Here is a 55,611-nt window from a genome sequence, read left to right on the forward strand (position 1 = left end):
AGGATGAAGAACGGAATCGCCAGCAGCGGGAAGTTGTTGACCCCGCGTATCGACTGCTCGATCAGGATCGAGAGCGGTATGTCGGAGAGCACCGCCATGATCACCGCGGCCACGCCAAGGCCGAAGGCGATCGGCAGACCGATGCCGATGGAGGCGAACAAAATGCCCAGGAAGATCCACAGCATGACCTAGCGCTCCCCTCGGCTGGCAGGACCACCCTGGCGGACCAGCGTCAGGCACTGCCAGGCGCGCCACACCGACACGGCGACGATGAATGCCGCGCAGAGCACCAGCGAGACGTTGATGAGATTCCATGGCACGCCAAGGATGGCGGTGCGCCCGGTGGAACGGGAAATCACCAGGTAGCCGCCCCACAGCATGATGCTCATCAGGGTGGCGATGATCAGGTGCTGCAGCAGGTAGAGGGTGTAGGCGGCGCGCGGCTTGAGCCGGCGCACCAGGAAGTCCACGGCGATATGCTCGTAGCGGGCAAAGGCCGCCGCGGCACCAATGAACACCAGCCAGATGAACAGCATCCGGGCCAGCTCATCGGCCCAGGGCAGCGAACGATTGAGCAAGGCACGGCCGATCACGTTGGCCGATACCGAGACGATCAAGGCCACCAGGATCGTCGCGATCAGATGCTCCATGACGACCGTCAGCCAGCGGAACAGCGCCGGGCCGCGGCGCTCCTCGGTATCCAGCTCGAGAGGACGCCGGCGAGGATCGTCGAGATAGACGCCAGGATCGGCCGGCGGTTGGGGAGAGGAACTCATGTCGTGCTCCGTGCAGGGCAAGGGGCACGCCCCTGCCCTGCCAAGTCAGGCGTTGGTTGGAATTATTGGTGCGCTTCGACGATTTCCTGGATCTCCGCGATCAAGTCCTCGCCAATGCGCGGCGCCCACTGGTCATAGACGGGCTGTACCGCTTCCTGGAAGGCGGCGATCTGGTCGTCGTCGAGCCGGCTGATCTGCATGCCGCGCTCTTCGAGCTGCTCACGCGCCCAGTCGTCGTACTCGGCGGAAATCTGAATCTCGTACTCCGCCGACTGGCGTGCCGCTTCCTGCACCAGCTCCTGGTATTCAGGGGCCAGGCGGTCCCAGGTACGCTGCGACATCATCATGATGAAGGGGGTGTAGACGTGACGGGTCTCGGAGCCGTAGTCCTGCACCTCATGGAAGTTGGAAGTCAGGATGGTGCTCCAGGGGTTCTCCTGGCCGTCGACCACACCCTGCTCCATGGCCGAGAACAGCTCGCCGAAGGCCATCGGCGTGGGGTTGGCGCCCAGGGTCTCCCAGATCGACAGGTGAACCGGGTTCTCCATGGTGCGCACGCTGAGGCCACGACCGCCCTGCCCGGCAACGTCCTCGGGGGACTCCACTGCGCGGGCGCTGTTGCTGAGCTGGCGATAGCCATTCTCGGAGAAGGTCAGCGCCTTGATGCCGGTGCCTTCGAAGGCATCGAGCATGCGCTGGGCCGCATCGCTGTGCATGACCGCGACCGCCGCCTCACGGGTGGGCAGCAGGAACGGCAGGTCGAACACCGCCAGCTCCGAGACGTAGGTGGTGGCCGGCGAGGAGGAGGGATAGGTCATGTCCAGCGAGCCGGTCTGGAGCATCTCCATCATCTGCACGTCGTCGCCGAGCTGGCTGTTGGGGAAAAGGTTGACGCTGATGCGCCCTTCGCTGCGCTGCTCGAGGATCTCGGCGAAATACTTGCTGGACAGGGCTTGCGGGGAGCTCTCCGACAGACCGAACCCCATGCGCAGGGTATGGCTGCCATGATCGCCCACCACGTCACCCTCGATGGCAGGCGGGTCGGACAGGTCGGGGCTCTGGGCATAGGCCATGCCGAGGGACAGGGATGCAGCGCCGGCTAGCGTGAGGGTGTTGCGCCAGAAGATCTTCATGGCGGACTCCAGTCGTGTTGTCGTTGTGAGTTGGTGCTTCCCCCCGGTGACAGCGAAGCCTTGGACACAGGCGAGTCGCCGCTCTTGGGATACCGAACGCCGTGTTACCGGTAACATTCGATGTGGAAAGGCTAGCCATGTGCGGGCGACGTGTCAAACACGAAGCCCTCGCCCTGACCTAGACGTTGGTCGTAATCGAACCCCTCACTCCGCGAAGGCACCCGCCTCGCGCACGGCTCGCCCCACTGCCGCCAGCATTCGTTCGTTGCGAGCCAGGTCGAGCTCGCCCCGCACACAGGCCACGATCACCAGGCGCCGGGGCTGATCGCCATTGCCACGGGTGGCGATACCGGCATCGCAGGCAAGCCGGTGCTGGGTACCGGTCTTGTGAGCCAGGCGAACATCGCGCCCCAGGCCGGCCTTGAGCCTGCGCTCACCGCTGGTGGTAGTGGCCATGATGGCCAGGAGCTCAGCGGTTGTCCCGGGGCCCAGCACCCTGCCCCGGGCCAGCGCCTCGAGCAGATCGGCGAAGGCATCGAGGCGGCCGCTGTTGAGGTCGCTGGCGTAGTATCGGCGAAAGGCCTCATCGAGGCTGGATACATGCAGGTCGTACGGATCCAGGTCGAGACGCCGACGCAGCCATTCCAGGCGCTCGGCGTCCCCTTCACGCTTGCTCAGCTCGATGAAGTCCATGCCGCCAAGCGCGAAGGCGTCGGGATGAAGATTGGCATAGGCGTGGCGGCGCACATCCACCAGCGTGGTGATCGGCCCCAGCCCGCCGCGCGGGGTCAACTGCCTGGCCCGCTGGTTGACCGCCTCCAGCCCCAGGTGGCGAATCAGCATGTCGGTGGCGGTATTGTCGCTGACGGTGAGCATCGGCTCGAGCAGCTGGCGTAGCGTGAGGGCAGTTCCCGGCTCTGCCCAGTTGGTGGGTCCGGCGCCGTCCACATAGTCGCTGGACACCAGTGTCAGACGTTCATGCAGCGCCATTTCACCCGCTTCGACCCGCGCCATCAGCTCGATGGCGACGGGCACCTTGACCAGCGAGGCCAGGTACCAGGACGCCTCGTCGCGCCAGCCGAGCCTTGCCCCCGTATCGAGATCGCGCACGTGCACGCCGAGCTCACCGGAGAAACCGGCCTCGAGCAGCGCCAGCCTGGCCTCCAGGCGCTCGCCCCAGGCCGGCTCGGGCCAGGCCTCGACCTGCGTCATCCAGCCGGGCTGCACCATCCAGCCGGGCTGCGCCTGGGCCAGCGTCGGCAACGCCAGAGCCAGCCATAGCAGCGCTCGGGCAACGGCCATGCAACCCGCCCTCCTGCTCACCGGCTGTGCTCCCTGAACCAGCGCAACAGGGCGATCCAGCCCGCCGTCGCGAGGATCAGCGCACTGCCGATGCCCAGCACCTGCGGATAGCTGTAGACCTGCCACGCCTCCAGCAGCAGCCGGAAGACGAGAAAGATGACCACGATATGGAAGACGAATGCCCGCAGCGCGTCGCTACCGATCAGCGTGAGGGGCCTGAGCCAGGCAGCGGCCCGGTTGCTGCCCAGCAGGCAGAGCGCCAGGATCACCAACGCGCCACCTGCGCTGAACAGCATGAAGGGAACCTCGGGGGGATGCTTGCCACGGTTCCAGGCCACAGCCATCAGGGCGTCGTACACGTCGGGAACGGACATCGCCAGGAAGGCGACGAGGAATACCGCCCCCGCTCCCAGCAGCCACGCCACCAGCCGGCGCCGGGTGGCAGGCTCAGCGTACCAGCGCAGGATCGCCTCGCCGATCAGCAAGCCCAGCATCACCAGCGGCAGACGGGCCAGCTGCCCCCAGGTGTAGTGATCGGCGTCTTCGACCAGCAGCGCCTTGAGAATGTCATTACCCCAGAAATGAAAGTGCCTTTCGAGAAGCACCGAGGCCACCCCCACGATCACCGGCGCCAGCAGCCGTGACCACAACGGCATGCGCAACCACAGCGGCAGCACCCAGGGAATCCATAATAGCGCCAGCGCATAAAAGCCGAGGATCTCTACCCAGATGGTGAAACGCTGGTAGAGCAACGCGTCGAGAATGTCCTGGGTGGTGAACATGGGCAGCATTTCGACGATGGTCAGCGCCTTGTACCAGAACAATACCTCCAGCCCGCGCAGCATCAGTTTGAGCCGCCGCCGTGGCCAGTCGGGCGTGGTCACCTTGGGCAGGAAGGCCACCGCCAGGGCGATGCCGAACACCAGGATGAATAGCGAGGAGGAGAACTTGGTGATCAGGTGAATCGGCACCATGCCCCACTCGGGCACCTGACGGATCCCCAGCAGCCCGCTCACCGCGTGGCTGAGGATCATCAGGGCTATGGCGATGCCGCGCGCCAGGTCGATGGCCTCGACCCTGGCGTGCAGTGACGGCAGCTGTGGCCGCTGCGCAAGTCCGAGCATGGCGGTTCCCTCGCATGTGACTTGCTGACTAGCGACCGTCGACTGGCTCCAGCCGCTCCAGCGTCAAACGCCGCCCCTCGGTGGGAGAGTACTCGAAGTCGCCGATGACGCGCACGGTCTCGCCCAGGTGAGGCTCGATCTGCTCGTAGGGAAATATCTCCACCCGGTGCAGGTCGTCGTCTTCGATCCAGTAGTGCAGCGGGTCTTCGAAACGCCTGACCACACCCTGGGTGGCCACTAGGGTGCCATCGAGTTCTTCGGCCTGATTCACCAGCACCGCCAGGGACACTTCGCGGGCATCGCTCGGCTCATCAGCGCAGGCAGTCAGCGCCAGCAGGGCCAGCCCCACCACGGCGCCAAGGGATTTCACTTTCATGTCGACTCCCTCCTCCCGGGTTCATTCTCAAAGCCTGCCGGAAAAGGAGCCTGCCGCCAACCTGAGGTTGGCGGCAGCTGCACTCATCGAGGGACGACGAGCGTCAGGCCCGGCCATACCAGGTCAGGGTTTTCGAGCACGTGCCGGTTGGCTTCGTGCAGCTCCTGCCAGCGCTGGGAGCTGCCGTAGAAGCGCCCCGCGATACCGGCCAGGGTGTCGCCTCGCTGAACGCGATAGAGATTGGCATCGAGCCCTCTGGCCACCAGGCGCTGGTCGTTCTCGAGTTCATCGATCAACTCATCGATGCTCTCTTCCAGCGCCGCATCCCGGCCCCCAGCACGCATCAGCTCCGTCCGCGTAGCGCGAATCGCCCCTGCCGTCACACTGGCCGAGCGCAGGGCACCGTCGAGGTCGAGATCGCCCCCCTCTGCGGCCGGCAGTCGCGCTCTCAGCGCGGCCAGCTCGCGCTGGGCATCGCGCAGCTGGCGCTCACGCTCCTGCAGCCTCTGGTCCAGGTCATCCCTCTCCTGGCGCGCCTGGGCGTCGGCCTCCTCGGTGTCGTTGGCCTCCTCGGGCAGGTCGACCTGCTCTGCCGCCTCCTGCTCCACCGCCTCGGCGTCGTTTTCCCCCCCCTGCTGGGCATGGGCCGCCTGGCTGAGCAGCACGGCCAGCAGGCCCGCCCCCAGCCAGCCCACCAGCACTCCCTGGGCAGAGCGATTTCGCAACCCGGTCACCGTTTCATTCATGACGCAACCTCCCTGACTTGTTGTGTTTTTGTGGCCTCGTCAAGGCCGCCAAGAGGAGCCCGGCAAGCTCGAGCGCTCGCCACACGAGCAGTATGGCGTGACAAGCCGTTGCATGCCTGTTTGCTAATCAACGCATCTCTTCACGCAAAAATATTGCGCTTTTGTTTTTTATGTACAAATATATTTGCAGAAGGCGACATACCCATGCCTGCCTTCTCGAGCCGAACAACAACATCAAAGAGGAAACCAAGATGAAGACGCGGATCCTGTGTGCCGCCATGGGCGCTAGCCTGGCCTTCGCAACCACCGCCTTTGCCGACAAGCTGATCGTCGCCACCGACACCGCTTTCGTCCCCTTCGAGTTCATGAAAGATGGTGAGTACGTCGGTTTCGACATCGACATGTGGGCCGCAATCGCCGAAGACAACGGCTGGGAATACGAACTCCGGCCCATGGATTTCTCCGGCATCATCCCCGCGCTGCAGACCAACCAGGTCGATGTGGCCCTGGCCGGGATCACCATTCGTCCCGACCGGGAAGAGGTGATCGATTTCTCGGACGGCTACTACGACAGCGGCTTCACGCTGATGGTCCCGGTGGGGAGCGATATCGAGACTACCGACGACCTCGCCGGTCGCACCCTGGCGCTGCGCATGGGTACCTCTGCCGCCGACTACGCCCAGGAGCATTTCACCGAGACCGAACTGAGGCTGCTGCCCAATATCGACAACGCCTACCTCGAGCTGCGTACCGGGCGCGTCGATGCCGCCATGCACGATACCCCCAACGTGCTCTACTACATCGCCACGGCCGGCGACGGCGAAGTGAAGGCGGTAGGCGAGCAGATGATGGCTCATGAGTACGGCATCGGCTTTCCCAAGGGCAGCCCCCTGGTGGAAGACGTCAATGCCAGCCTTGCCGCGATGCGCGAGGATGGCCGCTATGACGCCATCTACGAAACCTGGTTTGGCACGCAACCCGGCCAGTGAGCCGGGTGACTCGCCCCTCCCCTGACGAGATCCGAGGTACACAATGAATACGGATTGGTCCGTCATCGTCACCTTCATGCCGCAGCTGCTGAAGGGCGCCCAGATGACGATCTTCATCACCGTCGTGGGGCTATGTGGCGGCATGCTGGTCGGCGCCATCGCCGGCCTCATGCGCGCCTATGGCAACTGGCTGCTCAACTATACGGCGATGGTCTACATCGAGATCATTCGCGGCACGCCGATCGTGGTGCAGGTGATGTTCCTCTACTTCGCCCTGCCGGTACTTGCCAGCATACGCATCGACCCGCTGACCGCCGCCATGATCGCCATCGTGATCAATGCGGGTGCCTATATCGCCGAGATCGTCAGGGGCTCCCTGCAGTCGATCAGCCGCGGGCTATCGGAAGCGGGGCTGGCACTCGGGCTGCCGCGATGGAAGGTGCTGGTCTATATCGTCGGGCCGCTGGCCTTCCGCCGATTGATCCCGCCCCTTGGCAACCAGTTCATCATCAGCCTCAAGGACACTTCGCTGTTCATCGTGATTGGCGTCAGCGAGCTGACGCGTACCGGCCAGGAAATCATGGCGGCCAACTTCCGCGCCGTGGAGATCTGGAGTGCCATTGCGGTGATGTACCTGATCATGACCGGCAGCCTGACCCTGCTGCTGCGCTTCATCGAGAGAAGGATGAAGATTCTATGAGCATCATCGAATTCAGAAAGGTATCCAAGCACTTCGGGCCTCTCAAGGTGCTCGATGAAGTCGACTTGAACATCGACCGCGGTGAAGTGGTCGTGTTGATCGGCCCTTCGGGGTCGGGGAAGTCGACGCTGCTTCGCTGCATCAATGGCCTGGAAATGATTACCGGCGGTGACCTGGTGGTGGATGAGATCAGCGTACTGGCAGGCTATGCCAGGCTGCGCGAGATCCGCCAGGAAGCCGGTATGGTATTCCAGCAGTTCAACCTCTTCCCCCAGCTCACGGCAGCGGAAAACGTCGCCTTCGGCCCCAGGCACGTGCGCGGAGCGAGCCGCTCGGAAGCGCGTGAACAGGCGCTTGCCCTGCTCGACAAGGTCGGCCTCAAGGACCAGGCCGAGCAGTATCCCGACTCCCTCTCGGGCGGGCAGCAGCAGCGCGTGGCCATTGCCAGGGCGCTGGCGGTCAAGCCCAAGGTCATGCTGTTCGACGAGCCCACCTCCGCCCTCGACCCCGAACTGAAGCAGGAGGTGCTCAACGTGATGCGCACGCTTGCCGAGGAGGGCATGACCATGGTGGTGGTGACCCATGAGATGGCCTTCGCCAGACAGGTAGGCTCGCGCCTGATTTTCATGGAACACGGCAAGATTGCCGTCGACGGCGATCCACGGGAGATGATCTCGACGCCGAGCAACCCGAGGCTCAAGGACTTCCTGCGACATGTACACTGACAAGCCGAACGGCATGGAACGCCGAGCCGGACTCCGCTGGCTGCGTGCTGCCGGAAGCCACCGTGAGCTCGGCCGGGCACTGGGCCAGGCCAGCTACCGGGCGGTCCACGAAACCCTCTTGCCCAGTGAGCTGTGGCGAGGCATCACTCACCCACGACACGATGCCGCGGTGTCACGCATGCTGGCGCAATGCCAGGCCAGCCTGCCATGGGTGGTCGAGGAACTCGAAGGGCTGGCCGAGGGGCTGGAACTGCCCTTTCGCCAGGTCTTCGCCTGGAACAGTCGCGGCGACCTGCTCGCCCACTGCCCGGACGGCTGTACCACGGTGGTGCTGCCGGGACAGGAACCCTGCATTGCCCACAACGAGGACGGGCTTCCCGGCTTCGACGGCGACGTGTTCCTGGCTCAGCTTTCTCCCGATGGGCAGCCCGGCTTCCTGGCATGCTGCTATCCCGGCTCGCTGCCCGGCCACACCTTTGCCTTGACCGAGTCGGGAATCGTTCAGGCCGTCAACAACCTGCGCTTCAACGGCGTCGTCCCCGAGATCCCGCGCATGGTGCTGGGCCGAACGATGCTGGCACAACCCTCCATCGGCGCCATCGTCGAGATGCTCGAGCGAGCGCCTGCCAGCGGCGGCTTTCACTTCACCCTGGCCCAGCAGGGCGACACCAGGCTATACAGCGTCGAGATCGGCAACGGCCAGGTTTCCGTCGAGATGATCGAAGGTCCGTTCGTGCATGCCAATCACGCGCTCCATCACGCCGGTGCGCGGGAGGGGCAGACCATCACCCGTTCATCCCGGGATCGTCAGCAACGAGGCGACGAGCTGGTTACCGCCAGGGATTGCGACCCACTGCGTCTGCTGCGTGATACCGGGGGAAGTGGCCTGCCCATCTACCGCCGAGCCCCCGACGATCCCGATCACGAAAACACCCTTGCGACCGGCGTCTTCCGCCTGCTTAATGACGGCCTTGAATGGGAAGTATACGCCCCCGGCCACAGTGAGCCCTGCCATGGCACCCGACGCACCCTCTTCGACTGAGCACGCCCCAGCCGATCTCGAGTCGCTACGCGCTCTCTCCCTGGCCATTGCCAGAGGAGAGAGCAAGCTCCACCTGGGGCCCAAGGCACAGCAAGTGCTTTCCCACTTGATCGATCTACGCGGCGACCCTGCGCTGCTCTCGATTTCGGCGCTGGCCGAGCGGCTGGAGGTCAATCCCTCCACGATCTCCCGACTGGCCCGGTCGCTCGGCTACACACGCTTTGGGGAGCTGCAGCGCATTCTGCTCGGCGATACGCTCACACCCTCCCACTCTTTCTATCGCCAGCACGCCAGTACGGCGCTATCGGCGGACCGCAGTGACCTGCTGAACCAGGCCCATCAGTTGGCCGACGAGCAGTGTCGAAACATCAGCCGCTTCCTGGAGAACCTGCGCGCAGACGAGCTGGAAGCCTTCGCCAACGCCACCATGGCGGCAGGTCGGGTGCGCCTATATGGCGTTCGCCAGTTCCACGCCTTCGTCAGCTTCCTGGCCTATGGGCTCGGCATGCTGCGATCGGACGTGAGCCTGCTGAGCGACTGCAGCCACGGTATCGCAGAAGGCCTGGCCGGCATGAGCGAAGGAGACGTGCTGGTCGCGGCAAGCTGTAGACCCTATACCCGCGAAGTAGTAAATGTGTGCAAGGCAGCACGCAGTCACGGTATCCGGGTGCTGGTGGTGACCGACCTCTCCAACTCCCCCCTGGTGCGCCATTCCGACCAGGCGCTGCTGGTGCCTCACGAAACCAGCTTCATCTCCAACAGCATGGTGGCCTTTCTCAGCGCCGTGGAGTGCCTGGTCAACGCCTGCGCCACGATATCGGGCGAGTCGGCGGCCACCGCGCTTTCACGCCGTGACCAGTTCATCGATGAGCTGGCAATCGAATTACGCTGACAGAGTCGGCCGTTCGGCTTGGCACTCGCGGCGCGGCGCGGCATCATGTGGCCCCTCCATTTCTCAACCTGGGGTCACCATGAGAATCGTGTTGCGCTATTTCTTCCGCGGCGTGCGACTGGCGCTGACGCCGGTCGTGCTGGTTGCCGAGAAGCTCTCCACGCCACAGAGCGTCGAGCGATCCGACGAGGAACAGGCCCGGGTAGACGAAGCGTGCCGTAGCCTGGCGCTGTATCAGTTCCGCGCCTGCCCATTCTGCATCAAGGTGCGCAAGGAGATGGCTCGCCTGGGGCTGAAGATCGAGATTCGCGACGCCCAGCTCGACCCGGACCATCGCCACGAGCTCGAAGCGGGCGGCGGCAAGGTCAAGGTGCCGTGCCTGCTGATCGAGCATGAAGACGGGCGCAAGGAGTGGATGTACGAGTCCAGCGCCATCAATACCTGGCTGCACCGCCGCTTCGGCCAGGATCAGGCCGCCTGATCGGACTCGACGCGATAGAGCAGCGTATCCGCCAGCCGGCGAGCCTGCACCTCGTTCAGGTAGGGCAGCACTTGCCGGCCATGGGCCAGCTCCAGATGCAGGGTGGCGACACCACGTCGCCGCTGCAGCCAGCTCTGTTGCAAGCCGAGTGAAATCAGGTGCTGCTGGGGAAAGATGCCGGTGCGCTGGCCCAGCACGCCGCGCCTGATACACAGGAAGTCGCCCGCCTGAGCCCAGCCGGTGGCCATCCAGCGCAGTTGGGCCAGGGCGGCGGATATCACTAACACGAGCAACCCTAGCCCGGCCCACGCAAGCGGCGACAGGGGCAAGGGTACCAGCAGCCCCAGCACCACGGCCGTGCCCGCCCCCAGCAATGATGCATGACGCAGGAGCAGGATGCGCCGATAGCTCGGGTCGACACGCCTGAAGCTGCCCACGGGCCGATAGCCTTGCCAGAAGCGTGCCGTCAATGCTTCTCCCTGCGACCGGGTGAGTCCCGGCACCACGAAGCGACGCGACTCTGCGGCATCGCCTCCCTGGGCACCGTACTGATGGCATACCAGGTAGCCGCGCCCCAGGCATCGTCCCAGGCCCGTCTGCACCCACTCCACCACCTGCAGCCGCACCAGGCTCAACGCCCGCTCTTGACGATGGACCAGGCCGCTGCGCTGCACCTGGCGCTCCCCCTCGTCATGCAGTACATAGCCGTGAAATTGCCACCAGGCTGCCAATACGGCCAGCACGGCGAGAAAAACGACAACGGCAACGATACCCATTGCCACCGCGATCCAGGGCGAAGCTGGAAGCCAGGCAACGAGGTCGAGCTGCGGCAGGCGATCATGCAGCCAGCGCTCCAACGGCCTGACCAGCGGCGACAGCATCGCGGCAATGAGATAGATGGAGCGGCTGGCCAGGCCATGCAGGACGATTGCCTTGGCTGTAATGGCGTATATGGGCTCCGATCGTGTCTTGTCCGCTCTGCTCGTCTGAACTTCACTGGCCTGCCCTTGAGCCGACGGCTCGTACTGCGGTCGGCTCAGGCGGCGGCCGAGCAGCTCGGCTCGTTCACGACGGATACCCGGCAGCGCAATCCGCGATCCCTCCCCGGCCAACGTCTCGACCTCCCACTGCACCAGGCCGAACGGGCGCATGTAGGCGGGCTGCTGGATGACGACGCTCTGCACATGTCTTGCTGCCACCTTGAATTCACGATGCTCCAGCAGCCCTTTTCGTACTACCAGCACATCGCCATCACAGCGATAACGAAAGCGACGGTAATAGAGCAGACTGATCAGTACCGCAAAAAACAGCAGCAAGGCTCCGCCAACGGCCAACTCCCTGCTCCCCAGGCGGTCCATCATGGCCAGCCCCGCGCCGGCGCCCAGCACGAGCGGCATATGCTGACGCAACAGCGTGGCCCCGCCGCTGAGCATCAATAGCAGCACCGCCCAGGGAGACAGGCGCTGCCACTCGGACAGCTCGTCGGTATCGTCCAGCCGAGCCTCGTCGCTCATGGTGGGCTCGCCCCATCATGCACCTGGCCACTGCGCTCCAGTTGGGCCAGCAGATGTTGGCGCACCACTGCTGCCCGGTCACGGCTCAAGCCCTCGATCACCAGATCGGCGCCACGGCCTCCTGCCGTAAAGCAGACCAAGCGCTCGAGCCCGAACAGGCGCTCGACCGGATTGCTCAATGTTTCTATGTGCTGCAAGCGAGCCAGCGGCAGCACCTGCAGGCGCTGCACCAGCAGCCCGCGGCGATAGAGCAGGTCGTGTTGGCGTAGCCCATAGGCCCGACGGCGCGCTTCGCACCAGCCCAGCCCGACGGCGAAGAGGCCAAGTAGCGCGAGGCCAACGGCAGGCCAGGGCTGCCATGGGGCCAGGTCTTCGTGGAGAAAGGGAAACAGGGCAGCCAGTGCCGAGAGAAACAGCCAGTGCAGTGAGCGCAACACCGCCTGACAGGGCGCCAGGCGAGGCGACACCGGTACGAGTCGCGCCTCCCTCAGCGCAGGCAGGCGCTGGGGGTCCAGTGCAGCATTAGTAAAGGTCACGACGACTCCTTGCTTATCGACACTTTCTCACCCTGCCGGCCAGGCTGGTTAACGCTATGCTGAGGAGGCAAGGATTCATGGCTGCAAGGAGGCGCTCCATCAGCGAACGTCGGCCGCCGTGCCGAGGGAGAACAGTGTCATGGCTATCCCGGCTACCCTCCGAGAATACCTGAGAGCCTGTGATATCGACTACGAGGAGGTCAAGCACGACTATGAGTTCAGCGCCAGCCGCATCGCCCAGCAGTCCCATATCACCGGCGAGCAGCTGGCCAAGGCCATCATGCTGCACAGCCGCTCCGGCTACCGTCTCGCCGTCCTGCCAAGCACCTGCGACGCCGATCTCGACAGCCTGTCGCAGCTGTTCAACGAACCGGTGGAACTGGCCAGCGAAGATGAGATAGTGCTCCACTTCAGCGACTGCGACCCCGGCGCCATCACGCCGGTGGGCCAGGCCTACGGTCTGCAGGTCTATGTCGACGACCTGCTGCGCCATCAGGCGGATATCTACTTCGATGCCGGCGATCACGAGACGCTGCTGCACATGAGCGGCAAGGAGTTCGATCGGCTGATGGGCGACAGCGCCCATGGCCAGTTCAGCCGTCATCACTGAGCGAGGCAGAGGCACTCGCCACCGCCTCTCCTGCCGCTCGCAGCTCTCGCAACGAAATCGGGCCTTGCCGACGGCGAGGCCCGATCTCGTTGCGAGAGCTCAGGGCCGGGCCAGGGATTCCAGGGCAGCGGCCAGGGCCTGGGTAATCCTGGCCATGGTGGCATAGTCCAGGCGGTCGGGCGTATCGCTGGGTCCATGGTAGTGGGGATTACGAAAGTTGGCGGTATCGGTCAGCATCATCGCGTGATAGCCGGTCTCCCAGAATGCCCAATGGTCCGAGCGCCGGATGTCACCCAGCTGCGGTGGCGCCGCCATGCCCTCCGAGGGCACCACGGCATGACGGCGAAAGGCGCCGATGACCTCGTGCAGCAGGCGGCGCGACTCCAGGTTGCTGACGAAGGCGAGGAAATTCCCCTTGTCCGGATAGAATAGGTCGAGTGGAAACGGATAGTGCTGGGTACCGGGTTCGTCACGATAGTAGCCAAGCATTTCCAGCGAGATCATGCCCACGATGTTCCAATCTTCGGCCCTGGCCTGCCGGGCGTAGTGCAGGCTGCCCATCGCATCGCTGCCGAAGAAAGGGGCTTCCTCGTTGACGAACGCGACCAGGCGAAGCGAACGGTCGAGCTCGGCCTGCTGCAGCAGGCGCGCGAGCTCTATCAGCACCGCCACGCCGGAAGCATTGTCATCGGCCCCCGGGCTGCCCCGCACCGTGTCGTAGTGCGCCCCGACCACGACTATCTCGTCCTCCCGGCTGCCTCCCGGAATCACCACTTCGATGTTATGAAAGATGCGATTCCCGGTCGGCACGTCCTGGCGTCGTGGCGTATGGCCCGCCCCGGTCAGCGCTTGTTCGATATAGTCGCCGGCCGCTTGCAAGGCTTCCGGTCGCCAGTAGTGCCGCTCGCCGATCTCATCGGCCAATACCCTGACGTGGCGATGCAGGCGCTCCTGGAGCATTTCACCTTCGGCACCCAATGGCGGAGGTTCGCCCTGAAAAGAGCTTCCGGGCACGTGCAGCATCCACCAATACCCTCCCCCGACGGCCAACAAGACGATGAGGCCGAGCGCTCCCAGCAACTTTGTCGGCAACGAATGTCTGCGCCTCATCTCGAGCCACTCGCGATACGCCGGCTCAAGGCACACCTACCCCAGCCAAATGCTTCCATGCCCTACCTCCCCAAGTCCCTTGCCCGTCCTTTGCGCCTGCACGCCTCATTCAAGATAGGTGGCCCAGCCGCGACTGAAAAGGCGATTGCCGACAAGACGGGCCAGCTTGGCTTTCATGCATCAACACCGTAAAACGGGAAACATCCGGAACGAGGAGACACACCATGTTCAAGTCCGTACTGGTCATCGGGCATTTTCGCGGCATACGACTGGAAATCCACATCAGCTGGCTGATCATCTTCGCCCTGCTGCTTACCACCATGAGCGCGGGCTTCCAGCATCATCATCCGGACTGGACGATGACTACGGCCGTGCTCACTGCCCTGGTGACGGCACTGCTGTTCTTCTCCTCCATCCTGGCCCATGAACTTGGGCACAGCCTGGTGGCGATTCGCCGAGGGGTTCCGGTAAAGGCCATCACCCTGTTCATCTTCGGTGGCGTGGCGCAGATGGCAAGGGACCCGGACAAACCCAACGACGAGTTCTGGATCGCCATCGCCGGGCCCATCGTGAGCTTTGCTCTGGCGGCGGTATTCGGCCTGCTGTCTGGCCTGACCCACGGCTGGTACGAACCAGTCCCCGTCGCCCTGGGCTGGCTGGCAACGATCAACTTGCTGGTAGCCATCTTCAATCTGGTGCCAGGCTTCCCTCTCGATGGCGGACGCGTGCTGCGCGCCGTGGTGTGGAAAGTCTCGGGCGATGCCAGCAAGGCCAACGAGACGGCCTTTGCCAGCGGCAAGCTGGTCGCCTATGGCCTGTTCGGCCTGGCTATCTGGAACATGGTGGCCGGCAATCTCGTCGGCGGCCTTTGGATCATGCTGATCGCCTGGTTCCTGCTCAACATGACCCAGGCCCAGGGTCGCATGTACCTGCTCCGTGAGCGACTGGCCGGCTTGCGCGCCCATGACCTGGCCGAAGCGGAAGTGCCGATGGTCGAACCGCAGCGCTCGGTCGAGGCCTGGCTCCATCACGACGTGCTGCCTTCAGGGAAGCGCGCCTATATCGTCGGCAGCGACGCCGCCCACGTCGAGGGTCTGGTCACTCTCAGCGATGCGCGCAAAGTGCCGCAGGCCGATTGGAGCTCGACCCGGGTCGATACCATCATGACGCCAATCGGCAAGCTGCATCATGTCCCCCCGAGCGCCAAGGCCGACGAGGTGCTCATGCTGCTCAACGAGCATGGGCTGAACCAGATCCCCGTCATGGAGAACAACAGAGTCAGCGGCTGGATCGATCGCCAGCGACTGCTGCGAACTATCGAGATTTACCTGGAGGTGAATCGCTGAAACCGGCCGGCTCTGCCATGCAGACCCGGTTGCGTCCTTCGGCCTTGGCCCGGTAAAGCGCCTCGTCGAGGCGCTTGTAGCATCGCGCCTCCGACTCCTCGGCAGCCAACTCGGCAACGCCGAAGCTGCAGGTCAGGGTCGGTACCGGGAAGAAGTCCGCCTCCTCGATGGCCCGCCGCAACTTTTCCGCCAGGATCTCGCCCCCCTCCAGGGGCGTGTCCGGCAGCAGCAGCATGAACTCCTCACCGCCCCAGCGAGCCAGGACGTCGACCTCTCTCAGCAGCCCACGGCACGTCTGCACGAGTCTGCTCAGCACCATGTCTCCGATGCTGTGGCCGAAGGTATCGTTGACCCTCTTGAAGCGGTCGATATCGAACATGACCAGGCTGAGCGAGTGCCCATTGCGCCGTGCTTCGGCACGCTCCTGCGCCAGCACGGCGAGAAAGCGATTGCGATTGACCGCGCCGGTCAGAGGATCGTGGCCGGCGTGAAACTCCAGCTCCGCCTGATAGCGCTTGGCCTGGCTGATATCCCGCATGATGGTGGCGATGCAGTCGAGCTCACCGCGCTCTGTCCTTCTCGACACGATCAGCTGCGATACGGGAACTTCACTGCCGTCACGGGAAAGAACGGCAGTTTCCGCGTACCAGTAACCGTGCTCGATGGCATGGGGAATACCCTGCTCCTCGATAATCCGGCGCGCCCAGGGTGGATGAGTCTGTTCGAGGGACAGGGTCAACGCTTCGGGTAGCTCACCCAGCAGCTTGCGGCCGGCCTTGTTGAGGTAAACCACACGCTGCTCGGCGTCGGTGATCGAGACGATGTCGGGGGAAGCGTCCAACAGATGGGTCAGCCTGTCGCGATTGACCTGAGCGGCATAGCGCGCAGTCACGTCCTCGACGATGCCGCTGAACTCTACCGTCCCATCCTCAGCCAACTGCCGAAACGCCGTGACCTCGGCATGTACCAGACGTCCATTGAGGGTGAGCAGTTGCAGGGGCCGACGGCTGACGGCACCGTCGCGCTCGAGATCGCCGAGGAACGCCTCTAGCTGTTCGGCGCTTGCGTACAGCGAGGATAGCTTAGCCTCGAACAGCGCTTGGGGAGAATGGGCTTCGAAGATACTCAGCATGGCAGGGTTGGCGGCCGTGAAGCGCGCCTCGGGCTGCGTCGTGTTGCGGTAGACCCCTACCGGCAGCTTGTGAAACAGGTCGTTATACACCTCCAACCGGGTGTAATAGCGCTTCTCGTCCGTGACATCGACGATGATCGAATGCAAGTACTCCCGGCCAGCCAGCGTGACTGGTCCCGAATAGACGTGCACGTCGCGAACTTCACCGCTCGCGAGGCGATGGCGAAACTCGAAGAAAAGCTGCTCGCACGCTTTGGCCTCGGCCATGCGCACACGCACCTCCTGGGAAGACAGGCAGTTGATGTCGGTAATCTTCAACCGCTTGAGAGCATCGAGGGTGTAACCGTAGAAAGCCTCGGCCGCAGCATTGGCATCGATGATGGCGCCAGTGGCCGGATCGATGAGCAGCTTGATCGCGGGGTTGGTGGTGAACATCTGCTGGTAGAAGGACTCACGCTCGCCACAGGTGGGTTGCTCCCCTGGCATCAGCGTCAGCAACCAGGCGTCCTGGCCCTGCCATCTCGCCTTGCGCATGATGGCATCGAAGGGGGGCCTGCCCTGGGCGGCACGACACGCGACGCGAACCTGGAGTCGGTCATGGGATAGCGACGCGAGCTCGGCTTCGAAACAAGCGACATCGGCCGGATCGATAAGCGAGGCCAGGTCACTCTCCTCGGCTCGACCGGCAAGGCGAAAGAGTCGACGCGCCTCGCCGTTGATATACAGTAGCGGCCAGCCCGGCTGGCTTCCCGCCACCATGACCGGCATCGGCAGGCCCTCGACCAGGCAGCCCAGATCTTCGTCTGTCGACGCCACCGAAATCGGTTCATTCACGGCAGTTGATCCCTTGCGCAAGGTGTCCACGCCGTCGCCTGAGCTGGCGGAGCCAGGCAACGATTTATGTGTTGTTATGATCTTCTACGAATACTTGTCTACTAATACTTGGCTACGAATACTTGGCTTATGGTGGGAGAGAAAGTTGTTGTGCAGCCTCTCATACTGAAGATTATGCCTTTCTGGCACGAATAATTAAATCACGCGGTGTCAATTCATGAGTACAGAAGGTGCCAAGGTCCACCCGGTAGCCGGCCTCTTCCAGGCGAACGGCACGGTCCAGCACCAGCCACACCTCCAGCGGACGACGAAACAGGTGGCGCACCAGCTCCAGGCGAGACACCTCAGCCTGACGCCGCCAGCTTGCTTGCTCATAGCTGGGGTAATCGAGACTGTCGGGCAGGATCATGCCCTTGCGTCGGGCCGCCCAGCGACAGAAACCTTCAAAGCTGTCCGGCATCTTGCCGTATGCCAGGCTAGGCACCGGAAGGTAGCGGTCGTCACATCGAAGCTCTCGTTGCAGCGCATCGAAGCCTAGCCGCCAGGCATTGGCCCGTTCGCGTTGACGCCGCACGCCTCGCGGCGCCGTCACGCTTTCCTGTACCGCCAGGGCCAGGTCGCTGCGCTCGAGGCTCAAGGAGTGGCGACGGCACAACTCGCTGCCCCGCCGTGAAACGGGTCGATAGACGTCTTGGCGGGTGCGGTGATAGCAGCACGGCGCCAGGGTCACGGCACTGCCCACGGCAAGGGCGGCCTCCACAAGGCGCAAGTGCAGGTCGCCGCAGGCATGCAGCGCGACGGCATGAGTGTCCGCCGTCAGGTAACGACCGGCGTCGTCGGCCATGACGTCCTGCTGGCACAGCTCGACCTGTAGTTGCTGCCCTGCGGCCAGGCGACGGCCCTCCTCGCACAGCGCGGCCTGCCACTCCAGGGCGGTGACGGGCCGCTGCCGAGATCTTGCCAGGGCTCGCGCCAGGTGCCCCTTGCCGGCACACCAATCCAGCAGGCGCTCCTGTGGCTTCAGCTGCAGGCAGCCGACAAAAGCCGCGATCTGCTGCCATTTGCGTCCGCCCACATGCTGCCCCCAGGCTTCGGGGAGAGGCTCACGAGTGGCGGACAGGGGCGCCAGGCGTACCAGTTCGGCCAGTTCCGCGACCGGCAGCCACGGCGCCAGCGGCGAGTTTTCCCAGGGTTTGGCCTGGAGCCGCTGCACTTCGGCGTCGCTCAACCCGAGCAGCACGGCACTCAGTTCGGGACAGTTCCCCTGCCAGGGGGCTCGACGAAACATGAACGGGGGCGGACGCCAGAACGGCTGCCACTCTGCCAGCAGGGCGGTCAGGCGAGAAAACCGCTGCTCAATATTCGATGCGGGAGGCTTCGGCATCGAACTCCACCGAGATGAGCACGCCCTCTTCCAGCGTGGCCGCCTCCTCCAGCGACCGCTGCATCGCCAGGCTGCCTTCTAGCCTACCGCTGACGTGGGCCTTGTTGCCCTCGACATCGAAGCTGTCGATCACCAGCAGCAAGTCAGCGTTATCCGAAGTGAAGACGGGGGGCTTTGCCGTGCCACCGATGGGATGAAGCACGTCGAAGGCCGCCACCTCTCCCTCGATGAGGGTGATGCTCAACGACAGCGAGTCCCTCACCCGCCAGTGGTCGGGATCGGAGAAGCCGACCAGATCGATCACGATTCGGTCACCTGCGTCGGTGTAGGTCGCGTTCGAGTCGGCCCCCTGACTCAGGATGAACCACTCATGCGCCTGATCATCCAGCAGACCGGACATCGTGCCGACGATCTCGGGCTCCTCCTGCGCGACGGATACACCCGGCAGTGCCAGCAGCGCCAGGGGCAACAGCCAGGTAAGCGGTATAGCTCTCCCTCTCATGATCTCCCCCTTGCCGTCGCTGCGACGGCCGTGTGCCGCATCGGAGCCATTCTCCGGGGCGCCCGCCTGGAAGACAAGCCCCGCAAGAGGTCAAGGCGCCGCAGCGACCCCCGATCAAGCCAGGCAATGAAGCCATTACTTCCCCGGCAGGCGAGATGGTAAGGTCTTTGGCAATCGGGCACCGCGAGCCTGTTCCCCCAAGGCGAGGACAAGAGGATGATCGACTTCTGGACCTGGACCACACCCAATGGACGCAAGGTCTCGATCCTGCTGGAAGAGCTGGGTCTGCCCTACCGAGCCCATGCTGTCGACATCACTCAGGGCGAGCAGCACGAGCCGGCCTTTCTCGAGGTCAGCCCCAACAACAAGATTCCCGCCATTCGCGACAATGAAACGGGAATTGCCCTGATGGAATCGGGTGCGATCCTGATCTACCTGGCAGAGAAGGCTGGACGTTTCCTGCCCACCGAACCCGAACAACGCTACCGCACCCTCGAGTGGCTCATGTGGCAGATGGGCGGCCTTGGCCCCATGCTTGGCCAGGCCCACCACTTTCTCAAGTTCAACGCCGGCAAGGCTGCCTACGCCGAGGAGCGCTTTCACGACGAGGCCCAGCGCCTATATCACGTCCTCGACCGCCGCCTCACGACGTCGGCATTCCTGGCCGGCAACGAGTACACCATTGCCGACGTGGCCTGCTGGCCCTGGGTGTCGCGCTACGAGTGGCAGAATATCGACCTTGGCAACTACCCCAGCGTGAAGCGCTGGTATGTCGAGATCGCCAGCCGCCCGGCGGTACGGCGCGGCTATCACATCCCCAAGCAGGCCAACGAGATTCCGCTGCCATGAGTCGCCAACCCACTCCCAGCGGGGAAAGCAAGCGCTCTCGCTGCGTGCTGGTCACGGGCTGTTCCAGCGGGATCGGCCATGCGGCTGCGCACACCCTGGTCAGGCGCGGCTGGCGGGTCTTCGCCACGGCACGGCGCGAGGAGGATCTGGCGCGCCTGACTGAAGAGGGTCTCGAGGTCCTGCGCCTGGAGCTCGACTCGAGCGACTCCATCGCCGCCTGCGTCGAGCAGCTGCTGGAACGAAGCGGCGGCCGCCTCGATGCGCTGTTCAACAATGCCGCCTACGGTCAACCGGGCGCGGTGGAGGATCTCTCGCGGGACGTGCTGCGCGCCCAGTTGGAAACCAACGTGCTGGGCACCCACGAACTCACCACACGGCTGATTCCGGTGATGCGCGAGCAAGGCAGCGGACGCATCGTGCAGAACAGCTCCGTTCTGGGCTTCGCCGCCCTGCCTTACCGCGGGGCCTATGTCTGCTCCAAGTTCGCCCTGGAGGGCCTGACCGATACCCTGCGCCAGGAGCTGTGCGGTAGTGGCATCCATGTCAGCCTGATCGAACCCGGCCCTATCACCAGCCGCTTTCGCGAGAATGCCTACCGCGCCTTTCTGGCCAATATCGATACCGAGCACAGCTATCATCGTGATACCTATCGTAGCGTCGAGGCCAGGCTGGCGGGCAAGGAAGCATCCTCCGGCGGTGTCTTCACCCTCGGCGCGGATGCCGTGGTCACCAAGCTGGTGCACGCACTGGAGAGCCGACGTCCCAAGGCACGTTACTACGTCACCCTGCCTACCCACCTGTTCGGCATGCTCAAGCGCCTGCTTTCCTCGCGGGGAATGGATCGAATCCTGCTGGCATCGACACGCGACGAACGTAAAGGAGTCTGACTTGAGCCGCTTGATATCCCTCATCCTCATCGCCGCCCTGGCTTATGGCGGCCTCTATCTCTATTACGGGCAAGTGGTCAGGCAGGCCATCGACCAGCAGCTCGAGGCACGCGGCCTATCGGCCGTGGAAGTGCGGCGGGTCGAGTACGAGCCGCTGGCTCCGCTGAGCACCCGCGCCACGATCGCTGCCGAGATCAGCTACCGCGGCGCCGATGCCACGGTGACCGTGCGTCTCGATGGCCATCCCATCTTTTCCGACGAGGTGCGCATGGAGCTCGACGGCCTGCAGGCCCTGCGCCTAAGGTGGGGCGTAGGTGAGCAATAACCGAGGAGATCCCGTATGAGCCATGCCTATGTCGTCGGCCAGGTAACCGTGCACGACCCCGAACGCTGGTTGGAGTACGTCGCCCGCGTGCCGGAAACGCTTTCAGGCTGGGGCGGCGAGATCATCATGCGCGGACAGCGCACCGCCATGCTGGCCGGCCAGCCGGGACATCCCAATATCGTGATGCTGCGGTTTCCGGATATCCGTGCCGTGGAGCAATGGTACGCTTCGCCCGAATACCAGGCGCTGGTGCCGCTGCGCGATGCGGCAGCCCAGGTCGAGCTGGCGGCTTACGAGGGATAGCTGCCCGCGCTTTCTGCAAAGCCGCACCCTCGTGCTATTCTTAGCATCTTTCTCTGATCCACAATGGCACGGCATTCAAGCCACCCATCGTTACAGGAGCACGGTATGGCCAGGGCAACAGCACGGCATATTCTGGTGAACAGCGAAGAGAAGTGCGAGGCCCTCAAGGCCGAGATCGAGGGCGGTCGCGACTTTGCAGAGGTGGCTAGCGAACACTCCACCTGCCCCTCCGGCGCCCGTGGCGGCGACCTGGGCAGCTTCGGTCCGGGCCAGATGGTGCGTGAGTTCGACGAGGTGGTCTTTTCCGGTGAGTTGAACAAGGTGCACGGCCCGGTAAAGACCCAGTTCGGCTACCACCTGCTGGAGATCACCAGCCGCAGCTAGGCCAGGTGGTCGGGCGATAGCCTTGCAACGCCCGTAGAAAAGCCGTCCGTGCCTGCCACGGCGGCTTTTCTCGTTACCCGGCCCTGTGCCGCTGATGTGCCAGGACAGGACCGTGTCGATTCGTACGTTCTAAAACAGGGCTGCCGAATGACCCTCTCTTCCAATCCCGCTCCGCTCAGCATCCCGGTTCAGGACGACATGGCGGCGGGCAATACCGATACCGGCACTCCCATGATCCAGGTCGAGAGCCTTTCCAAGACCTACCGGGATGGCTTCCAGGCACTCAAGCAGGTCGAGCTGACCATTCGACGCGGCGAGATCTTTGCCCTGCTCGGCCCCAATGGTGCCGGCAAGACCACCCTGATCAGCGTGATCTGCGGGCTGGTCAACGCCACCAGCGGCAGCGTGAAGGTCGATGGCTTCGACAACCAAACCGAGTACCGTCAGGCCCGAGAGCGCATCGGCCTGGTGCCGCAGGAGCTGACCAACGAGGCTTTCACCACGGTCTGGGATACGGTCAGCTTCAGCCGCGGGCTGTTCGGCAAGCCCAAGGATCCGAGACACATCGAGAACGTGCTGCGCGCCCTGACCCTGTGGGACAAGCGTGACAATCGCCTGCTGGAACTCTCCGGGGGCATGAAACGGCGTGTTCTGATCGCCAAGGCGCTGTCACACAATCCTCAAGTGCTGTTTCTCGACGAACCCACCGCCGGGGTCGACGTCGAGCTGCGCCGCGAGATGTGGGAGGTCGTACGCGGCCTGCGTGACCAGGGGGTGACCATCATTCTCACCACCCATTACATCGAAGAGGCCGAAGAGATGGCCGACCGTATCGGCGTGATCCGCCGCGGCGAGCTGGTGCTCGTGGAAGACAAGGCGACACTCATGCAGCAACTGGGACGCAAGGAGCTGACGCTGCATCTTTCCGCCCCACTGGAAGCCATTCCCGCCGCTCTGTCCGGCCATGAGCTTTCACTGGCCGAGGAGGGACATGCGCTGGTCTACACCTATGACGTGGCGCACCAGCAAGAGGGCAGCGGCATTGCCGGCCTGCTGGCCGACCTGGAGGCGACCGGCATCCGCGTCAAGGACCTGCACACGCGGCAGAGCTCGCTGGAGGATATCTTCGTTGACCTGGTCAGGGAGAGCGCATGAACCTGCAGTCGGTGAAAACCATCTACCTGGCCGAGATGGCCCGCAGCCTGCGCACCGTGCTGCAGAGTATCGTCTCGCCGGTAGTCTCGACCTCGCTCTACTTCGTGGTGTTCGGCGCTGCCATCGGCTCGCGCATCAGCGAAGTGGATGGGGTCAGCTACGGGGCCTTCATCGTGCCCGGCCTGATCATGTTGATGCTGCTCACGCAGAGCGTTTCGACCGCCTCGTTCGGCATCTTCTTCCCGCGTTTCTCCGGCTCGATCTACGAAATCCTCTCGGCGCCTATCTCCTACTTCGAGATCGTCATCGGCTATGTCGGCGCGGCGGCCACCAAATCGGTCATTCTCGGGCTGATCGTGCTCGCCACGGCGCGACTATTCGTGCCCTTCTCGATCCAGTACCCGCTGGTGATGCTGCTGTTCCTGGTGCTGACCGCCGTGACCTTCAGCCTGCTCGGCTTCATCATCGGTATCTGGGCCGACGGCTTCGAGAAGCTTCAGCTGGTGCCGCTGCTGATCGTCACGCCGCTGACGTTTCTCGGCGGCACCTTCTATTCCATCGACATGCTGCCGCCGTTCTGGCAGGCCGTGACCCTGCTCAACCCGGTGGTTTACCTGGTCAGCGGCTTTCGCTGGAGCTTCTACGGCTCGGGGGACGTCAGCATCTGGGCCAGCCTGGCCATCATCGTGCTGTTCCTCGCTGCAGCGCTGATGGTGGTGAACTGGATATTCCGCACCGGCTATCGCCTCAAGCCGTGAGCCCTTCGTCTACCCACGGATACCCACGGACATCCTCTTCATCCCCATGCCGGGGAGGTATACCCAGCCAGGCTACCGTCCCGGCAAGGCGCTTAGTACCAGGCAAGCCGTTTCGGACGGCCAGGGCGAGTCCCGTTTCAGCACAGTATTGGCTGGCACTGCTGAGCATTCTTGACCATCCTTCGGTTAGTACCGCTCGTAAAAAAATGTTACCCCGGCTTGAAATCACAAGCCAAGATCAGAAAAAAATCAATATAATTCATTAGTTACAATGGGACATTGAGAACAGGCGATCCTGATATCTCAACTCAAGGGAATTGCAATGACTGCTGGCAACAACGAGGCTGGGGAGCAAGCTTCGCTGGACTGGCGCGCCGAATTCCATGACGCTGCGCTGGAAGCGCTCTATCGCCGCACCATGCGCATGCAAGACGCACAGCAGCTGCGCTATGGGCTGAGGGTCATTGCGGTCGTTTTCCTGCTCTTCATCGTGGCCGACTTTGTACTGCTCGGCTTCGGCGCGACATTTCTCGTCCTGGCGACAATTCGCCTTTTCATCACCTTGTGCTGCCTGGGACTGACACGCTATTTTGCCCTGCACCCTGCCCGGGCCCAGGAGGCAGGACCGCTCAACTTCATCTACTCCACTGTCCTGACTGGGCTGCTGATCTCGATACACCTGCACCCTGGGGATTTCGGCCTGCACATCTCGAGCCTGGTCATCACAAGCCTTGCCATCTACCTGTTACTGCCCAATCGTCTACCCTGGATCCTGGCCTGGAACGCCTTCCTGATTGCAGGCTTTCTCTTCGTAGCCCTGCTCCTGGAGCCCCTGACGGCAGGAATGCTGATCAGGAACCTGTTGATCCTCGCTTTCGCCAACCTGTTGGGCTGGCTGACGTTCAGCCGACTCAACTGGCTACAGCGCCGGCAGTTTTCCCTGCTGGTAGAGGAGCGCGAGGTCAACCGCAGGCTGCAGAGGGAGATCGAGGAGCGCCAGCTGCTCGAGACACAGCTCCGCCACATGGCCAGCACGGACCCGTTGACCGGACTTGCCAACCGCCGCCATTTCTTCGAACTGTCAGAGCGCGAGTTCAGCCGAGCCCAGCGAGAGGGCACGGCGCTTGCCATCGCCATGGTCGACATCGACCTGTTCAAGGGACTCAACGATCATCATGGACATGCCGTGGGTGACCTGGTCCTGACCACCGTGGCAAACTGCTGCGCTTCGGTGCTGCGAGACACGGACATCATTGGCCGTTACGGTGGCGAAGAATTCATCATCGCGCTACCCCAGGCCGACCTTGACACCGCCTCCGCCATTGCCGAACGCCTGCGCCACAAGGTGACCTCCCTGCGCCTTCCCATGCTCGATGAAGGACAGCGGCTCTCCGTCACCGTAGGCATCAGCCAGGTGGAGCCCGGCGAAGTGAGGCTCGAGCAGGCCCTTCAACGCGCCGACCAGGCGCTCTATACCGGCAAGGCCCGCGGTCGCAATTGTGTGGTCGTGGCAGGCGATATCTCCACGTCAACGGCCGCCAGGGCCTGAGCATACGATTCGGCTCATGGTTGAACTCCCCCATGGGCCCGGTATGATTCGGCTTTCTGGCACAGTCCTCCGGTGTGCCTCGCAGCACTCACCTCCTTCGCAGGATCCAGGATAATGCCGATACAGCACTGCATCGTTCACGCCATCGACAAGCCTTCGAGCGATCAGCCTGCGCGACTCATCCCAGCCGGCAACGAGCTTGCCGTCTCGTCGTTGGTTGAAGACCTGCTGTCCCGCTTCAATGACGCCTATCACGCCAAGACCAAGGCGTGGGGCCACTTCGTCGACGAGGAAGCAGCAGCAGGCCCCTCCTTCGCCCAGCTCCTGTACAGCTACCTGACCGGCGACGACGATCATGCCGGCTTCAGCCGCAAGGTAGCCGAGCGGCTGCTGCCACTGGTGGATGCGCACCTGTCGGTGTCGGGCTATCTGCTGTGCCTCGACTACCGCCAGGGGGAGACTCGCTATCTCAGCCTGGCCCTTCTCCACCAACGCGAAGGATTCGGTTTGAGCGATTCCCTCGAGGTCGTACCGGCAGCGCAGCTGAACCTGTCGCGCATGAGCCTTGGCTTGCGCATCAACCTGACACAATGGCAGGACGGGAAGGCCTCACGGCATTATCTCAGCTGGATCCATGATCGTGGTGGAAAAAAACTTGCCGACGACCTGGCCGCCCTGCTCGGCGCCACCGAAGGAATCGACGCCACGGGGGAAACCCAAACCCTGCTCAAGGCCTTCAGTGACTACGTGGAGCAAGAGGACATTGCCGAGGAGCAGAGTAGAGAGAAGACTGAAACCTTGATCGACTACGCCAACGAGCAGGCCAGCCGCGGCGAGCCGATCACCCTGGAGGAGCTTTCCGAGCTGCTGGACGAACAGCAGCCCAAGGCGTTCTATGACCACATCCGCAATGCCGACTACGGCCTCTCTCCCGAGATTCCTCCCGACAAGCGGACCCTGCGCCAGTTTCGTCGCTTCACCGGACGGGCTGGTGGCGTATCCATCAGCTTCGACTCACACCTGCTTGGCTCCAGCATCGAATATGACGAGAGCCAGGACCGGCTGATCATCAAGCAGGTACCCAAGCAGCTCAAGGAGCAACTCAAGCGCCAGAGCTGATCGCCGTCGGCATTAGTCGATGGCGTGCGCCGCCTCGGCATTCTTCAGCCATTCCCGCAGCACCCGCTGGCCACGCTCCCGCAGGCTAGCCCCGTGGCGTTGCGCCTGCTCGCGCAGCTCGACCGGATCGACTTCTGCCGCAGCAAGCTCGGCGGCATGACCGATGAGCCACGGCTCGATCCTCGCCGGGTCCACCTCGAGGTGGAACTGCAGGCCGAGTACCTGCTCGCCCACGGCAAACGCCTGATGGGAACAGGGGTGGCTGTAGGCCAGCCGCGTGGCACCGGGGGGCGTCTCGAACATGTCACCGTGCCAATGCAGCACCACATCGGGATTGCCGATATGGTGCAGTGGCCCCTCAAGGCCTTCACGGGTCAGGTAAAGATCGCTGAAGCCCACTTCCATCTCTGGCATCGGGAACACCCTGCCCCCCATCGCCCGGGCGATCAGTTGGGCGCCCAGGCAGATGCCGAGCAGGGGCTTCCCGGACTCGAGGCGGTGGCGTATCGCATCCAGTTCGGCACCGAGAAAAGGATAGAGCGCCTCATCATTGGCCCCGATCGGCGCTCCCAGGACCACCATCAGCTCGGGGCTGTCGACGTCCAATGCCTCGAGGGCATCCGGCCCCAGCAGGCCTGGATCCAAATAGCGAATTCGGTAGCCGAATTCCTCGAGAATCGGCTCGAAGATTCCCAGATCCTCGAAGTCGACGTGACGAATGGCAACGACACTCTTCATGCGCAAGAAACTCCATTTCCTGTCAGGACGGCTCGGTGAACGAGCCAGGTACATTGGCAGCATAGCCAATGCAGCCCGTGACAAGGAATACCTCGGGTTTGCCGTACCGGCATAAAGCCGACTAGCTTGAGGATGCGTTATCGCGATGCGCACTCATGGATTGAGGAGGGACCCCTGGCCATGCACGACAAGGAAGCGGCTCACGCGGATAAACCGCTGGTAATCATCACCGGTGCGTCTGGGGGCGTAGGCACCGCCCTGACCCAGAGCCTCAACGATGATTACCGTATCATCGCGCTGGACAGAAACGAGGCCGAACAGGCGGATGAAAGCCATGAGTTCGACCTGACTGACGTGGCATCGATCAAGCGAGCGATGGACAAGATCGCCGAGCGCCACGGCTGCAAGATCGCCGCTGTCGTGCACCTGGCGGCCTATTTCGATTTCACCGGCGAGGAGTCACCGCTCTACGAGAAGGTCAACGAACAGGGAACGCGTAACCTGCTCGAAGCTCTGGAAGGCATGGAGGTCGAGCGCTTCATCTATTCCAGTACCATGCTGGTGCACGAGCCCCAGGTGCCGGGACGCAGGGTCAGCGAGGAGACACCGATCGGTCCCACCTGGGCCTATCCACAGTCCAAGGCGCGCACGGAAGCGGTCATCCGCGAGCATGCCACGATGCCCTTCACCCTGCTGCGACTGGCCGGCATGTACGACGAGAAGACCAGCGTGCCGACACTCTCGCACCAGATCGCACGGATCTACGAACATACCCTCAAGAGCCATGTCTATTCAGGCAATACCAACGCCGGGCAGGCTTGTGTCCATAAGGAAGACATGATCGATGCCTTCCGCCGTACCATCGACCGACGCCGCGAGTTACCCGAACGCAACGAGATTCTCATCGGAGAAGAGCACGCCGTCAGCTACGAGGCGCTGCAGAACCGTCTCGGCGAACTGATCCACGGCAAGAAGCAGTGGAAGACCCTGGTGATGCCCAAGCCCCTGGCCAAGACCGGCGCCTTGCTTGAGGAGAAAAGCGAGCCGCTGGTTCCGGATGACTTCGACAAGGGCGAGAAGCCTTTCATCCGCCCCTTCATGATCGACATGGCCGACGATCACTACGAGCTCGACATCCGCCGCGCTCGCGAGCAGCTCGGCTGGGAGCCGCGCCACGAGGTGTTCGATGCACTCGAGGCCATGGTCGATCACCTCCTCGACGACCCTCACGACTGGTATCAGGCCAACGGCATCACTCCACCGGACTGGATCGACGAGGCCGAAGAGAAGGGGCTCAATCCCGAGCGGGTACTGGAGGACTACCAGGCCCATACTCAACGCGAGCACTATCGCTTCCTGTGGGCACACTTCTTCAATATCGGGCTGGGGGCCTGGCTGGTGGCCTCCCCCGCCACCCTGGGCTACGGCGGTGCCATGGCCTACAGCGACATGGCCTCGGGACTGCTGCTGGCACTGTTCGGCGCTCTGTCTCTCTCACTGAAGCTCATCTGGGCGCGCTGGGTGTGTGCCGTGATCGGCCTTTGGGTGCTGTTCGCCCCGCTGGTGTTCTGGAGCGACAGCGCTGCGGCCTACCTCAACGGCACCCTGGTCGGTACCCTGGCGATCGGCTTTGCCGCGGTGGTACGACCGTCTCCCGGCGTCTCGCCAGCGGCGGCCATGACCGGCCCCACCACGCCGCCCGGCTGGAACAACAACCCCTCGAGCTGGTTCCAGCGCATGCCGATCATCGCGCTGGCTTTTGTCGGCTTCTTCATTTCGCGTTATCTCGCCGCCTACCAGCTCGGCCACATCGACGCCGTATGGGATCCTTTCTTCGACGGTACCCGCGAGGGCCTCAACGGCACCGAAGACATCGTTACCTCCGAGGCCTCCGAAGCCTGGCCGGTTCCCGATGCCGGACTCGGGGGCATGGTCTACATGCTCGAGATCATGCTCGGCATGATGGGCGCAGCCAATCGCTGGCGCACCATGCCTTGGGTGGTGGCATCGTTCGGTGTGCTCATCGTGCCGCTCGGCGTGGTCTCGGTGACCTTCATCATCATCCAACCGATCCTGATCGGCACCTGGTGCACCCTGTGCCTGATCCAGGCTGGCGCGATGCTGCTGCAGATTGCCTACGCCTTCAACGAGTTCGTCGCTACCGGTGAATTCCTCAAGCGGCGTCACAAGAGCGGTGCGCCGGTACTCAAGATCTTCTTCACCGGCGATACCGACGACGGTTCCAACGAAGAACCGGACGAGGATTTCCAGCGCAAGCCCACCGCCATTATCGGCGAGGCGCTGGGTACCGGGGTCAACCTGCCCTGGAACCTGGCCCTGTGCATCCTGATCGGCGCCTGGCTGATGCTGACCCGCATCACCTTCGGTGCCGAGGGCATCCTGGCCAACTGGAATCACCTGGTCGGGGCGCTGCTCATCACCCTCGGCGTCATCGCTATGGCCGAGTCGGCCCGTCCGGCCCGCTGGCTGATGATACCGCTGGCCACCATCCTGCTGTTCACGCCCTTCCTGCACGGCGCCGACACTGCCGCGACGATCAACAGTCTGCTCTGCGCGGTGGCGGTGATTGCACTCTGTCTACGCCGCGGGCCGATCCGCGGCGAATATGGCCGTTGGAGCCGCTTGCTGGCCTGACCGATCCAGGGCGCCGACACGGCGCCCTGATGCTTTTGACCAGCCGGGGGCACTGGTATCGTGTGCGCATGCCTGCCAGGAGCGACACCCCCGCCATGACATCACGCCCCGATCCACGGGTACTGCTACGCCTGCTCACGCTGCTGGCACCCTATCGTACACGCCTGGCCATTGCCGCCCTGGCGCTGCTGGTGGCTTCGAGCAGCGTGCTGCTGCTGGGCCAGGGGCTGCGCCTGGTGATCGACCAGGGTTTCCTGGCCGAAGACAGCACACGACTGAACCAGACCCTGGTCGCCATGCTTGCCGTGGTCAGCATCCTGGCCGGGGCATCGGCCCTCCGCTACTACCAGGTGAGCTGGATCGGCGAGCGCCTGGCCGGCGACCTGCGGCGGCAAGTCTTCGACCACCTGCTCGATCTCGAGCCGGCGTTCTTCGAGAGTGCAGCACATCGCGACCGGGGCGCCGCCGAGATCGCCTCGCGCCTGACTGCCGACACCAGCGTGCTGCAGACCCTGTTTGGCTCATCGATCTCGCTTGCCCTGCGCAACCTGGTGATGCTGCTTGGCGCCGTAGCGCTGATGCTGGTGACACAGCCGTTCCTCTCGGCACTGGTATTGATCGGCATCCCTGCGACGGTGCTGCCGATCCTGTGGTTCGGCCGCCGGGTTCGTCGCCTGTCGCGCCACAGCCAGGACCGAGTCGCCGAGCTCGGCCGCTACGCCAGCGAGGCGTTGGACGGCATTCGCACGGTACAGGCCTTCAACCACGAAGACATCGATCGGCGCGACTACGGCGAACGCGTCGAGCAGGCCTTCGCTACCGCCGTGGTGCGCACCCGGCAACGTGCCTGGCTGACCGGTGCGGCCATGCTGGCAGTCTTCGCCGCTGTCGGGCTGATGTTATGGCAAGGCGGCCAGGCGGTGCTGGCCGGCGACATGAGCGCCGGCGAGTTGTCGGCCTTCGTCTTTTATTCCGTGCTCGCCGCCGGCGCGGTGGCAACCCTGACGGAAGTCGCCGGCGACGTGCAGCGGGCCGCGGGCGCCGCCGAGCGGCTGCTCGAACTGCTCGATGCCGAACCCGGCATCCGCCCACCACCCCAGCCGACGCCGCTCCCCACACCGGTGCGCGGTGAGATTCGCCTTGAAGGGGCGAGCTTCACCTATCCTGGTCGCGAGGCGCCAGCGCTCGACTGCCTCGACCTGTGGATTCGCCCTGGCGAGCGCATCGCCCTGGTGGGGCCTTCCGGCGCCGGCAAGAGTACCTTGCTGGGGCTGCTGCTGCGTTTCCACGATCCCGATCAGGGGCGGCTGATGCTGGATGGCGTCGACCTGCGCGAGTTCGATCCGCGCGAACTGCGAGCCGCCATGGGCCTGGTGGCCCAGGAGCCGGTGCTTTTCACCGGTACGGTGGCCGACAATCTGCGCTACGGCAAGCCCGATGCCAGCCTCGACGAGCTGCGTGCTGCAGCGCACGATGCCAACGCGCTGGGGTTCATCGATGCCCTGCCCCGCGGCTTCGACACCGCGCTGGGCCCAGGCGGCGTACAGCTATCCGGCGGCCAGCGCCAGCGCCTGGCGATTGCCCGGGCTCTGCTAAAGAACCCACGCGTCCTGCTGCTGGATGAAGCCACCAGCGCCCTGGATGCCAAGAGTGAGCGCCTGGTTCAGCAGGCCCTGGACAGGCTGATGGCCGGGCGTACCAGCCTGGTGATCGCCCACCGACTGGCGACCGTGACTGCCGCCGACCGCCTGCTGGTACTCGATGAGGGGCGCCTGGTCGCCTCCGGCCGGCATCCTGAGTTGCTCGAGCAGAGTCCGCTTTACCGCCATCTGGCGGAGCTGCAGTTTGGGCGGCATCGGGCGCAAGCGTGACTTCGCGCGCCCGTTTCAGATCGTGTTGCGCAGGCCCAACTCGTAAGGATGCGGATCCAGGTACGTCTGTCGGCGGATATACTCCGAGCCGTGGCGCTTGAGGTAATGGTTGAGCAGGCGAACCGGCACGGCAAGGTGGACATGCCCCAGGCGGTACTCCTCCACCGCCCCCAGCAGGTCCTGCTTCACTTCGCTGTCCACCGCATCCTTCAGATACCCCATGATGTGCATGAGGGCGTTGGTGTGAGTCTTGCGCGTGGCTGGACGTGACAGTGCCGCCATGAACCGCTGCAGGTAGCGATGCTTTACTGACTCCAACGGCTGGGCGTGCGCCTCGCTGCCCAGATAACGGCCCAGCTCGCGATAGGCCTCCACATGGTGCGCCATGAGCAGGTACTTCTGACGACTGTGGAACTGGATCAGGGCGTGGTAGTCACCCGCCCCCTCGACGTGGCGTTTCCAGTCGTCGAAGGCGAAAACGCGGGTAATGAAATTCTCGCGCAGAACGGCATCGTTCATGCGCGCCTCCTCCTCCAGGGGCAGTTCGGGGTAGAGCACACGCAATACCCGCACGAATATCCCGGAATCGGAGTGGCTGGGCATGCCGTTCTGGTGATAGACCTTGACCCGCTCCAGCCCACAGCTAGGCGAGCCCTTCATCAAGACGAAACCGCGCAGGTGGCGATGGCGCGCGACGAATGCCTCACCGACGTCACGCAGCCGCTCGGTCACGTCGAGGCTCGGGTCGACGGTGCCTACGACCCTGGGTGGCTCCTCCGGTGCCCCGACCAGACGGATCGGCTCCCGCGGCACGCCCAGCCCGGCTTCGAGTTCGGGGCAGAAAGGCTCGAAGTCAAAGCACTCCTGCAGCACTTCCAGGCAGTAGCGGGAACGCTTGTGCCCGCCGTTGTAGCGGACCTGCTCACCCATCAGGCAGGCACTGATGCCCACCGGGATGCGGGGCGGCGACGATGTCGATTCAGCCAAGGCCATGCTCCAGTCAAAGGCTCTGCCCCATCGTCGCCGGTCTATCATTCACGGGCAAGCTCGCCCGGTGCCTAGAAGGTTTCCCACTCGGCGTCGACCACCGCTTCCTCCCGCCTGGCGGTTGCCTTTCGCACCGGTGTGGCGGGAGTCGGCAGGGCCATCTGACGTTCGCTGGTCGAGGCGGCTATCGCTTCCTCTCCGCCCAGCACGAAAGTATTGATCAAGCGGCTCAACTGCTCTGCCTGGCTGCGCATGGCTGCGGCCGTGTCGGTATTGTGGCCCACCATGGCGGCGTTCTGCTGGGTCATCGTATCCATCTGGCTCACGGCTGCATTGACCTCCTGGATGCCGATGCTCTGCTCCCGCGAGCCGGCACTGATCTCGGCGATGACATCGTTGACCTGATTGATGCTGGTGAATATCTCCTGCATGGTGACGCCGGCCTGATGGACGATCTCCGTTCCATGACGGGTGCGTGTCATCGATTCGTCGATCAATACCTTGATCTCACGGGCGGCATCGGCCGAACGCTGCGCCAGGGAGCGCACCTCCTGGGCCACCACGGCAAAGCCGCGACCATGTTCACCGGCCCGGGCCGCCTCGACGGAGGCGTTGAGGGCAAGAATATTGGTCTGGAACGCAATGCCATCGATCAGAGAAACGAACTCACCGATCCGACTCGATGATGCATTGATCTGCTCCATGGTCTCCTCGACCCGCTGCATCGACTCCTTGCCCTGCCGCGCCACATCGGCGCTGCTCGTCACCAGTCGATCCGCCTGCTGGGTATGCTCGGCATTGTTCTGCACGGTGGAGGTGATCTCCTCCATGGCCGAGGAGGTCTGCTGCAGGTTGGCCGCGGCCTGGTCGGTGCGCGAAGCCAGCTCATCGCTGCTGCGAGCAATGCTCAACGAAGCCGAGTGCACATCGTTGGCCCCGGTTCTCACTTCACGCAACGTGGCCTGGATACGAGACAGGAACCCATTGAACTGTCGGGCCAGCTCCCCGATCTCGTCCTTGCTGGTAACTCGCAGGCGCCGGGTCAGATCCCCTCGCCCTTCTGCAACGCCTTGGGCGATCTCGTGCATGTCGCTGGCGGTGCGGCGTATCTGGCGCACCGTACGGCGGGTGATCCAGATCGCCAGGACCGTGATGGTGAGATTGATGACTGAAGCAATCAACCAGAGTCGTACCAGCGTTTCGACCAGATCCTTCCGGGCAGCCTCTTCAATCTCCGCCATGGCGGCATCGACGCCGGTGGCGTACACGCCGGCACCAACCACCCAGTTCCACGCCGGCACGGGTACGACATGGGAGTACTTGGGCTCCACGTTTCCGGTTGACGGGTTGGGCCATTCATATTCGTACTCCCCCCCACCATCACGTGCGATATCGATCATGTCGCGGATCAGCGGCTTGCCGCCGGGATCCTGTGCGGCCAGCATATTGCGCCCTTCCTGCTCGGGCACGGCCGGCTGCACAAGCATGGTCCCCTCGTCATCGAAGATGAAGACGTAATTGTCCCCATCGAAGCGCAGGTCACGCAGCAGCTCGAGGGCAGCCAGGCGAGCCTCGTCCGGGTCTGCGATAGTGTCAGCCACGCTCTCGACCAGGGTACCGGCCATACCGACGATGCTCTCGACGCCTTGGCGACGAGCCTCGAGCATCAGGCTACGCTGCTGTTCCAGCTGTGAGCGGTTGGACTCGACACGCTCGAGACCTTCCAGGACCAGCAGGAAGGTCGAAGAGATGATCAGTGGCACGAGGACCAGCAACAGGATCTTGTTCTGCAGATTAAGCGCCAGCAGTCGCTTCAAGCCGGCGAACATGCTCCCTCTGAGTGCGTACGTTTTCATGCCGTTCTCGCTGTGGTGGGCAGTGTTGTTATGTGAATCGAGAGGGTATGAAGCAGCAGAGAGGCTGTAAGTACCAGAGGTCCTAATACCAATGAATATCGACATTTTAATCTTTATTGACATGCATCAACCCAGTGTGACCTTGCTAGCTTGTTGCAAGGGTCTTCTTGACTGAGCGCGATACTGCGAGAGAAAGCCCAACCTTTCTTTGCACGGGGGAAACCCGACTTGTCTTGATAGGCCGGCCAGAAGGGCGGTCAGCACAGCGGAGGGAACTTCGCCAACGATCCACAGAAAGCCGCCGAAGCAGGCCGTAAGGGCGGCAAGAACCAGGGCCGCTGAAGCGGCTTGCAGTGTCGATGCTCCCGAGTGGGAGCATCGACCAAGGTCGAGTTGCAACGTCAGCGCGTAGCACTCAGCCTAACAGACATAAAAAAGACCCCCCGAAGGGGGTCAGGTGGAGCACGCCAGCTCACATCGGTATATCGCCTCGCTATCGTTCAGCTATTGGCGACGTTGCTCAGAAGGTGTTATTGATGCAGGCCTTCCAGAGCGTTGATCGGTCACTCAGCAACTGTATCTCTTGCCTCGTTACCAAATACAATGCGATAGTCGCGCCAACAATCTAAGAACCCCATATAAAACAAAGACCTGCAAGAAAAACAGCACGCAGGATTTGTGCCATACGCCGCCAGCTCACCCCATTTTGCACCGTCGATGCTCAAGACAGAGGCCTGTTGCCGCATTTTGATGCATTGCAAAATCAGCGAGCTGTCATATGCCGAGCGATCGGCTACAGCATGTCTAGTGAAACCTTGCTCACCCTACCATCCACCGTTCGCTGCAACTTGTCTTCGATCTCGCTGCACAGCGACTCCACCTTCTGTCGCTCGTTCCCAGTCACCACGAAAGTCCACTCGCTCGCTTCGAGCCGATCGTGCTGGCCGCTCTCGCACACGGCCACCGCCGGATTTCGGCCGAAGCGCTCGTGCAGTCCCCCCATGCGTTGTCGCTTCTCCTTGAGCGAGACACAACCCGGCAGGGAAAACTCGAGCGTCAGCACGGCAATGAACATGCGAATGGAGCTCCTTTGAGTGGATGGCCGCCTGGGCCAATCGACCGATGCGTCGTTCACCCGTTCAGATATGGCCCAGGCAGGCCGCTTTCAAGCGGCAGCCGCAACGCGCTCAAACGCTATCGATGCCGCCGGCCGGCAAGGCAACCTTCATGTTCATCATGACATTGACCGCAAACGCCAGAATGCCCAAGCCAACGATCACCGAGGCCAATGCCACCACTGGCTCGAGCTGTCGCATGCCGCCTGCGTAGAAGTGCAGGCACACCAATAGCACCGGAAGACCGCCGTTGTGCAGGTAAAAATGAAGGCGGCCGAGAAGGCTGCGTGCAGCAACCGGATACAAGTGGTACATCAGACCGGCCAGGGCCAGGCTTGCCCAACCCAGCAGGTTGATGTGTGCATGCACGCTTCGAAACACATATTGATGACTGGCAGCCATCACAATGCCGTAGAGGACGCCAACCACGAGATACACCACTGCGATTTTCAGCCACAGAAGGGCCATTTTCTTGTCTGCCATTGCGCCGGTCATTGTCGTTCTCCCACGAACCCCTGCTCAGCGGGCAACGCCGGCTCGGCCATGACCCGATGGAGTATGTGGGCTCTCCATGAGGACAGGACGGTGCAGACAGCCTGCCTAGACGGGTTGATTTCGTTATTGTCAGGGTGGTGACAGGCTGCGCTGTCAATGCTGAAACGGCGCAACCGCGTACCATGGGTACGCCATTTCTTTATGGCACCAAATCGGACGCTTGGGTACTAGCTTTGCTTGGGCTGCGCCACGAATTCATCTACCCCATCGGAGCCTTCATGCCCTCTGCTCGCTCATATCTCGACGATCAGGTCGCTCACGAACAGCGGCGGCTCGAACTCGCCGGGGTAGCCTCCGGGATTGGCCAAGACCCGTGTGCCGCCAAGCACCCGATCCACCGGCTCGTGCACGTGGCCGTGAATCCACAGATCCATACGCCCCATCAGGCTGGGCAGATGAGAGGCAAAGGCGGGCGACAGCGCATCGCCCCGGTAGCGTGGCGGGATGCACTCCGCCAAGGGCGCGTGGTGACTGATCACCACCCGCGGCCCGTCGAAGGGCTGGTTCAGCTCGGCCTCCAGCCAGGCGAGCGACTCGGCATGCAGCCGCTGGCTCTCCGCCGGACTGAAGGTTTCCCCTTCCGGCTGTTCGATGATGCTGAAATCGGGCATCAACCAACGCGCTTTTTGCTCGGTCAGTTCGGGCTCATGGTCCGCTTCGCCGTCGTAGAGGGCGAAGTCGGTCCATAGCGTCGTGCCATGAAAGCGAACCCCATCCAGCGTAATCGAGCGGTTGTCGAGCAGTTCGATGTCCAGCCGCTCGGCTTCGTACGCCATGGCCTGTCGCAACAATGGCATGCTGGCGCCATAGAATTCATGATTGCCCGGCACGTAAAGAATGGGCACCCCGGCGAAACGCTTGGCCGCCCAGCCCAGGCCCTCTGCGTACCGGTGGATGTCACCGGCGAGCACCACCGCATCTGCCGGGACGTCCGGCAGTTCGCGTCCTTCATCGAAATGTTCCAGATGAAGATCGGACAGCACCCTGAGTCGCATGACACCCTCCCTTGTTTCGAGGCGCAGGAGCGACGCCCCGCCTTTCGACTAGCGATTCAGCATAAGCGGGCAGGGCCCGGCTTCGCCAGGTTTGGCTGATGCGGCCACTCACGGCTATGTTGAGATGGCCTGTTGCAGAGGGCGCAACGACTCAATGGAGGGAGTCTCATGAATCAGCAAACCAACGTGTCCGGGCATGACGTCGTCGAGCTTCTCACTCTCGAACATCGAGAGATGGAAGATCTGGTGGGCCAGATACAGCGCACTCCGGATGCCGAGCAGCGGCGGGAGCTTACCGACACCCTCATCGCCGAGGTGATGCGCCACGCTGTAGCCGAAGAGATGTATGTCTATCCGGTGATGGAGAAGCGCATCCCCAAGGGCACCGAAGAGGTCGAGCACGACAAGGAGGAGCACGAGGAGATCATTCAGCTAATGAAGCAACTGGAAGACGCCGATGCCGCCGAACCGGCCTTCATGGACCGCTTGCATGAGCTCGAGGAACTGCTGCGCCACCATCACAAGGACGAGGAAGTCGACCAGTTTTCCCTGCTTCATGAACACCTGGACGCCTCAGAACTCGTCGATCTGGGCAAGAAAGTCGAATACGGCAAGAAGCTGGCACCGACCCGCCCCCATCCCGGCGCCCCTCACTCAGAGCTGTTTCACAAGACCATAGGCCCCGGCGTCGGCATGATCGACCGCCTGCGTGACAAGCTGAGCGGAAGAATGACCGGCTAAGCGTCTAGCTTCTTCGCTTCGTTGCCCCGGGTCGGTATCAGTGCGCCCGGGGTCAATTCTCCTGTCAGACAGACCTCAGGAGAGCTCAAGCTATATCGGTCCTGCCCCTTTCCCTCACTTGTCACCTGCTCACCCAGGCACAACGTATCCCCTGTCATGGGCTTGACGATTCCACTATGCAAATGGCCTGGCCGTTGCAGGATGGTCAGTAAATTCTGCGTCACGGCATAGGTGGCACCTTGATGGAAAATACTTCCATGACGCATGCTAGGGTTCCGCTTCCCTGCCCCCATTCTGGAGAAATGACATGACTCAGCCCCGCCTCGGCTTCATCGGCATCGGCCTGATGGGCGACCCCATGACGCGCCGCCTGCTCGATGCCGGCTTCATGGTCACGGTATGGAACCGCACAGCGGAGAAGTGCACTCCACTGCGTGAGGCCGGCGCCACGGTGGCGAACTCCATCGCCGAGCTGGTGGCAGGGGTGGATGTGGTGTTGCTGTGCCTGGCCAATACGGCCGTGGTGGAAGAGGTGGTATTCCGCGAAGGCGGCGTGGCTGCGCATGGCCGTGCCGGTCAGCGCTTGATTGACCTCTCCAGCAGCGACCCGGCGGCAACGCGGCTCTTTGCCGAGAGATTGGAAGAAGAGTGCGGCATGCGCTGGGTGGATGCACCGGTCTCCGGCGGCGTGGCGGGTGCCGAGGCCGGCAGCCTGGCGATCATGTGCGGCGGAGCGGAAGTGGACGTCGAGGCGGTACGTCCCCTGCTGGCTCCACTCTCGGCGCGGGTGACGCATATGGGCCCGGTGGGTGCGGGACAGGTGACCAAGGTGTGCAATCAGATGATCGTCGGCTGCCAGGCGGCGGTGATTGCCGAGATGGTGGCTCTGGCCGAGGCCAGCGGCGTGGACGCCTCGCGATTGACCGAGGCGCTGGCCGGCGGCTTCGCCGACTCCAAGCCATTCCAGATCCTGACCCCACGTATGGCGGCGAGGGAGTTCGACAACCCGGCCTGGCATCTGCGCACCCTGCTCAAGGATCTCGACATGGCCGTGGCCCAGAGCCAGCGCGCCGGCAGCGGCACACCGATGACCGGCCTGGCGGCACAGTTGATGCGCACCCACGTCGACCACGGGCACGCCGAGCACGATCCGGCTACGCTGGTAGAAGCGTATCGACGATAAGCACAACCAGGACACCCCATGGCGGCCCCATCCCGCGAGAAAGCCAACGTAGCCATTCTGGTTACCGGTCAGACCCTGTTCATGATCGCCGCCATCACCGTGATGACGCTGAGCGGCGTGGTGGGTCATCAGCTGAGTCCCGACCCCGGGCTCGCCACGCTGCCCATCGCGCTGATGATGGTAGGCACGGTGGTTTCCACGCTGCCCGCTTCGCTGTTCATGAAGCGAGTGGGGCGGCGGCTGGGCTTCATCACCGGCGCGGCTCTGGGTGGCGTAGGGGGGTGGCTTGCTGAGCTTCGCAGCCATCGCGGCGGGCTCGTTCTGGCTGTTCTGCGCCGGCAATCTGCTGCTCGGACTGTACCAGGGCTTCGCCATGTACTACCGCTTCGCCGCCGCCGACGTGGCCAGCCCCGCCTTTCGCAGCCGCGCCATCTCACTGGTGATGGCGGGCGGCGTGGTGGCCGCTTTCCTGGGACCGTGGAATGCCAGCGCCACCCTCGGCTGGGTAGCCGGAGTGCCTTCGGGCGCCCCCTATCTGGTGATCGCCGTGCTGGCCCTGGTGGCCATCGGCCTGTTGACTCAGCTACGTGTGCCGCCAAGCGGCGAGCCACAACCCGGCGATATTTCCCGTCCCATGGCGGTGATCGGCAGTCAACCGGGCTTTCTGGTCGCCGTGCTGGCCGGCGCCGTGGGCTACGCCATCATGATACTGGTCATGACTGCCACACCGCTGGCCATGCGGGCGGCAGGTTTCGAGATGAGCCAGGTCGCCTTGATCATGCAATGGCACGTGCTCGGCATGTTCGCACCCTCGTTCGTCACCGGCAGCCTCATCGCCCGCTTCGGCGTCGATCGCATCCTGCTGGCCGGTGCCGCCATGTTTGCGGCTGCCGTGCTGCTGGCCAACCTGGGCCAGACGATGGCCCATTTCTGGGTGGCCCTGGTGTCGCTCGGCATCGGCTGGAACTTCCTCTTCGTCGGCGGCAGCGCGCTGCTTTCCACCGTGCATAGCGAGGCAGAGCGGGGCAAGGTACAGGGCATCAACGACCTGATCATCTTCTCGCTGGTTGCCATCGGCTCACTGATGTCGGGCCACCTGTTCCACCGGCTGGGCTGGGAGGCGCTCAACCTGGCCATGCTGCCTTTGATCTTGCTGGTGGCGCTGTCCGTATTGGCCTGGCTGGTGGTGAGGCGACACGCCTCGCGCCCCAGCGTCGATTGAGCGCCTCTTCCCGCCTCGTTGTGAGCCATGGCTGACGAGAGCGTCTTCGCTGTTGTATTTGTCGCCTGCCCCGCCCTTCCGTACACTCGTTTGATTATCCCCTACACGAGCTATCGCCGAGGCACCCATGGCTTTCGATTCGACCTCTACCTATGTGGCTACCGATGCCTTGAAGCAGGCGGTAAACGCCGCCGTGACCCTGCAACGCCCACTGCTGATCAAGGGCGAGCCTGGCACTGGCAAGACCCTACTTGCCGAGGAGCTGGCAGCCTCGCTTGGCACGCAATTGATCACCTGGCACATCAAGTCCACCACCAAGGCCGCCCAGGGGCTATACGAGTACGATGCGGTGAGCCGCCTGCGCGACTCCCAGCTCGGTGTGGAAGGCGTGGAAAACGTCGAGAACTACATCAAGCCCGGCAAGCTGTGGGAGGCCTTTACCGCCGAACAGCGCGTGGTGCTGCTGATCGACGAGATCGACAAGGCCGACATCGAATTCCCCAACGACCTGCTCCAGGAGCTGGATCGCATGGAATTTCATGTCTACGAGACCGGCGAAACCATCAGTGCCAGGCATCGACCCATCATCGTCATTACCTCTAACAACGAGAAGGAGCTGCCCGACGCCTTCCTGCGCCGCTGCTTCTTCCACTACATCGAGTTCCCCGACCGCGAGACCATGCAGGCCATCGTCGACGTGCATTTCCCCGATATCGCACCGAAGCTGGTCGGCGAGGCACTGGAAGTGTTCTTCGACCTGCGCCAGGCCCCCGGGTTGAAGAAGAAGCCCTCCACCTCGGAGCTGGTCGACTGGCTCAAGCTGCTGATGGCCGACGACCTGGCCCGCGAGGCGCTCTACCACCGCGACCCGGTGAAGGCGATCCCGCCGCTGGCAGGGGCACTGGTCAAGAACGAGCAGGATACCCATCTGCTCGAGCGACTCGCCTTCATGCTGCGTCGCCAAGGCAACCAGAGGCGCTGAGCCATGTTCATCGGCCTGTTCGAAACCTTGAAGCGCGCCGGCGTGCCGGTGTCGCTTCGCGAACTGCTCGACTTGCATGCGGTCGTCGAACGCGGCGTGGTGTTCGCCGATATGGAGGCGTTCTACCAGGTGGCACGCACCGTGATGGTCAAGGACGAGCGTCATTTCGACCGCTTCGATCGCGCGTTCGCCGCCTGGTTCGACGGTCTGGAGAACCTCGATGCGGCCATCGAGGCGCTGATTCCCGACGACTGGCTGCGCCGTGAGTTCGAGAAGCAACTCTCCGAAGAGGAGAAGGCGCAGATCGAATCGCTGGGCGGGCTGGAGAAGCTGATCGAAACCTTCAAGAAGCGCCTGGAGGAGCAGAAGGAGCGCCACGCCGGCGGCAACAAGTGGATCGGCACCGGCGGCACCAGCCCCTTCGGCGCCTACGGCTACAACCCCGAGGGCATTCGCATCGGCCAGGAGGGATCGCGCCATCGTCGTGCCGTCAAGGTGTGGGACGAGCGCCGTTTCCGCGACTACGACGACAGCCTCGAGCTCGGCACCCGCAACATCAAGATGGCGCTGCGCCGGCTGCGCAAGTTTGCCCGCCAAGGCGCGGCGGAGGAGTTCGACGTCGATTCCACCATCCGCGATACCGCACGCGATGCCGGGCTGCTCAATGTGCGCATGCGCCCGGAGCGCCACAATTCGGTCAAGGTGCTGCTGTTCCTGGATGTGGGCGGCTCCATGGACGATCACATCCGTGTCTGCGAAGAGTTGTTCTCCGCCGCCCGCTCCGAGTTCAAGCACCTTGAGCACTACTACTTTCACAACTGTTTGTACGAAGGTGTCTGGCGCAACAACTATCGGCGCACCAGCGAGCGTATTCCGACCATGGACGTGCTGCACACCTACGGACGCGACTATCAGGTGGTGATCGTCGGTGACGCCGCCATGTCGCCCTATGAAGTGACCCACCCCGGCGGCAGCGTGGAGCACTTCAACGAAGAGGCCGGCGCCGTGTGGCTCAAGCGCCTGGCCGACAAGTTCCCGCGCCTGGCCTGGCTCAACCCGATGCCGCCCAGGGCCTGGGAGTACACCCACTCCACCCAGCTGATTCGCCAGTTGATCGACGACCGCATGTATCCCATGACCCTGGAGGGTCTGGAAAATGCCATGCGGGAACTGGCGCGGGGATAACACCCATAGCCCTTTCTGGTTATTTTCTTGAAAAATAACCCTTCAGGGCTATTCTTGTTACACACCCTTCACGCAGTAAAGGCCAATGGCGCAGCGTATTGCGGTACTCACGGGCGACCTTGTCGATTCCCGACAGGCCAGCGACCCGAAGCGACTCTTCGAGGTGCTCGACGCCGCGCTTGCGGCGATCACCGAGCGCTACAATGGCCGCAGCGAGCGCTACCGCGGCGACGGCTTCCAGGTCGCCCTGCCCGACCCGGCTGCTGCCCTGCCCGCAGCGGTACTGCTACGGGCGGCGCTGATTCGTCATTCCGAAGAGCAACAGCGCTGGGATGCCCGCATCGCCGTCGCTATCGGCGAGGGCAGCTGGGAACCCGGTGAGCCGCTGGGCGAAGCCAGCGGCGAAGTCTTCGTTCGCTCCGGGCAGGCCCTGGACGCCATGAGCAAGGGTTCATCCCAGCTGTGCCTGAGCCTGGCTGAGGAGGAAGAGAGCGAGTGCCTGCTGCTATTGACCTGCTTCGTCGACGATTTGATCGACGGCTGGTCGCGCTACTCCGCCGAGGCCGTCTACCTGAGTCTGTGGCATGAGGAGTCACAGCAGACGCTTGCCAAGCGCATCGGCATCAGCCAGCCCAGCGTGCACAAGCGTCTGCGTGCCGCCCGCTGGACGCTGCTCGACGACTATCTCCGCTATCTCGGCCGACGATTCAGGGACGACTCGCAATGAACGGAGATCTCTCGCTGCTCCTGGGACTGATCCTGGCCCACCTGACCGGGGATTTCCTGCTGCAGCCACGCCACTGGGTCGAGGAGCGCCTACAACGGCTGCACCGCTCACGCCACCTGCTGCACCATGTGGCCGTGCATGCCTGTCTTACTGCGCTGGTATTGCTGGTTGCGATGCTGCTCCTGCCCGACTCGCCCGGCTGGCTCGGAGTCGCCGGCGGCGCCCTGGCGGTCGCCGCCAGCCACTGGCTGATCGACTACCTCAAGGCCAGGCTGCCCGGTCAGCTGCGCTGGTTCATTCTCGACCAGGCGTTGCACCTGCTGGTGCTCTGCATGGTATGGCTGGCCTGGCTCGGCAGTCTGGTTCCGCTGCAAGCGTTTGCGACCTGGCTGCTCTCGCCCACCGTACTCGGCGTGGCCACGGCCTACCTGATCGTGACACGGCCGCTCTCGTTCGTCATCGCCATGCTCATGCAGCGCTGGAGCAGCCAGCTGGAGGAGGATAGCGGTACCCTGGCCCAGGCCGGAGCCCGCATCGGCATGCTAGAGCGGCTGCTGGTGCTTTCCCTGGTGCTGCTCGACCAGCTTACCGCAGTAGGCTTCCTGCTGGCCGCCAAGTCGGTGCTGCGTTACGGCGACCTGCGCGAAACGAAGGATCGCAAGCTGACCGAATACGTCCTGCTGGGAACCTTGGTGAGTGTCGCGTCAGCCCTGTTGCTGGGCCTGCTCGTGCGGCTGCTGGTGAGCGGAGGGTGAAACCGTTCGGCCTGAAGACTATGCCCATCTGGAGCGGAGCGCCTCCCTCGAGCCGGGATGGCTTCAGGAGGCAATGGTGTGACCGAGCAGCATCGCCTTACAGGGATGCCAGTCGTTCCTGATCGTTGATGCCGGCCATTCGTACCAGAGCCAGGGCCTCATCGAGGGTCTCCACCTCTTCGACGCGCAGCATTTCGCTGTCGAGACTGACGCGCTTGCCCATCTTTTCAGAGAGCAGCATTTCCAGCGTCGACACATCCATGTCATCGTCGATCATCAGGGTATCGACACTGGCATGATCGTGGGTGCCAGGAAGATAGATGGTACCGTTGGAAAAATCCACGGCATAGGCAATCACACCGGGAACGATGAAGAACAGCAGACCCACGCCGTTGGCAATGGCGACCACCGGGTCGATGCGACCGCTCATCTGGCCCTTGCGCTCGGGATGAAAGACGGTACCGCAACCCACCAGGGCAGTGATGGAAGCTCCCATCACCAAGCCAGCCAGGGCACGACGGAATCGGATCCTCATGGAACGAATGCTCCGCAGAAGGTCGGGTTACCGGCGCCTGAGCGATTGCCGCTGCAGATGCCGCCAAGCAGAATGGCAGGAAGCTTAGCATAACCCTACATTGATACGAACGTTTACATCCTTCATGGAGGCGGCATGAGTGAAGTTGCACTGCATACCTGCCAAGGCAATGCCATCGAGCCACGGCTGGAGGCACTGGCCAGGTTGCGAATTACCGTGTTCCGCGACTTTCCTTATCTCTATGAAGGCGACTACGCCTATGAGGCCAACTACCTGACGCGCTACGCCGAGTGCCCCGAGAGCCTGTTCGTGCTGGCCGAAGATGGCGACGCCCTGGTGGGCGCGGCCACCGGCATGCCGCTGGCGGAGGACGTGGTGGAATTCCGCATGCCCTTCGAGCAGGCCGGCTTCGATATCGGTGAGGTCTTCTATTACGGTGAATCCGTGCTGCTGCCAAGCTATCGTGGCCGAGGTATCGGCAAGGCCTTTCTCGCCGAGCGCGAGCGCCATGCCGCAGAGTGCGGCTTTACCACCGTTGCCTTCTGCGCCGTAGAGCGCCCAGGCGACCACCCGCTGAAACCGGCAGGCTATGTGCCCCTGCACGGCTTCTGGCGCTCACAGGGCTACGAACGCCACCCGGAGCTTGCGACCACCTTCCGCTGGAAGGACATCGGCGAGCCGGAGGAGACCGACAAGCCAATGGTGTTCTGGCTGAAGTCGTTGGCATGATTATCGCTCGGAGCTGATCCGACGACAGGCCTGCGAGGAGGCGCTGTGAACCCATCCCTGGGCGCTACATTTGCCATCCATGGCAAATGACCTCCTCTTCGGCCTGTCCTCGGCGCTCCTCGCTCGTCCAGCAGCCCACTCTTTTGCTGCAATTCCCCGTTGGCCTTACAATGCCCCGAACGCCGCTCGCCGCGGCACACCGACTCATGTCAAGCCCCTGCTGGAAGGAAACGCCGGACCCATGCGCGCCACCCAACTGTTGATCGCCACTCTCAAGGAAACTCCCTCCGACGCCGAGGTCATCAGCCATCAGCTGATGCTGCGCGCCGGCATGATTCGCCGTCTGACTTCTGGCCTCTACACCTGGCTGCCGGTCGGCCTGCGCACCCTGCGCAAGGTGGAACGCATCGTACGCGAGGAGATGGACCGCGCCGGCGCCCAGGAAGTGCTGATGCCGGCGGTACAGCCTGCCGAGCTGTGGCAGGAGTCTGGCCGCTGGGAGCAGTACGGCCCCGAGCTGCTGCGGCTGAAGGATCGCCACGAGCGCGATTACTGCGTCGGCCCGACCCATGAAGAGGTGATTACCGACCTGATGCGCCGCGAGCTCTCCAGCTACAAGCAGCTGCCGGCCAACTTCTACCAGATCCAGACCAAGTTCCGCGACGAGATCCGGCCCCGCTTCGGCGTGATGCGCTCACGCGAGTTCATCATGAAGGACGCCTACTCCTTCCACCTGGACCAGGCCTCGCTCAAGGAGACCTACCAGGCGATGTACGACGCCTACACGCGCATCTTCACCCGTCTGGGACTGGACTTCCGCCCCGTGCTGGCCGACACCGGCGCCATCGGCGGCGACAACTCCCACGAATTTCACGTACTGGCCGACTCCGGCGAGGACGCCATCGTCTTCTCCACCGAGTCCGACTACGCCGCCAACATTGAGAAGGCCGAGGCGCTTCCCGCCCCGCTGGACACCACCCCCGAACGCGCCACGCCGAGCGAGGACCTGCGCCTGGTCGATACGCCCCATGCGAGGACCATCGCCGCCCTGGTCGAACAGCACGGTCTACCCATCGAAAAGACCATCAAGACGCTGATGGTACACGCCGCCGAGGGCGGCCTTATCGCCCTGCTGGTTCGCGGCGACCACGAGCTCAACGAGATCAAGGCCGAAAATCTGCCCGAGGTCGCCGAACCGCTGACCATGGCCAGTGAGGAGGAGATCCGCGCCGCGGTAGGTGCCGGCCCTGGCTCACTGGGCCCGGTGGGGCTCGACATGCCGATCATCGTGGACCGCAGCGTGGCGCTGATGAGCGACTTCGGCGCCGGTGCCAACGTCGACGGCAAGCACTACTTCGGCATCAACTGGGAGCGCGACGTCGCCTTGCCCAAGGTCGCCGACATCCGCAATGTGGTCGAGGGCGACCCCTCACCGGACGGCAAGGGCACCCTGTCGATCAAGCGCGGCATTGAAGTCGGCCACGTGTTCCAACTGGGCAAGAAATACTCCGAGGCGATGAACGCCACGGTACTCGACGACAACGGCAAGGCGGCCCACCCCTGGATGGGTTGCTACGGCATCGGCGTGACCCGCGTGGTGGCAGCCGCCATCGAGCAGAACCATGACGCCAACGGCATCATCTGGCCCAACGCCATCGCCCCCTTCCAGGTAGCCCTGGTGCCGATGAACGCTCACAAGTCGCAGCGTGTGCGCGAGGAGTCCGAGCGGCTCTACCAGGCACTCACGGCGGCCGGTATCGACGTGCTGCTGGACGACCGCGACCTGCGCCCCGGGGTGAAGTTCGCCGACCAGGAGCTGATCGGCATACCTCACCGCCTGGTGGTCGGTGACCGCGGGCTGGACAAGGGCGAACTGGAGTACAAGGGGCGGCGAGACAGTGAAGCGACCATGGTACCTGCCGAGAGTATCGTCGAGTTCCTGCGCCAGCGCATCGAGGCCTGACCGCCGGCCGGCCACGGCGCCACTGCTCGTGGCCGGCCTGCTCGCGGTGCTCTCCCCTGCTGCCCAGGCCCGGGAGTCGTCTGACGAAAGCGAACCACCAGGCTTGCTCGGTGCCGTGCCTGCGGCCCTGCAGTCCTCGCCTTCCCAGCGGGTGCGAGTGGAGCCCGACATTCCGCCTTCGCTGCGCCAGACTCTCGATACGCTGGTCACCAAGACGCCCTCGCCGGACCAGGTGTGGGCGGCGCGCCGCTGGATGAGCGAAATGGAGCCGCGCCTGGCACGCTTCGTCAGTGACGAGGCGCTGCGCGGCGAGCTGCTCACGCGCATCTACCATGAGGCAAGGTTGGCTGGCCTGGCGCCGGAGATCGTACTCGCGGTCATCCAGGTGGAAAGTGCCTTCCAGCCCGAGGCCGTTTCCTCTGCCGGCGCCGTCGGGCTGATGCAGATCATGCCATTTTGGATTCGCGAGCTCGGCCGCAGCGCCGACGACCTCATGGATCCGTGGCTCAACCTGCGCTATGGCTGCACCATCCTCGCTCACTACCTGGCAGTGGAAAGCGGAGACCTGACCCGCGCCTTGGCCCGTTACAACGGCAGCCTGGGCCAGACCTGATACCCGGAGCGGGTGATGCGGGCCTGGACCGATCACTGGTGGCTGGCACGCTGAGTACCCGATGCCTTCCCCGTACAGCAGGGCCAGACGGGGCCTACCCCAGGCCAGGGTACCTGACGCTAGTCGTGCACACCGCTCATCTTCAACTCCGCCACCGCCCAGCCATCGCGCCCCCTGGCCTTGACCTGGTAGAGGGCGGCATCGGCAGCGGCATAGGCGGCATCCAGTTCATCGAACCCAGCCTTGAATCTCACCCCCCCCCACGCTGAAAGTGACTGAGTCGGAATGGGGGTGTGCGGGGTGCGGGAGAGCAGCATCTCGCAGCGCCTCGACCAGGTGGCGACAGATATCGCCCAGCGCCTTGTCGGAACGGCATTCGAACAGGGCAGCGAACTCATCGCCGCCCATCCGATAGAGGCTCGCTTCGTTGCCGAGTGCGCGCTCTATCAGTTGGACCAGGCGACGCAACAGGCGGTCACCGTCGGGATGGCCCAGGCTGTCGTTGTACTGCTTGAAGTAGTCGATATCGACCAGCAGCAAACCGAGGGAGCCGCCTCGGCTTGTCCGCACATCATCTTGCATGGCGCTACGGTTACCGACGCCGGTCAGCGGGTCACGCAGCGCTCGCGTCATCCATTCCAGGCTTTCCCGGGCAGACCTCGCCGCACGGCGCCGCTGCATCTCGTGCATGCTCCAGAAACCCAACCCCAAGACGAAGATCACCAGGCTCCCGGCCAGCACCTGCCCCTGATGACGCCGGGTCTGCTCGACGAATTCAGCGGTTACCTCACTTCGCCGGTCAAGCTGGTGCATCTCGATCTGGGTCAGGCAGCGCATCGGCTCGAGCAAGCTTTCACGCAGGTGATATGCCTCGACCGTACTGCCATTGTCAAGGCGATCCATCAGCTCGCCCATGGCGGCCAGGCTCGGCCCGGTGCAGTCGTATTCACGTCGGTAGAGGCCGATATCGAACAGGCTGTAGGCCAGCGTCATCTGAAAGTAAGCGCGCTGGCGGGTCTCCTGATCATCGGGGGAAGACAGCAGTTGGTCGAGGCCCTCCTGCAAGTAACCGCGAGCGCGGGTGGCCAGCTGCTGGCCGGTCAGGTTACCCGACTGGCTGAAGTAGGCGTGGATCTCGGGATACACCCAGCGCGTCTGGTAGGCGATCAACAACATCAAGGCCACGAAGCTCATCAGGCTGAGCGACAGCCAGTGCACGTGGCGTCGCCACGGGCGATGAGGCTTTACCATACCGCCTCGATGCTGCGAATCATCCAGACCCAATCATTGAAATTGCGCAGGTTGGCCGGATCGCGATTGCCGTAGTCGCGCTCGACGAGACGCAGCGGGCCACGATTGCGCAACGAAATCGGCTCGCCATTCTGGTGGGTTACAAGAATCCAGTTGGGATCGTCCCAGCCTCCCAGCGTGACCTCGTAATCGTCCCAGGCCTCGAAATGCAATTGCTCGGGCACTTCGCCGAAGTGTTCCTGCAACAAGTCACGGAAGACCAGGCCACGAATATCCGCCTCCTCGGTCAGGTAAGGCTCGTAGAATCGAAACTCTACGTCGGCCTGTTCGCGAAGCGCTTCGAGGCTTAGAACGACCTCGCGGTCGCCATCGAGCAATATTAGTTCATCGGTATCGGCAGCTACGGGTGAAGCCACCAGCAAGGCTGCGGACAGCAGACCCAGCGCACTCAGGCGGCACGAAAACACCATGCGTGACATGTTGTGGCTCCCTTCGTTTTTCTTTTAGGTTATGCGGTAAGGTTGCTACTGTGCCGTATTGATTCCGTTGGCGTCTACAAACGAAAAAAGCCGGCCCAATTGGGCCGGCGACTGGGGGGATAACTCCCCCCTCCCCTGACGACTTGCTACGAAGGCTGGATCAGTGTTTCTGCTTGCCCTTGCGACGATGGTCGCGAATCACGAAACCGACCCAACCTCCCAGAAAAGCGATCATCATCGCGACGGTTACCAGCCCGAAAATTACTGCGTCATCCCAGTACATAGTGGTTACTCCCCGTCACCTGATGCGATGGGTTCACTCTAGCCTGGGGAGGAGGGGAGAAAACTGACCTGAATCAAATTTCGCCTCGGCCACGAAATATGCCGCGCCGTGAATTGATTCAGGTCAGTTTTTTTCAGAGTTCAAGCGGGAGTTATCGGTTCAGAGTACCTTGCGATCCTCGACCTGGGAGGGTTCCACACCGTCCGGCAACGGGTGGCCCTTGGCCAGTTCTGCGCGATTCGCCTCACGCACCTCGAGCACTTCCACGGCATAGCACAGGGTCTGACCTGCCAGCGGATGATTGGTATCGACCAGTACCGAGCCGTCGCGCACCTCGAGCACGGTCACGATCTGTGGCCCGTCGTCGCCGGGGGTCTGGAAACGCATGCCGGGCGCGAGATCATCGAGCGGGAAGGCATTGCGTCCGACCTGCTGTACCAGCGCCTCGTTACGCGCTCCATAGGCCTCTTCCGGAGCGAGCGTGACTTCCTGCGTATCCCCCACTTCCAGCCCCGTCAGGGCCCGCTCCAGGCCCACCATGATGTTGTCATGGCCATGCAGATATTCGAGGGGCTTGGCGCGTGCCCGCGAGTCGTCCAGCACCTGGCCTTGCGCGTCGCTGAGTACATAGTGCAGGGTGACGACCCGCTGCGGAGCGATGTTCATGGCGCTCTCCTGTGTTCGGTTGGGCTGAAACAGTCGATCAGTTCCCGCGGCGCAGGTTCGCCACGGGCATCTCAAGCTGCTGCTGGCGGTTGAGTAGATTCAGCAGCACGATGGCGCGCTCGTCGCCCTTGTGACTGGCAAAGACGGCCTGCAGGTCCTTGAAGGGCCCTTCGGTAATCTCCACCGTCTCGCCAGCCCTGAAGTAGACGTTGGCGGCCTTCTCCTGTCCCTCGGTACCCTGCTCACGCAACAGCGCGATCAGCGCGTCGTCGACCGGCAGCGGGCTGTTGCCGAAGGTGACGATCCTGAGCACGCCTCGCGTCGAGCGAATCGGCCGCCAGTTGCTGGCTACCCGGTCGAGGCGAATGAACAGGTAATGAGGGAACAGCGGCTCATCCAGCCACACCAGCTTGCCGTTGCGCTTTTTCTGTACCTGAAGGACAGGATGAAACAGCTCGTAGCCCTGATTGGCGAGGTGCTCCGCGGCACGGAAGGACTCCCCGCCCTTGCACTGGACGACGTACCAGCGCGGCAGGCCGTCGTCATTGGCTTCGATAGGCTGACGTTCGCTGTGGCTCATGAAGGCCTCCTGATCGCGTATAAGCTGCTGGCATCGATGCCGGCGCTCTGCAACAATCGAGCGGTCGGACGATGGGTCCTCCGTGACCGCCCCCTTGCCGAGCGGTGGGCCATTCTAGCATCGTTGACGACGACTGGCCGCCCCCTGGCCAACGTGACACCAAGGAGTTTCACCACGCATGACGATCCCTACCGCCCAGCGCAGCTGGGGAGCCGCCCTGGCCATCTATCTTCAGGCTCCCGTGATCACCATGCTGTTCCTGGGATTCTCTGCCGGATTGCCTTTCCTGCTCGTCTTCTCGACACTGTCGGCCTGGCTGCGCAGCGATGGCGTCCAGGTCGCCGCCATCGGCTTCTTTTCCTGGATCGGGATCCTCTATTCGATCAAGTTTTTCTGGGCACCGATCGTTGACCGACTGGCGCTACCGGTGCTGACACGCACTTTCGGCCAGCGGCGCGGCTGGATGCTGCTGGCCCAGGCCATGATTGCCAGCGGACTGGTCGGGCTTGCCAGCCTGGACCCGCAGCAGAACCTGGCAATGGTGGCCGCCTTTGCGCTACTGGTGGCCTTCGGCTCGGCCACCCAGGACATCGCTATCGATGCCTTCCGCATCGAGTCGGCGCCCGACGACATCCAGGCGGCCATGGCCTCAACTTACATCATAGGCTACCGAGGCGGCCTGCTGGCTGCCGGTGCCGGTGCCCTCTACGTGGCTGCGTGGCTCTCCTGGGAAGCTGCCTATCTGACCATGGCCCTGCTGGTGGGGGTCGGCGTGATCACGGTCCTGCTACGCCCGGAACCCAAGCGGCTGTCGCTGACCACACAGCTGATCCACGAACCCAAGGTGCGCGCCTTCATCCGCGCCAGCCGCGGCAAGCCACGTGCACTGCGCCGCCTGGGCGCCTGGCTGATCGGCGCGGTGGTCTGCCCATTCACCGATTTCCTCAGCCGCCATCGGCTCAAGGCACTGTGGTTGCTGGTTTTCGTTGCCGTATTCCGTATCAGCGACCTGGCCATGGCCTCGATGGCCAATCCGCTCTATATCGACCTGGGCTTCTCGCTGGCAACGATCGCCAACGTCACCAACGTCTTCGGTATCGCCATGAGCATCAGCGGCGGGATCCTGGGGGGGCTGCTGGTGGCACGCTACGGCATCGGGCCGATCCTGGTGCTGGGAGCCGCGGCGGCAACCCTCACCAATCTGCTGTTCGCCGCCCTGGCACTTGCCGGTCAGAGCCTGCCGATGCTGGTGCTGGCCATCGTCGGCGACAATCTGGCCAACGGCCTGGCCAGCGCCGTCTTCATCGCCTTCCTGTCGAGCCTGACCTCGCGCGCCTACACTGCGACCCAGTACGCCCTGTTCTCCTCGCTGATGACCCTGCCTGGCAAGTTTCTCAGCGGCTTCGGCGGTCTGGTGGTGGCTGCAGAAGGCTATGCCACTTTCTTCGTCATCGCCACGGCGCTGGGCCTCCCTGCCATTGCGCTGGCAGTCTGGATCAGTCGCGACAAGGATCTGGTGCCCCCCGTCGCACCCCGTACGGCATAGCGACTCAGGCGTCGAGCTGCTCCTGCAGCCAGTCCAGCGCTCCCGGGGTGGTGCGCCACTGGTCGCGCATCAGGGTGCGGTATTGCCATGCCTCGGCGCGGGTGCCGGGTTCTGCGACACCATCCTGCCCCGGCTGAACCGGACGGGTCTGCTCGGCACACAGCATGGCCAAGGCGTGGGGGTTGTGCCCGCGCACCTCCCGTAGCGCTTCATTCGCCTCCGCCAGGCGTTCCAGCCGAAACAGGGCCAGCGCCCGGCCCATGAGGATCCCCAGCACCGGGGCATCGTCGAGCCGGGTCTCGGTCACGGCCAGCGCTTCGCGATTGCGCCCTTCACGCAGCAGCTGGTCTAGCACCAGCTCCTGCAGACCCAGGCTATCCTGGTCATCCAGCGTCAACAGTCGCTCGGCCAGCCGCCGCGAACGCTCGCGTGCGCCACGCTCCATACCGACAACGAGGGCCAGCCCGCTGCGCAGCAGTACGGCATTGTCGGCGCTGTCCCACAGCAAGGGGCCCTCGCCCTCTTCGCGAACCCGCTCGAGCCAGCGTTCCAGGCGGTCGGCAAGGGGCTCGAACAGGCTTGGCGACATCCACGGCAGGCTGCCGAAGCGGCTGGTCAGAGCCAGGGTCAGCGACTGCAGCACGCGCGGTGAATCGAGCCATTCGGGGTGGGCACAAAGCTCGCGTAACCAGTCGCCGGCATGGAGCCAGGGATCGCCCTTGAGACCCAGCGCACTGTCGTCATCGACATCTACCTGAAAATGCTTCTGCCAGGCGGCAAACAGGGTGTCTTCCCGAGCGCTGCTGTGATATTCGAGCTCGCCCTGGGCAGTGTGGCTCAAGCTCAGTCCCGGGGCCGGCGGCAGCTCCGCCAGCAGCGCCTGCAGGGAGGCCAGCGGTTCGGCGAGGTCTTCTTCCGCGTTGAGCAGCTGGTCGGCCAGGGTCGCGCCGGGGTTTTCCGCCAGGTCGGCAAGAAACTGCAGCTGCTCTGGCTCCAGGTCGCCCTTGCGGGCCAGGCGACGGAACCAGAAGCGGGCACGCTCCGCGGCCTCTTCCTCGTGCCCTTCATGCAGCAGCAGCATGGCCTCGATATAGGCCAGGGTAGGCGAATCGGGCAAGGCCTGCTGGGCCCGCACGAAGGCGGCACGGGCACTGTCCAGATCGTCGCTGTCCAGGTGCATCAGGCATAGTCGTTCCAATGCCACACCGCGCAGGAACAGCGGCCCCCGCTCGAGCACTTCGTCGAGCAGGTCGGCGCGTTTGCGGATGAAGCCGCGCTCCTGATACAGATCGATCAGCAATTCGAAGGCAGGCTCGGCCTGGACTGGCAGGCGCGACCAGTCGGCACGCTTGAACAGCGACTCGAGAATCTGCTGGGCGCGCCCGCGCTGGCCCGTCTCGGCCGCAATCAGTCCGGCCTCGAGCAGGGCCTGGGCCGGCGCGTTGCCGCTCTCGAGGGCGGCCTTGAGAGTCGGCCCCTTCCAGTCGCGCAGCGAGAGCATCCACATCAGGTGGTCGGGAACGTCGGCAGGCATCGCGACGGCGCCGCAACAGTGCTTGGTCTTGCGTCCGGAGTCGCACCAACAGGGCTCGTTACGACCTGGACGGGCCAACGGCTCGGAGGTAAAGCCGGCCCGCTCGAGCGGGGTCTGGCTCCACAGGATAGGCGCCAACGCCTGAGCCATGGCCAGGTCGCCGCCCATCAGTTCGGCCCCTTCCTCGCGCGCCCAGGCCATGAACGCCGGATAGCGCTCCTCCTCACGGATGGCTGCCAAGGCGCCTGAAGCAAAACCCAGCAGCTGTTCCACCCATACTGCCAGCATTCACACTCTCCGCCAGTTCAAAAGGCGCATATAGTAACAGGGAAGCGTGGCTCGGTGTTGCACGCAAGAACCACCGGCGCCGGGCCGGCGTTCATCCACGAGCCCAGGCCAGCAGCGGGCGGGTTCGGCCATGCATGTCGAGGCGAGCCCCCAGGCGTACAAGGTTCCAGTAATGGCCGTTCAGTGTGCGAGACAGCAGCAGCACGTCCGCCGGTGGTTGCAGACGATCCATGGCTGCCCACACCTTGGGCGAGAGATCGCGCAGGCGACGATGCACCCGTACGTCGGAGAAATCCTGCTCGCCGGGTTCGAACAGCGGCACCACTGCCTCGGCGGATTCACGATACAGCGCCAGCGGCGCTCCCTGCCCCTGGCGTCCTCCCAGTTGGCGCAAGGCGTCGTCCATGGCCATGGGATCCCTTGCCAGGGTGGCATCCAGCAGTTGCATCATCGCCTTGAGGTGCGCATCCGGCACCGGTATCACTGCGCCCAGGTCGTAGATCACCAGGCGACCTTCAGCGTCGACCGCAAAGTTGCCTGCATGCGGATCGGCATGCAGCTCACCGTGGGTAAAGAGCTCCTCGGTGAGCCAGTCGGCCAGGGTTGCAGCGACCCGCTGGCGCACGGCGTCAGCGGCACTCTCCATGTCACGTAGCGGCGTCCCGGCCACATAGCGCATGGCCAGCACCCTGGGGCCGGACAGGTCCGGCAATGGCTCGGGGATCACCAAGTCATGGAGGTGCGCGTAGCGTTCTCGATAGCGCACCAGCGCACAGGCCTCGGCATGGTAGTCGAGTTCGCCACGCAGGCTGGCGGCAAGTTCCTCGAACAGGGCGTCGAGACGCACCTGGGGTACCTTTAGCCAGCGCCCCAGGCGCATGATGCGCCGCAGCTGGGCCAAATCTCCCTCCAGGATCTCGGCAAGCCCTGGATACTGTACCTTGAGCACCAGGGTCTCCCCCTCCCGGGTGACGGCGCGGTGCACCTGCCCCAT

Annotated in this window: 59 protein-coding genes and 1 pseudogene (1 of these 60 only partly in view); 31 read left to right on the forward strand and 29 right to left on the reverse strand. The window is 63.6% G+C overall.

Going from position 1 to position 55,611, the window contains the following annotated elements; all coding sequences use genetic code 11:
• From H1D44_RS06210 to H1D44_RS06240, 7 genes are all read right to left on the reverse strand, one after another.
• Positions 1-185 (reverse strand): TRAP transporter large permease subunit (locus H1D44_RS06210; protein ID WP_181513980.1); only part of this gene is annotated, 185 nt, incomplete at its 3' end.
• A gap of 3 nt (positions 186-188) precedes the next feature.
• Positions 189-776, reverse strand: a complete 588-nt coding sequence (locus tag H1D44_RS06215; RefSeq protein ID WP_181513981.1) for a TRAP transporter small permease — start codon at positions 774-776, stop codon at positions 189-191.
• A 62-nt stretch (positions 777-838) separates the two neighbouring features.
• On the reverse strand, positions 839-1,909 hold the full coding sequence (locus H1D44_RS06220; protein ID WP_181513982.1) for a TRAP transporter substrate-binding protein: 1,071 nt from the start codon (positions 1,907-1,909) through the stop codon (positions 839-841).
• 204 nt (positions 1,910-2,113) lie between these two features.
• Positions 2,114-3,211: a serine hydrolase gene (locus H1D44_RS06225; RefSeq protein ID WP_181513983.1), complete on the reverse strand. Its 1,098-nt coding sequence runs from the start codon at positions 3,209-3,211 to the stop codon at positions 2,114-2,116.
• Positions 3,212-3,228: 17 nt separating this feature from the next.
• A complete protein-coding gene (locus H1D44_RS06230; RefSeq protein ID WP_181513984.1) occupies positions 3,229-4,335 on the reverse strand; it encodes an acyltransferase family protein in 1,107 nt (368 codons plus the stop codon).
• A 28-nt stretch (positions 4,336-4,363) separates the two neighbouring features.
• Positions 4,364-4,711, reverse strand: coding sequence for a hypothetical protein (locus H1D44_RS06235; RefSeq protein ID WP_181513985.1), 348 nt, complete (start codon positions 4,709-4,711; stop codon positions 4,364-4,366).
• An 83-nt stretch (positions 4,712-4,794) separates the two neighbouring features.
• Positions 4,795-5,457 (reverse strand): LysM peptidoglycan-binding domain-containing protein, encoded by a 663-nt coding sequence (locus H1D44_RS06240; RefSeq protein WP_181513986.1) that lies wholly within the window; start codon positions 5,455-5,457, stop codon positions 4,795-4,797.
• 251 nt (positions 5,458-5,708) lie between these two features.
• Between H1D44_RS06240 and glnH the strand changes: the two genes are divergently transcribed.
• The 6 genes from glnH (at position 5,709) to H1D44_RS06270 (ending at position 10,286) form a co-directional block, all read left to right on the forward strand.
• Complete coding sequence (glnH, locus tag H1D44_RS06245) at positions 5,709-6,446, forward strand: glutamine ABC transporter substrate-binding protein GlnH (protein ID WP_181513987.1); 738 nt, start codon at positions 5,709-5,711, stop codon at positions 6,444-6,446.
• A gap of 43 nt (positions 6,447-6,489) precedes the next feature.
• Positions 6,490-7,146, forward strand: coding sequence for a glutamine ABC transporter permease GlnP (gene glnP, locus H1D44_RS06250; protein ID WP_181513988.1), 657 nt, complete (start codon positions 6,490-6,492; stop codon positions 7,144-7,146).
• The gene (gene glnQ, locus H1D44_RS06255) at positions 7,143-7,871 is read left to right on the forward strand and encodes a glutamine ABC transporter ATP-binding protein GlnQ (protein WP_181513989.1); all 729 of its coding nucleotides are present in this window, start codon (positions 7,143-7,145) and stop codon (positions 7,869-7,871) included. The genes glnP and glnQ overlap by 4 nt, the downstream gene beginning before the upstream one ends.
• On the forward strand, positions 7,861-8,913 hold the full coding sequence (locus H1D44_RS06260) for a C45 family autoproteolytic acyltransferase/hydrolase (protein WP_238984426.1): 1,053 nt from the start codon (positions 7,861-7,863) through the stop codon (positions 8,911-8,913). Before glnQ ends, H1D44_RS06260 begins: the two co-directional genes overlap by 11 nt.
• Entirely contained in the window at positions 8,885-9,805 is a 921-nt protein-coding gene (locus tag H1D44_RS06265) for a MurR/RpiR family transcriptional regulator (protein ID WP_220128007.1), read from the forward strand. Before H1D44_RS06260 ends, H1D44_RS06265 begins: the two co-directional genes overlap by 29 nt.
• Positions 9,806-9,884: 79 nt before the next feature.
• The gene (locus tag H1D44_RS06270; RefSeq protein ID WP_181513990.1) at positions 9,885-10,286 is read left to right on the forward strand and encodes a glutaredoxin family protein; all 402 of its coding nucleotides are present in this window, start codon (positions 9,885-9,887) and stop codon (positions 10,284-10,286) included.
• On the opposite strand, the gene H1D44_RS06275 is transcribed toward H1D44_RS06270, so the two are convergent.
• On the reverse strand, positions 10,274-11,800 hold the full coding sequence (locus H1D44_RS06275; protein WP_181513991.1) for a PH domain-containing protein: 1,527 nt from the start codon (positions 11,798-11,800) through the stop codon (positions 10,274-10,276). The two genes, H1D44_RS06270 and H1D44_RS06275, sit on opposite strands and share 13 nt — an antisense overlap.
• Complete coding sequence (locus tag H1D44_RS06280) at positions 11,797-12,336, reverse strand: PH domain-containing protein (protein WP_181513992.1); 540 nt, start codon at positions 12,334-12,336, stop codon at positions 11,797-11,799. Before H1D44_RS06280 ends, H1D44_RS06275 begins: the two co-directional genes overlap by 4 nt.
• 139 nt (positions 12,337-12,475) lie before the next feature.
• On the opposite strand from H1D44_RS06280, the gene H1D44_RS06285 reads away from it, so the two are divergent.
• Positions 12,476-12,946: an aminoacyl-tRNA deacylase gene (locus H1D44_RS06285; protein WP_181513993.1), complete on the forward strand. Its 471-nt coding sequence runs from the start codon at positions 12,476-12,478 to the stop codon at positions 12,944-12,946.
• Positions 12,947-13,045: 99 nt separating this feature from the next.
• On the opposite strand, the gene H1D44_RS06290 is transcribed toward H1D44_RS06285, so the two are convergent.
• Positions 13,046-13,969 (reverse strand): M28 family peptidase, encoded by a 924-nt coding sequence (locus tag H1D44_RS06290; protein ID WP_238984425.1) that lies wholly within the window; start codon positions 13,967-13,969, stop codon positions 13,046-13,048.
• Between the two features lie 311 nt (positions 13,970-14,280).
• Here H1D44_RS06290 and H1D44_RS06295 point away from each other — a divergent pair, with 311 nt between their 5' ends.
• Complete coding sequence (locus tag H1D44_RS06295; RefSeq protein ID WP_181513995.1) at positions 14,281-15,402, forward strand: site-2 protease family protein; 1,122 nt, start codon at positions 14,281-14,283, stop codon at positions 15,400-15,402.
• Here the strand turns inward: H1D44_RS06295 and H1D44_RS06300 are convergent.
• The 3 genes from H1D44_RS06300 to H1D44_RS06310 form a co-directional block, all read right to left on the reverse strand.
• Positions 15,371-17,368 (reverse strand): diguanylate cyclase, encoded by a 1,998-nt coding sequence (locus H1D44_RS06300; protein WP_181513996.1) that lies wholly within the window; start codon positions 17,366-17,368, stop codon positions 15,371-15,373. The two genes, H1D44_RS06295 and H1D44_RS06300, sit on opposite strands and share 32 nt — an antisense overlap.
• A 172-nt stretch (positions 17,369-17,540) precedes the next feature.
• On the reverse strand, positions 17,541-18,752 hold the full coding sequence (locus H1D44_RS06305; RefSeq protein ID WP_181513997.1) for a methyltransferase: 1,212 nt from the start codon (positions 18,750-18,752) through the stop codon (positions 17,541-17,543).
• The gene (locus tag H1D44_RS06310) at positions 18,724-19,254 is read right to left on the reverse strand and encodes a hypothetical protein (protein ID WP_181513998.1); all 531 of its coding nucleotides are present in this window, start codon (positions 19,252-19,254) and stop codon (positions 18,724-18,726) included. Before H1D44_RS06310 ends, H1D44_RS06305 begins: the two co-directional genes overlap by 29 nt.
• A gap of 216 nt (positions 19,255-19,470) precedes the next feature.
• Here H1D44_RS06310 and H1D44_RS06315 point away from each other — a divergent pair, with 216 nt between their 5' ends.
• From H1D44_RS06315 to yejK, 9 genes are all read left to right on the forward strand, one after another.
• Positions 19,471-20,103, forward strand: a complete 633-nt coding sequence (locus H1D44_RS06315) for a glutathione S-transferase N-terminal domain-containing protein (RefSeq protein ID WP_181513999.1) — start codon at positions 19,471-19,473, stop codon at positions 20,101-20,103.
• On the forward strand, positions 20,100-20,990 hold the full coding sequence (locus H1D44_RS06320; RefSeq protein WP_181514000.1) for an SDR family NAD(P)-dependent oxidoreductase: 891 nt from the start codon (positions 20,100-20,102) through the stop codon (positions 20,988-20,990). Before H1D44_RS06315 ends, H1D44_RS06320 begins: the two co-directional genes overlap by 4 nt.
• Position 20,991: 1 nt before the next feature.
• Positions 20,992-21,315 (forward strand): hypothetical protein, encoded by a 324-nt coding sequence (locus H1D44_RS06325; protein ID WP_181514001.1) that lies wholly within the window; start codon positions 20,992-20,994, stop codon positions 21,313-21,315.
• A gap of 15 nt (positions 21,316-21,330) precedes the next feature.
• Positions 21,331-21,618: a DUF1330 domain-containing protein gene (locus tag H1D44_RS06330; RefSeq protein ID WP_181514002.1), complete on the forward strand. Its 288-nt coding sequence runs from the start codon at positions 21,331-21,333 to the stop codon at positions 21,616-21,618.
• 105 nt (positions 21,619-21,723) lie between these two features.
• Positions 21,724-22,002, forward strand: a complete 279-nt coding sequence (locus tag H1D44_RS06335; protein ID WP_181514003.1) for a peptidylprolyl isomerase — start codon at positions 21,724-21,726, stop codon at positions 22,000-22,002.
• A 198-nt stretch (positions 22,003-22,200) separates the two neighbouring features.
• On the forward strand, positions 22,201-23,157 hold the full coding sequence (locus tag H1D44_RS06340; protein ID WP_181514158.1) for an ABC transporter ATP-binding protein: 957 nt from the start codon (positions 22,201-22,203) through the stop codon (positions 23,155-23,157).
• The gene (locus H1D44_RS06345) at positions 23,154-23,915 is read left to right on the forward strand and encodes an ABC transporter permease (RefSeq protein WP_181514004.1); all 762 of its coding nucleotides are present in this window, start codon (positions 23,154-23,156) and stop codon (positions 23,913-23,915) included. Before H1D44_RS06340 ends, H1D44_RS06345 begins: the two co-directional genes overlap by 4 nt.
• Positions 23,916-24,237: 322 nt before the next feature.
• Positions 24,238-25,464 carry a GGDEF domain-containing protein gene (locus H1D44_RS06350; RefSeq protein WP_181514005.1) on the forward strand — a complete coding sequence of 409 codons (1,227 nt, stop codon included), beginning with the start codon at positions 24,238-24,240 and terminating at the stop codon, positions 25,462-25,464.
• Positions 25,465-25,578: 114 nt separating this feature from the next.
• The gene (gene yejK, locus H1D44_RS06355; protein ID WP_181514006.1) at positions 25,579-26,583 is read left to right on the forward strand and encodes a nucleoid-associated protein YejK; all 1,005 of its coding nucleotides are present in this window, start codon (positions 25,579-25,581) and stop codon (positions 26,581-26,583) included.
• A gap of 12 nt (positions 26,584-26,595) precedes the next feature.
• Here yejK and H1D44_RS06360 read toward each other — a convergent pair whose 3' ends face one another.
• On the reverse strand, positions 26,596-27,321 hold the full coding sequence (locus tag H1D44_RS06360; RefSeq protein ID WP_181514007.1) for a glutamine amidotransferase: 726 nt from the start codon (positions 27,319-27,321) through the stop codon (positions 26,596-26,598).
• Between the two features lie 180 nt (positions 27,322-27,501).
• Here H1D44_RS06360 and H1D44_RS06365 point away from each other — a divergent pair, with 180 nt between their 5' ends.
• Positions 27,502-29,976 (forward strand): NAD-dependent epimerase/dehydratase family protein, encoded by a 2,475-nt coding sequence (locus H1D44_RS06365; RefSeq protein ID WP_181514008.1) that lies wholly within the window; start codon positions 27,502-27,504, stop codon positions 29,974-29,976.
• 95 nt (positions 29,977-30,071) lie between these two features.
• Entirely contained in the window at positions 30,072-31,847 is a 1,776-nt protein-coding gene (locus H1D44_RS06370; protein ID WP_181514009.1) for an ABC transporter transmembrane domain-containing protein, read from the forward strand.
• A gap of 15 nt (positions 31,848-31,862) precedes the next feature.
• Here the strand turns inward: H1D44_RS06370 and H1D44_RS06375 are convergent, their stop codons facing one another.
• Together H1D44_RS06375 and H1D44_RS06380 are read right to left on the reverse strand one after the other, a co-directional pair.
• Positions 31,863-32,840, reverse strand: coding sequence for a YbgA family protein (locus tag H1D44_RS06375; RefSeq protein WP_181514010.1), 978 nt, complete (start codon positions 32,838-32,840; stop codon positions 31,863-31,865).
• A gap of 65 nt (positions 32,841-32,905) precedes the next feature.
• Positions 32,906-34,690 (reverse strand): methyl-accepting chemotaxis protein, encoded by a 1,785-nt coding sequence (locus H1D44_RS06380; protein ID WP_181514011.1) that lies wholly within the window; start codon positions 34,688-34,690, stop codon positions 32,906-32,908.
• 273 nt (positions 34,691-34,963) lie between these two features.
• Here H1D44_RS06380 and H1D44_RS06385 point away from each other — a divergent pair.
• Positions 34,964-35,032 (forward strand): annotated as a pseudogene (locus H1D44_RS06385) (KGG domain-containing protein); the annotation flags it as partial.
• A gap of 451 nt (positions 35,033-35,483) precedes the next feature.
• On the opposite strand, the gene H1D44_RS06390 reads toward H1D44_RS06385, so the two are convergent.
• From H1D44_RS06390 to H1D44_RS06400, 3 genes are all read right to left on the reverse strand, one after another.
• Positions 35,484-35,765 carry a DUF503 domain-containing protein gene (locus H1D44_RS06390; RefSeq protein WP_181514012.1) on the reverse strand — a complete coding sequence of 94 codons (282 nt, stop codon included), beginning with the start codon at positions 35,763-35,765 and terminating at the stop codon, positions 35,484-35,486.
• Positions 35,766-35,877: 112 nt separating this feature from the next.
• Positions 35,878-36,300: a cytochrome-c oxidase gene (locus H1D44_RS06395; RefSeq protein WP_181514013.1), complete on the reverse strand. Its 423-nt coding sequence runs from the start codon at positions 36,298-36,300 to the stop codon at positions 35,878-35,880.
• A gap of 293 nt (positions 36,301-36,593) precedes the next feature.
• On the reverse strand, positions 36,594-37,355 hold the full coding sequence (locus H1D44_RS06400; RefSeq protein WP_181514014.1) for a metallophosphoesterase: 762 nt from the start codon (positions 37,353-37,355) through the stop codon (positions 36,594-36,596).
• Positions 37,356-37,523: 168 nt separating this feature from the next.
• Between H1D44_RS06400 and H1D44_RS06405 the strand changes: the two genes are divergently transcribed.
• Positions 37,524-38,096: a hemerythrin domain-containing protein gene (locus H1D44_RS06405; protein ID WP_181514015.1), complete on the forward strand. Its 573-nt coding sequence runs from the start codon at positions 37,524-37,526 to the stop codon at positions 38,094-38,096.
• A gap of 307 nt (positions 38,097-38,403) precedes the next feature.
• Complete coding sequence (locus tag H1D44_RS06410) at positions 38,404-39,279, forward strand: NAD(P)-dependent oxidoreductase (protein ID WP_181514016.1); 876 nt, start codon at positions 38,404-38,406, stop codon at positions 39,277-39,279.
• Positions 39,280-39,407: 128 nt separating this feature from the next.
• Here the strand turns inward: H1D44_RS06410 and H1D44_RS21160 are convergent, their stop codons facing one another.
• On the reverse strand, positions 39,408-39,533 hold the full coding sequence (locus H1D44_RS21160; RefSeq protein ID WP_275299076.1) for a hypothetical protein: 126 nt from the start codon (positions 39,531-39,533) through the stop codon (positions 39,408-39,410).
• A gap of 32 nt (positions 39,534-39,565) precedes the next feature.
• Here H1D44_RS21160 and H1D44_RS06415 point away from each other — a divergent pair, with 32 nt between their 5' ends.
• The 5 genes from H1D44_RS06415 to H1D44_RS06435 all read left to right on the forward strand — a co-directional run bounded on the left by H1D44_RS06415 (position 39,566) and on the right by H1D44_RS06435 (position 44,150).
• Positions 39,566-40,501 (forward strand): MFS transporter, encoded by a 936-nt coding sequence (locus H1D44_RS06415; RefSeq protein WP_238984424.1) that lies wholly within the window; start codon positions 39,566-39,568, stop codon positions 40,499-40,501.
• Between the two features lie 127 nt (positions 40,502-40,628).
• On the forward strand, positions 40,629-41,483 hold the full coding sequence (locus tag H1D44_RS06420) for an AAA family ATPase (RefSeq protein WP_181514017.1): 855 nt from the start codon (positions 40,629-40,631) through the stop codon (positions 41,481-41,483).
• 3 nt (positions 41,484-41,486) lie between these two features.
• Complete coding sequence (locus H1D44_RS06425; protein WP_181514018.1) at positions 41,487-42,668, forward strand: vWA domain-containing protein; 1,182 nt, start codon at positions 41,487-41,489, stop codon at positions 42,666-42,668.
• An 85-nt stretch (positions 42,669-42,753) separates the two neighbouring features.
• Positions 42,754-43,395: a helix-turn-helix domain-containing protein gene (locus H1D44_RS06430; RefSeq protein WP_181514019.1), complete on the forward strand. Its 642-nt coding sequence runs from the start codon at positions 42,754-42,756 to the stop codon at positions 43,393-43,395.
• A complete protein-coding gene (locus H1D44_RS06435; RefSeq protein WP_181514020.1) occupies positions 43,392-44,150 on the forward strand; it encodes a DUF3307 domain-containing protein in 759 nt (252 codons plus the stop codon). Before H1D44_RS06430 ends, H1D44_RS06435 begins: the two co-directional genes overlap by 4 nt.
• 97 nt (positions 44,151-44,247) lie before the next feature.
• Here H1D44_RS06435 and H1D44_RS06440 read toward each other — a convergent pair whose 3' ends face one another.
• A complete protein-coding gene (locus H1D44_RS06440; RefSeq protein WP_181514021.1) occupies positions 44,248-44,685 on the reverse strand; it encodes a hypothetical protein in 438 nt (145 codons plus the stop codon).
• Positions 44,686-44,820: 135 nt separating this feature from the next.
• Here H1D44_RS06440 and H1D44_RS06445 point away from each other — a divergent pair, with 135 nt between their 5' ends.
• The 3 genes from H1D44_RS06445 to H1D44_RS06455 all read left to right on the forward strand — a co-directional run bounded on the left by H1D44_RS06445 (position 44,821) and on the right by H1D44_RS06455 (position 47,990).
• Positions 44,821-45,414 carry a GNAT family N-acetyltransferase gene (locus H1D44_RS06445; protein WP_181514022.1) on the forward strand — a complete coding sequence of 198 codons (594 nt, stop codon included), beginning with the start codon at positions 44,821-44,823 and terminating at the stop codon, positions 45,412-45,414.
• 241 nt (positions 45,415-45,655) lie between these two features.
• Positions 45,656-47,377: a proline--tRNA ligase gene (locus H1D44_RS06450; RefSeq protein WP_181514023.1), complete on the forward strand. Its 1,722-nt coding sequence runs from the start codon at positions 45,656-45,658 to the stop codon at positions 47,375-47,377.
• Positions 47,378-47,504: 127 nt separating this feature from the next.
• Positions 47,505-47,990: a lytic transglycosylase domain-containing protein gene (locus H1D44_RS06455; protein ID WP_422671654.1), complete on the forward strand. Its 486-nt coding sequence runs from the start codon at positions 47,505-47,507 to the stop codon at positions 47,988-47,990.
• 119 nt (positions 47,991-48,109) lie between these two features.
• Here H1D44_RS06455 and H1D44_RS21165 read toward each other — a convergent pair whose 3' ends face one another.
• The 6 genes from H1D44_RS21165 to rfaH form a co-directional block, all read right to left on the reverse strand.
• Positions 48,110-48,244 (reverse strand): hypothetical protein, encoded by a 135-nt coding sequence (locus H1D44_RS21165; protein ID WP_275299075.1) that lies wholly within the window; start codon positions 48,242-48,244, stop codon positions 48,110-48,112.
• Complete coding sequence (locus H1D44_RS06460) at positions 48,219-49,241, reverse strand: GGDEF domain-containing protein (RefSeq protein WP_238984423.1); 1,023 nt, start codon at positions 49,239-49,241, stop codon at positions 48,219-48,221. Before H1D44_RS06460 ends, H1D44_RS21165 begins: the two co-directional genes overlap by 26 nt.
• Entirely contained in the window at positions 49,235-49,720 is a 486-nt protein-coding gene (locus tag H1D44_RS20965) for a hypothetical protein (protein ID WP_238984422.1), read from the reverse strand. Before H1D44_RS20965 ends, H1D44_RS06460 begins: the two co-directional genes overlap by 7 nt.
• A 160-nt stretch (positions 49,721-49,880) precedes the next feature.
• Positions 49,881-50,003 (reverse strand): cytochrome c oxidase subunit CcoM, encoded by a 123-nt coding sequence (gene ccoM, locus H1D44_RS21300; protein ID WP_422671652.1) that lies wholly within the window; start codon positions 50,001-50,003, stop codon positions 49,881-49,883.
• 159 nt (positions 50,004-50,162) lie between these two features.
• Positions 50,163-50,669 (reverse strand): FKBP-type peptidyl-prolyl cis-trans isomerase, encoded by a 507-nt coding sequence (locus H1D44_RS06470; protein ID WP_181514024.1) that lies wholly within the window; start codon positions 50,667-50,669, stop codon positions 50,163-50,165.
• A 37-nt stretch (positions 50,670-50,706) separates the two neighbouring features.
• Positions 50,707-51,249, reverse strand: coding sequence for a transcription/translation regulatory transformer protein RfaH (gene rfaH / locus H1D44_RS06475; RefSeq protein WP_181514025.1), 543 nt, complete (start codon positions 51,247-51,249; stop codon positions 50,707-50,709).
• A gap of 178 nt (positions 51,250-51,427) precedes the next feature.
• Between rfaH and H1D44_RS06480 the strand changes: the two genes are divergently transcribed.
• Positions 51,428-52,795, forward strand: coding sequence for an AmpG family muropeptide MFS transporter (locus H1D44_RS06480; RefSeq protein ID WP_181514026.1), 1,368 nt, complete (start codon positions 51,428-51,430; stop codon positions 52,793-52,795).
• A gap of 4 nt (positions 52,796-52,799) precedes the next feature.
• Here H1D44_RS06480 and H1D44_RS06485 read toward each other — a convergent pair whose 3' ends face one another.
• Together H1D44_RS06485 and H1D44_RS06490 are read right to left on the reverse strand one after the other, a co-directional pair.
• Positions 52,800-54,617, reverse strand: coding sequence for an SEC-C domain-containing protein (locus H1D44_RS06485; protein WP_181514027.1), 1,818 nt, complete (start codon positions 54,615-54,617; stop codon positions 52,800-52,802).
• A 91-nt stretch (positions 54,618-54,708) separates the two neighbouring features.
• Positions 54,709-55,611: the 3' portion of an ABC1 kinase family protein gene (locus tag H1D44_RS06490; RefSeq protein ID WP_181514028.1), read on the reverse strand. 342 nt of this gene lie beyond the right edge of the window; only the last 903 of its 1,245 coding nucleotides appear in the window; the start codon falls outside the window, past its right edge; its stop codon occupies positions 54,709-54,711.

The organism is Billgrantia kenyensis (genome assembly GCF_013697085.1).
GTDB classification, from domain to species: domain Bacteria; phylum Pseudomonadota; class Gammaproteobacteria; order Pseudomonadales; family Halomonadaceae; genus Halomonas; species Halomonas kenyensis.

Coding starts and splice junctions, on each gene's coding strand:
- H1D44_RS06215 (WP_181513981.1), bottom strand. CDS start 776: ATGAGTTCCTCTCCCCAACCGCCGGCCGATCCTGGCGTCTATCTCGAC.
- H1D44_RS06220 (WP_181513982.1), bottom strand. CDS start 1,909: ATGAAGATCTTCTGGCGCAACACCCTCACGCTAGCCGGCGCTGCATCC.
- H1D44_RS06225 (WP_181513983.1), bottom strand. CDS start 3,211: ATGGCCGTTGCCCGAGCGCTGCTATGGCTGGCTCTGGCGTTGCCGACG.
- H1D44_RS06230 (WP_181513984.1), bottom strand. CDS start 4,335: ATGCTCGGACTTGCGCAGCGGCCACAGCTGCCGTCACTGCACGCCAGG.
- H1D44_RS06235 (WP_181513985.1), bottom strand. CDS start 4,711: ATGAAAGTGAAATCCCTTGGCGCCGTGGTGGGGCTGGCCCTGCTGGCG.
- H1D44_RS06240 (WP_181513986.1), bottom strand. CDS start 5,457: ATGAATGAAACGGTGACCGGGTTGCGAAATCGCTCTGCCCAGGGAGTG.
- glnH (WP_181513987.1), top strand. CDS start 5,709: ATGAAGACGCGGATCCTGTGTGCCGCCATGGGCGCTAGCCTGGCCTTC.
- glnP (WP_181513988.1), top strand. CDS start 6,490: ATGAATACGGATTGGTCCGTCATCGTCACCTTCATGCCGCAGCTGCTG.
- glnQ (WP_181513989.1), top strand. CDS start 7,143: ATGAGCATCATCGAATTCAGAAAGGTATCCAAGCACTTCGGGCCTCTC.
- H1D44_RS06260 (WP_238984426.1), top strand. CDS start 7,861: ATGTACACTGACAAGCCGAACGGCATGGAACGCCGAGCCGGACTCCGC.
- H1D44_RS06265 (WP_220128007.1), top strand. CDS start 8,885: ATGGCACCCGACGCACCCTCTTCGACTGAGCACGCCCCAGCCGATCTC.
- H1D44_RS06270 (WP_181513990.1), top strand. CDS start 9,885: ATGAGAATCGTGTTGCGCTATTTCTTCCGCGGCGTGCGACTGGCGCTG.
- H1D44_RS06275 (WP_181513991.1), bottom strand. CDS start 11,800: ATGAGCGACGAGGCTCGGCTGGACGATACCGACGAGCTGTCCGAGTGG.
- H1D44_RS06285 (WP_181513993.1), top strand. CDS start 12,476: ATGGCTATCCCGGCTACCCTCCGAGAATACCTGAGAGCCTGTGATATC.
- H1D44_RS06290 (WP_238984425.1), bottom strand. CDS start 13,969: ATGCTGCACGTGCCCGGAAGCTCTTTTCAGGGCGAACCTCCGCCATTG.
- H1D44_RS06295 (WP_181513995.1), top strand. CDS start 14,281: ATGTTCAAGTCCGTACTGGTCATCGGGCATTTTCGCGGCATACGACTG.
- H1D44_RS06305 (WP_181513997.1), bottom strand. CDS start 18,752: ATGCCGAAGCCTCCCGCATCGAATATTGAGCAGCGGTTTTCTCGCCTG.
- H1D44_RS06310 (WP_181513998.1), bottom strand. CDS start 19,254: ATGAGAGGGAGAGCTATACCGCTTACCTGGCTGTTGCCCCTGGCGCTG.
- H1D44_RS06315 (WP_181513999.1), top strand. CDS start 19,471: ATGATCGACTTCTGGACCTGGACCACACCCAATGGACGCAAGGTCTCG.
- H1D44_RS06320 (WP_181514000.1), top strand. CDS start 20,100: ATGAGTCGCCAACCCACTCCCAGCGGGGAAAGCAAGCGCTCTCGCTGC.
- H1D44_RS06330 (WP_181514002.1), top strand. CDS start 21,331: ATGAGCCATGCCTATGTCGTCGGCCAGGTAACCGTGCACGACCCCGAA.
- H1D44_RS06335 (WP_181514003.1), top strand. CDS start 21,724: ATGGCCAGGGCAACAGCACGGCATATTCTGGTGAACAGCGAAGAGAAG.
- H1D44_RS06340 (WP_181514158.1), top strand. CDS start 22,201: ATGGCGGCGGGCAATACCGATACCGGCACTCCCATGATCCAGGTCGAG.
- H1D44_RS06345 (WP_181514004.1), top strand. CDS start 23,154: ATGAACCTGCAGTCGGTGAAAACCATCTACCTGGCCGAGATGGCCCGC.
- H1D44_RS06350 (WP_181514005.1), top strand. CDS start 24,238: ATGACTGCTGGCAACAACGAGGCTGGGGAGCAAGCTTCGCTGGACTGG.
- yejK (WP_181514006.1), top strand. CDS start 25,579: ATGCCGATACAGCACTGCATCGTTCACGCCATCGACAAGCCTTCGAGC.
- H1D44_RS06360 (WP_181514007.1), bottom strand. CDS start 27,321: ATGAAGAGTGTCGTTGCCATTCGTCACGTCGACTTCGAGGATCTGGGA.
- H1D44_RS06365 (WP_181514008.1), top strand. CDS start 27,502: ATGCACGACAAGGAAGCGGCTCACGCGGATAAACCGCTGGTAATCATC.
- H1D44_RS06370 (WP_181514009.1), top strand. CDS start 30,072: ATGACATCACGCCCCGATCCACGGGTACTGCTACGCCTGCTCACGCTG.
- H1D44_RS06375 (WP_181514010.1), bottom strand. CDS start 32,840: ATGGCCTTGGCTGAATCGACATCGTCGCCGCCCCGCATCCCGGTGGGC.
- H1D44_RS06380 (WP_181514011.1), bottom strand. CDS start 34,690: ATGAAAACGTACGCACTCAGAGGGAGCATGTTCGCCGGCTTGAAGCGA.
- H1D44_RS06390 (WP_181514012.1), bottom strand. CDS start 35,765: ATGTTCATTGCCGTGCTGACGCTCGAGTTTTCCCTGCCGGGTTGTGTC.
- H1D44_RS06395 (WP_181514013.1), bottom strand. CDS start 36,300: ATGACCGGCGCAATGGCAGACAAGAAAATGGCCCTTCTGTGGCTGAAA.
- H1D44_RS06400 (WP_181514014.1), bottom strand. CDS start 37,355: ATGCGACTCAGGGTGCTGTCCGATCTTCATCTGGAACATTTCGATGAA.
- H1D44_RS06405 (WP_181514015.1), top strand. CDS start 37,524: ATGAATCAGCAAACCAACGTGTCCGGGCATGACGTCGTCGAGCTTCTC.
- H1D44_RS06410 (WP_181514016.1), top strand. CDS start 38,404: ATGACTCAGCCCCGCCTCGGCTTCATCGGCATCGGCCTGATGGGCGAC.
- H1D44_RS06420 (WP_181514017.1), top strand. CDS start 40,629: ATGGCTTTCGATTCGACCTCTACCTATGTGGCTACCGATGCCTTGAAG.
- H1D44_RS06425 (WP_181514018.1), top strand. CDS start 41,487: ATGTTCATCGGCCTGTTCGAAACCTTGAAGCGCGCCGGCGTGCCGGTG.
- H1D44_RS06430 (WP_181514019.1), top strand. CDS start 42,754: ATGGCGCAGCGTATTGCGGTACTCACGGGCGACCTTGTCGATTCCCGA.
- H1D44_RS06435 (WP_181514020.1), top strand. CDS start 43,392: ATGAACGGAGATCTCTCGCTGCTCCTGGGACTGATCCTGGCCCACCTG.
- H1D44_RS06440 (WP_181514021.1), bottom strand. CDS start 44,685: ATGAGGATCCGATTCCGTCGTGCCCTGGCTGGCTTGGTGATGGGAGCT.
- H1D44_RS06445 (WP_181514022.1), top strand. CDS start 44,821: ATGAGTGAAGTTGCACTGCATACCTGCCAAGGCAATGCCATCGAGCCA.
- H1D44_RS06450 (WP_181514023.1), top strand. CDS start 45,656: ATGCGCGCCACCCAACTGTTGATCGCCACTCTCAAGGAAACTCCCTCC.
- H1D44_RS06460 (WP_238984423.1), bottom strand. CDS start 49,241: ATGGTAAAGCCTCATCGCCCGTGGCGACGCCACGTGCACTGGCTGTCG.
- H1D44_RS20965 (WP_238984422.1), bottom strand. CDS start 49,720: ATGTCACGCATGGTGTTTTCGTGCCGCCTGAGTGCGCTGGGTCTGCTG.
- ccoM (WP_422671652.1), bottom strand. CDS start 50,003: ATGTACTGGGATGACGCAGTAATTTTCGGGCTGGTAACCGTCGCGATG.
- H1D44_RS06470 (WP_181514024.1), bottom strand. CDS start 50,669: ATGAACATCGCTCCGCAGCGGGTCGTCACCCTGCACTATGTACTCAGC.
- rfaH (WP_181514025.1), bottom strand. CDS start 51,249: ATGAGCCACAGCGAACGTCAGCCTATCGAAGCCAATGACGACGGCCTG.
- H1D44_RS06480 (WP_181514026.1), top strand. CDS start 51,428: ATGACGATCCCTACCGCCCAGCGCAGCTGGGGAGCCGCCCTGGCCATC.
- H1D44_RS06485 (WP_181514027.1), bottom strand. CDS start 54,617: ATGCTGGCAGTATGGGTGGAACAGCTGCTGGGTTTTGCTTCAGGCGCC.